Here is a 54,629-nt window from a genome sequence, read left to right as displayed (position 1 = left end):
CCCAACTGGGTGCGCGTGACGGTCGGTAGCGAGGAAGAGATGCGGGCGTTCCAGAGCGCCTTCGCCAGCGTCAGCCGGCGCCACCAGGTGGCCGCGCGCTAGCGCTGCGTCTCTGCGACGCAGGGCGGATGACCGCGCCGCGATTATCCGCCCTGCTCATGACCCTAGGCGAGCGGCCAAGGGATTCGGGTTCGCCCGTTACCAGCCAGCCAGGCTGACGGTCATGGGACGAAGCGGGTTGGCCGTGGGGCTCAGAGAACCGCCAGGGCCGCCGCGTAGTTCGGCTCGTCGGCGATCTCGCCGACCAGCTCGCTGTGCAGCACCTTGTCCTGCTCGTCGAGCACCACCACGGCGCGCGCGGCCAGGCCGGCCAGCGGGCCGCTGGCGATGGCCACGCCATAGTTCTCGAGGAACTCGCGGCCACGCAGGGTCGACAGGTTGACCACGTTCTCCAGGCCCTCGGCGCCGCAGAAGCGCTTCTGCGCGAACGGCAGGTCGGCGGAGATGCACAGCACCACGGTATTGGCCAGCTTGCCGGCCTCGACGTTGAACTTGCGGACCGAGGTGGCGCAGGTCGGAGTGTCGACGCTGGGGAAGATGTTCAGCACCTTGCGCTTGCCGGCGAAGTTTTCCAGGGTCACGTCGGCGAGGTCGCCGCTGACCAGGCTGAAGGCCGGAGCCTGGGCGCCTTTCTGCGGAAGCTGGCCGTCGACGTTGACCGGGTTGCCCTTGAGAGTCACTTGAGCCATTGCGTTGTTCCTTCTTGGTCGGTGAGAGGCCACCCGCCGCAAGGCCGGTGGCGGAAGCATTCGGGGCCGGCGACGATGCTAACACGGTTTACCCGAGCGAAAACCTCGGGTTTGAGCGTCGCCGCGACCACGCGGTCAGGACCTGGCGAAGTACTCCTTGGTCAGGCGGAATACCACCGGGCTGAGCAGCAGCAACGCGATCAGGTTGGGAATCGCCATCAGCGCGTTGAGGGTGTCCGCCACCAGCCAGGCGAAGTCCAGCTGGGTCATGGCACCGAACGGAATCGCCAGGGTCCAGACGATGCGGAACGGCAGGATCGAGCGGGTCCCCGCCAGGTATTCCCAGCAGCGCTCGCCGTAGTAGCTCCAGCCGAGGATGGTGGTGTAGGCGAACACCACCAGGGCCAGCGACAGGATGTAGTGACCGACGCCCGGCATCGCCGCCTCGAACGCCGCCGAGGACAGCGCCGCGCCGCTGGCGCCGCTGGTCCAGACGCCCGAGGTGATGATCGCCAGGCCGGTCAGGCTGCAGATGACCAGGGTGTCAATGAAGGTCCCGAGCATCCCGATCAGGCCGGAACGCACCGCGCTATGCGTGGTGCCGGCGGCCTGGGCGATGCCGGCGGTGCCGAGGCCGGCCTCGTTGGAGAAGATCCCGCGGGCGACGCCGAAGCGGATCGCCGCCATCACCGCCGCGCCGGCGAAGCCGCCGGTGGCGGCGATCGGCGTGAAGGCGTGGGTGAAGATCAGCTGGAACGCACCGGGGATCGCCTCGGCATGGACCACCAGGACGATCACCGAGGCGACGATGTAGCCGACGCACATGAACGGCACCAGCGCCTCGGCGACCTTGCCGATGCGGCGGATGCCGCCGAGAATCACCAGCCCGGTGACGATCATGGTGGCGACCCCGGTGGCCCAGTCCGGCACGCCGAAGGAGACCTCCAGGGCATCGGCCATGCTGTTGACCTGGACCATGTTGCCGATGCCGAAGCCGGCGAGCCCGCCGAACAGGGCGAAGGCCGCGCCGAGCCAGGCCCAGCGCTTGCCGAGACCGTTCTTGATGGCATACATCGGACCGCCGACGTGTTCGTTGCGCTCATCCTTCTCGCGGTAGTGCACCGCCAGCACTACTTCAGAGAACTTGGTGGCCATCCCCACCAGCGCCGTGCACCACATCCAGAACAGCGCGCCCGGACCGCCGAGGAAGATCGCCGTGGCCACCCCGGCGATGTTGCCGGTGCCGACGGTGGCCGCCAGGCAGGTCATCAGCGCCTGGAACGGGCTGATCTCGCCGCTGCTCTCGTCATCCTTGCTGCGCCCCTGCCAGAGCAGGCGAAAACCGACGCCCAGGCGCACCAGGGGCATGAACTTCAGGCCCAGCATCAGGTAAAGGCCGGTGCCGAGAATCAGCACCAGCATCAACGGCCCCCAGACCAAGCCGTTCAGGTCGACCACCCATTTCTGCAAGCTTTCCATCAGCGATCCTTCTTCTTGTTCGAATGATTGCGGCCCACCGGCGACGCACATCCGCAAAGCGGACGGATATCCCGGCGCGACAGGCCAAGGCTGCCGATCCTATCGAGGTTTTCCGGCTGAAATCGAGAAAAATCTTCGTGCGCAAAACCCGCGTCTCATTGCGCCTCGTCGGCCGGCTGGCGACCGAAGAGTTCCACCAGCCAGTCGACCAGCACCCGCACCCGCGGCGAAAGCTGGCGCTGCGAGGGATACAGGACGTGCAGCGGCAGCGTCGGCGGCAGCCATTCGCCGAGGACCTCGCGGAGGCTGCCGTCGGCCAACCCGGGCTCGACGTGATAACGCGGCGCCTGGATCAGCCCCAGGCCGGCCCGGCACGCCGCGACGTAGGCATCAGCGTTGTTGACACTGACCCGGCTGCGCATCGGCAGCGTGCGCAGGCGTCCGTCGACGCGGAACTCGAAGTCGAAGGTGCGCCCGCTGGACGGCGACTGGAAGTTCACCGCGAGGTGCCCGGCGAGCTCGTCGAGCCGCATGGGGACGCCATGGCGGCGCAGGTAGGCATCGCTGGCACAGGTCACCTGCGGCAGGTCGATCAGGTGCCGGCCGACCAGGCTGGAGTCGTGCAGTTCGCCGACCCGCAACACGCAGTCCACCCCCTCGCGCAACAGGTCGACCTGGCGATCGTTGCTGCTCAACTGCAGTTCCAGCTCCGGGTAGCGCTCGCAGAACTCCGGCAGGAAGGGAATCACCCGCATCCGCCCCAGCGCGCCCGGCAGATCCACGCGCAAGCGCCCGCGCGGATTGCCGAGGACGCGGGGAAAGCAGCTTTCCGCCTCTTCGAGGTCCGCCAGCAGGCGCACGCACCGCTCGTAGTAGGCCTGGCCGTCGAGGGTCAGGCTGACCTGCCGGGTGGTGCGCTGCAGCAACTGCACGCCGAGGTGCGCCTCCAGTTGCTGGATCGCCTGGGTCACGCTGGCGCGCGGCAACTCCAGGCTGTCCGCGGCCTTGCCGAAGGCACCCAGTTCGACGATCCGGGTGAAGACCTGCATGGCCTGGAAACGATCCATCGGGACCCCTCGATTATTTGGAAAATACGAATAGTAAAACCGCAACCATGGGCTTTATCCAGTTCAATCCAGGACCAAGAATGACGGCGTTTTCTTTTCCTTCCACGAGGCACGCCAGATGAAAACCCGTCGACTCGGCCGCAACGGTCCCTGCGTCTCCGCCATCGGCCTCGGCTGCATGGGCATGACCGACTTCTACACCACCGGCGGCGACCGCCGGGAAGCCATCGCCACCCTGCACCGCGCCCTGGAGCTGGGGCTGAATTTCTTCGACACCGCCGACATGTACGGTCCGTACAGCAACGAGGAACTGCTCGGCGAGGCCCTGCGCGGCAAGCGCGAACAGATATTCCTGGCCAGCAAGTTCGGCATCGTCCGCGACCCGGCCAACCCGGCGGCACGCGGCGTCGACGGCAGCCCGGCGCATATCCGCAAGTCCATCGAGGGCAGCCTGAAACGCCTCGGCACCGACCATCTGGACCTGTACTACCAACACCGCATGGATCCGCAGGTGCCCATCGAAGAGAGCGTCGGCGCCCTCGCCGAACTGGTGCGGGCCGGCAAGATACGCCATATCGGCCTCAGCGAAGCCTCGGCGGCAACCCTCGAGCGCGCCCACAAGGTGCATCCGGTCAGCGCGCTGCAAAGCGAATACTCGCTGTGGACCCGCGATCCGGAAGACACCGAAGTGCTCGCCGCCTGTCGCCGCCTGGGCATCGCCTTCGTTCCCTACAGCCCGCTCGGTCGCGGTTTCCTCACCGGCACACTGAAAAGTCCGGAAGACTTTGCCGCCGACGACTACCGTCGCTTCAGTCCGCGCTTCCAGGGCGAGAACTTCGCGAAGAACCTGAAGCTGGTGGACAAGGTCGGCGAACTGGCCGCGGCCAAGGGCGTGAAACCCTCGCAGCTGGCGCTGGCCTGGGTGCTGGCGCAGGGCGATGAGCTGATCCCGATTCCCGGCACCAAGCAGCGGCGCTACCTGGAAGAGAACGTCGCCGCGGCGGAACTGCGCCTGAGCGCGGCGGAACTGGCCGAACTGGATGCGATCTTCCCCACCGAGGCGGTCGCCGGCAATCGCTATAGCGAGGAAGGCATGCGCCTGGTCAATCTCTGAGACAGTGAAGCTGCGGTCACGTCCCCGTATGCCGGAGCCTGGTTGTAGGGCGAATCACCGCTTGCGGTTATCCGCCGCTTATCCGGGGTTTCGGCGGATACCGCCTGTGGCGGTATCCGCCCTACGGGTCTCTATCGCTCGCAATTTTCTGGCTGCCTACACGGCGGGAAAACGACGACGGGGCGGCCGCCATCGGCAGCCGCCCCGCTCCCCTCGGCGCCAGGCGAACTTCAGGGCGTCCACCAGTAGCGCACCACGTGGAAGAAGATCGGCGCGGCGAAGCACACCGAGTCCAGGCGGTCGAGCATGCCGCCATGGCCTTCGATCATGTGGCCCCAGTCCTTGACCCCGCGGTCGCGCTTGATCGCCGACATCACCAGGCCGCCGAAGAAGCCCAGCAGGTTGATCAGCAACGCGATCAGCGCCGCCTGCCAGAGGTTGAACGGGGTGATCCACCACAGCGAGGCGCCGATGGCGGTGGCCAGGGCGATGCCGCCGACGAAGCCCTCGACGGTCTTCGACGGCGAGAGGTTGGGGGCGATCTTGCGCTTGCCCAGCAGCTTGCCGCAGATGTACTGCATCACGTCGGAGAGCTGCACGACGATCACCAGGTAGGCGATCAGCAGCAGGTTGCGTCCTTCGAAACCGGGGATGTCGAGGGTCAGCAGGGCCGGCACGAAGGAGATGCAGAATACCGCCAGCATCAGGCCCCACTGCACTTTCGAGGCGCGCTCGAGGAAGTGCTTGGTGTCGCCGCCCAGCGAGGCGAGGATCGGCAACAGCAGGAACACGTACACCGGGATGAAGATCGAGAACATGCTGTACCAGTCGATGTAGATCAGCAGGTACTGCATCGGCAGCACGAAGTAGAACGCCGCTACCAGCGCCGGATAGTCGCTGCGCCGGGTCGGGGTGAGGGTGATGAACTCGCGCAGGGCGTAGAACGACACGCCGTAGAACAGCAGGATCACCGCCGCCTGGCCGAGCCAGAAGGCGAAACCGATCACCAGGACCATCGCCCACCAGGCGTTGATCCGCGCGTTGAGGTTGTCGATCACCGCGTTCGGCCCGGGGCCGGCGCGCCACTTGAGGACGAAGCCGGCCAGCGAGGCCAGCACCAGTAGCGCGCCGATACCGCCGAAGAGCATCCAGGTCTGTTCGTTCATCTCAGGCCTCCTCTTCCGGCGCCAGGTCCAGCAAGGCATTGCGCGCCCGCTCGAGGAACGCCTCCTTGCCCTCTTTCGCCGTGGCCACCAGCGGCTTGCCGAAGCTCAGGGTACAGAGCAGCGGCAACGGCAGCATGCGCCCCTTGGGCATGACCCGGTTGAGGTTGGCCAGCCACACCGGCACCAGTTCCACGTCGGGGTGGGCCAGGGACAGGTGGTAGATGCCACTCTTGAACGGCAGCAGCTTCACCTCGTCGTCCAGGTTGCGGGTGCCTTCGGGGAAGAGGATCAGCGAGTCGCCGCCATCCAGGGCCCGGTCGAGGGGCTCCAGCGGGTTGGCGTTGGCGTCGCCGCGCTGGCGATCGATGAGCACGCCGTTGAATACCCTGTTGATCACGTAGCTGCGCAGGCCGGGCTTGTTCCAGTAGTCGGCGCCGGCCACCGGCCGGGTACGTCGGCGCACCTCCGGCGGCAACGAGGCCCAGAGCAGGACGAAGTCACCGTGGCTGCTGTGGTTGGCGTAGTAGATACGCTGCTTGGGAATCGGCGTGGTGCCCAGCCAGAGGCTGCGCAAGCCGGTGATGGCGCGGGCGCCGGCGATGATGCCATAGGCGACGACAGATTCGAGCATGGGAAGACTCTTCAGGTTTGAGCGTTGAGTAGAGGGATCGACAACAGGCACGCCAGGGCCAGCAGGAACTGGACGGCACAGGCCACGGCCTGCCAGCGCAGCAGGCGCAACGCACCCTCGCTGCGCTGCTTCCAGCTACGCCCGGCGGCGTCCACGCGGGCCAGGCCGAGGCCGACCAGGGCCTGGTCCAGCTCGCGGGTCTGCGCCTCCAGCGCGGCGCCGGCGCGGCTGAAGCGCTCGAACAATTCGGCATCCAGGGCTACCCGCAGCGCCCAGTATTTCTGCCACAGGCCGAGCATGGCGACGACCAGCATGAGCGGAGCGAAGTAGCGCCAGCCGCTCCCCTGCAGCGACTGGTACAGGCCCAGGCCGATGGCCAGCAGGGTCAGCGCGGCGGACAGGCGGTCGAGTTCGCGGCCACGGCGCAGCAGCGCCGCCACCAAGGCCAGGGATTGCTCAGGCATGGCGCACCTCGCCCAGTTCCGCCGCTGGCTCCGGCGCGGCCCCGCTCAGCGCCACCAGGGTCCGCCGCTGGGCTTCGCCCAGCACCACCTGCGGGCGCGCCCGGCGCAACACGGCCACGGCCGAATCGACGTCCGCCGCGCGACCGCTGAGCAACAGCCAGGCGGCGACCAGCGTGGCGCTGCGCGAATAGCCCAGGGCACAGGCCACCAGCAGCGGCCCTTGCGCCAGCAGTTCGTCGATCAGCGCGGCGGCGCGCCGGCAGTCCTCGACGTCCGGCGCGACCAGGTCGAGCAATGGCAGGTTGCGATAGGCCAGCCCCTGCGGTTGGCAGGAAAGCTCGGCGGTAGCGTCGAGCAATGCGCGGAAGCGGCCGTCGGCCAGTTCCGCGGACGACGGCAGGCGCCCCAGCCAGAGACCCGGTAGCACCTCGTCCGGCTGCGGGCGACGACAGGTCCAGAGCCAGGCGTTGATCCGCGCGGCGAACAGGTACGGCGCCAGCAGCCAGCGCGCGGCGGCGCTCAGGCGCCCGTCGCGGCCCTTCTGGAAGCCGGCGGCGCCGAACAGCAGGTAGTTCAGCGCCACCAGCGCCAGGGCCAACGCCGGCCAGCACAGCCACAGCGCCGCACCGCCAAGCGCGAAGGCGACGGCGGCGCAGGCCAGCGCGCCGAGGCCGTAGCGAGCAGCCAGCCGCCGCCGTTGCCGGTCGCGGCTCAGGCTGGCGCGGGCGAAGGGCGCGGGCTGCGCCTGCGGCCACAGCCACACGCACAGCCAGCCGGCCAGCGCGCCGGTGGGCACATCGATGAAATGGTGCTGCCAGGTGGTCAGCACCGACAGCCCGATCAGCGCGAACCAGCCATGCAGCAGCCAGCGCCAGGCGCCGCTGGCGTAGCGCGCGTAGCAGACCCAGAGCACTACCAGCAGGGCGATGTGCAGCGACGGTGCCTGGTTGAACGGTTTGTCGAACCCCATCAGCACGTCGAACAGCCAGCCGAACACACCGCCCAGTTCCGGCCGTTCGAAGGTGAAGCGCAGGGGGAACAGCAGGAAGCAGCTCACCGACAGCACCTGGGCGCTGAGCAGGCGCAGGCAGTGGGTGTCCAGCTCGCGCTTGTCCCGCGGCAGCAACAGCGACAGGCCGTAGAGCAGGTCGATCGACCAGTACGGCAGGATGGTCCAGGGCCACAGCGGCATCCCGCGTTCCCAGTCGAAGACCAGGCTGCCGACGTCGCCGCGCTGACTGGTCAACCAGTTGGCCAGGCCATAGCTGGCGAAGAAGAACGGGCCGAGGAACAGCAGCCAGAGCACCGCCCGCTTCAGTACCCCCGGCTCGCGCGGCGCCATCAGCGGGCGACCTTCTGTGCCAGCGATACGCTGAAGATGCCCCACTGGTCGACCCGCTGGGTGATCTTGCGGAAGCCGGCGGCGGCCACCAGCTGGTCCATTTCCGCCTGGGTGCGGCGCCGCATCACCCAGGCCTGGCCCTGGCGGTGGCTGGTCAGCGCACGGGCGATCAGCTCCAGCTGCGGGTGCCAGGGCTGTCCGGTGTAGACCAGGTAGCCACCCTCCTCCAGCGCCTCGCCGAGGCCGGCGAGGGAGTCGCCGACCATGCGGTTGTCGGCGAACAGCTCGTAGAGCCCGGAAACCACCCCGAGGCTCGGTTTCGGTTGCAGCGCCGCCAGGTCGGCGCGATCGAAGGCGTCGCCCTTGACGAAGCGGGCTATGCCGGCGAGGCCCTTGCTTTCGATCAGGGCGCTGCCGTCACGCACGTTGATCTCGCTGTAGTCGCGCAGGAGGATGCTTTCCGGCAGCGGCTCGACGCCTTGCAGGGCTTCGAGGATGTAGCGGCCATGGCCGGCGGCGATGTCGACGATGCGCACCTCGCGCTGCTCCTCGCGCAACCGCTGCATGGCCAGGCGCAGGAGTTCCTCGACGTGCAGCTTGCGCTGGCGGATGCCGCGCCAGCCGATGGAGTCCAGGTAGTTGCGGTCGATCAGGCGACCCAGCGGGCCGGCGCCGGTGGGCTGGTTGCGGTAGACGTAGTCGAGGGTGCTGCCGGAATCGAAGCCGGTGTCGAAGCCCAGCTTGACCCCGTCCGACCACAGGCTGCCCAGGCGCAGGCCGGCACGGGTGGCGCGCCAGTAGAGATCGCGCGGCGAGTTCTTCGGCAACGGCGCGGCCAGCGCCTCGGCCTCGGCGCAGGTATGGCCCAGGCGGTCGGCGTCGAGCAGGCTCGGTCGTTCGGGTGCCGTGGCGAATGCCTCGAGGAGGAAGCGCCGGGCGCGGGCGACGGCCAGGTGACGATCGCGCTCGCCAAGGGTGTCGTGGAAGAAGCCGGGCAGGATGTGCTTTTCCTTGCGCAGGCTGCCGAGACGCTCGAAGAAACGCTCCTGCGGCCCGCGATGGACGACGAAGTCGGCCCCGGAAATCAGCAGTTGGGTGGGAATCTGGATCGCCTGGGCGTCGGCCACCACCCGCTCGGCAGCTTCGTAGAGGCCGAGCAGGACGTTCACCGAGATCGCCTTGGCGATCAGCGGGTCGCTGTCGTAGGAGGCGATCCGCTGCGGATCGTGACTGAGGAAGCGTGCCTTGACATAGCTGTTGACGAAAAAGTTGCCGCGCCACAGGCGCATCAGCTTCAGCCCGCTGCGGGCGAACGGCACGTAGAGCTTGACCTGGAACGCCGGCGAGGCCAACACCAGGGCGCGCACCTTGGGCGCGTAGTCGTGGGCCCAGGTGGAGACCAGCACCGCGCCGACGCTCTGCGCCACTACCGCCATCCGCTCTTCGGCGATGCCGTGGGCGGACTGGATATGGTCGACGAAGGTCTGTACGTCGCGCACGCTGGTGGCGAAGCTCGGACTGTCGCCGCGGGCCCCGGGCGAAAGCCCATGGCCACGGGCGTCCCAGGCGAAGAAGTCGTGTTCCGGCAGGTCGAGTTCGTCGACCAGGTGGGCGATCCGCCCGGAGTGCTCGTGGCCGCGGTGGAACAGCAGCACGGCCTGGCGCGTGCCGTCCGGCGCCGGGCGGCTGGCCGGCCAGTGGCGGTAGAAGAGTTCTACGCCATCGTGGGTGGTGAAACGCAATTCCTGTACGTCGCGCATGTGATGTCCCTATGTCGTTGCCCCTGCCGGAGCCCGGCGGGGTTGCTTCCTGCGGGCGCCCACCTCCATGGCGTTCGCCCGTTCCCTCTCAGGCCTGCCCGTCGCTGCCCGGCCGACCCGCGGCCAGCTCGGCCAGGCCCTGGCGCACACGGTTGCCGATGGTCAGCAGCAACAGGGCCGCGATCAGCAACATCAGCCAGTCGATCCAGGCCAGCGGCAACAGGCCGCTGGCCACCCCGGCGCCGATCACGCCGAAACACAGCGCCCGATCGCTCTTGCCCATCGGCCCGTCGTAGCGGCGCGAGGCGCCGACCATGGTGCCCAGCGCGCCGGCATACTCGCTGATCACCGCCAGCAGCACCACCAGAACCACCCACAGCGGGTTGACTCCCGGCAACAGGGCGAACGGCAGGTACAGGCCGCTGTCGGCGATCACGTCGGTGAGTTCGTTGAGGTAGGCGCCCAGGTCGGATTTCTGTCCGAACTCGCGGGCAAGCATGCCGTCCACCGCGTTCAGCGCCATGCGCAGGAACATCCACAGTGGAACGAGGGCGAACAGCCAGAGATGCTTGGCGAAACCGGCGACCAGCGCGCCGACCAGCAGCGACAGCAGGCAGGCCGCCAGGGTCACCTGGTTGGCACTGATGCCGCGCTGGTAGAGACGCTGCACGCCGGGGCGGAGAAGATTCTGGAAGCGCGGTTTGAGTTGATACACGGAAATCATGTCAGCCAGTCCTTGTGCCGAGTTGCTGCGGGTCCCGACCTGCGGCGGTCGGCGCCCGCTCCATTCTACGACGTCGATGCGCCGCTAAAAGTGACACACTTTTATGCGTTACGCATGGTCCGTATCAGCGCATCCGTCAGAAATCCCGCTTGAAGAACAGGTCCAGCGAACTGGCCAGGCCGCTCGCCGCTTCGAGATAGAGGCGTTTGGTCAACTGGTAGCGCAAGGCGATGGTATTTGCCGGTTCGAACACTCCAACACCATAGCGCAGGCTGAGCTTGTCGGTGATATTCCCACTGGCGACCACGCTGGTGCTGTTGCCGGTGCCCTCGGTGTCCAGCTGGAAGTCCTGGATGCCGAGTTGCCTGGCGATTTCCCCGGTGAGCGGCGCGCTGCCGGCCAGGCCCAGGGCCAGGGCCGCCTCGCCGAGCATGTTGCTGTCTTCGCCGGTGCTCATCGGCCGTCCCAGCACCAGGTAGGACAGCGCCTGCTCCTGGCTCATCGCCGGTTCGGAGAATACCGCGCTGGTCGGCTGCTCGGCGCTGCCGGTCAGGCGCAGGCCGGCAACCACGTCGTCGACCCGGCGGATCGCCTCGATGTCCAGGTACGGCTGGTCGATCGGTCCGGCGAAGAACAGCCGCGCCCTGCGGATCGTCAGGCGCTGGCCGTAGGCGCGATAGCGTCCCTTGTTCAGGTTCAGCTCGCCACGGGTATCCAGGTTGTCGCCGATGTGCAGGTGGCCAGCCAGCTCGGCGCTGAGGCCGAAGCCGGAGAACGCCAGCTTGTCCTGGCCGACCTCGACATCGATGTCCATCTTCATCTTCAGCGGCTGCTGCTCGGGCTGTTCGGAGCCGACGATCACCGCGTCGTCGGAGACCTTGACCGTCGACGGCGGCAACTGGCGGATGGTGATGTCGCCGCGCGGCACCAGGACCTTGCCGGAGATCGCCAGCTCCTGGCCGGCCATGCCGATCTTCAGGTCCGGTTTCACTTCGAGTTGCGCATACGGATCGACCACCACCGGCAGGCGGCTACCGCGGATGTTCAGGGCGACGTTCAGCGCCTCGCCCCAGCTCAGGTTGCCGGACAGGCTGCCCTGGCCATACCTGCCGCTGCGCCAGCCGCCACCGAGTTCCAGGCTTTCGCCGGCGATGCGGGCGTCGAGGGAAAGGTTCTCGAAGCTGGTCGGCAGCTCGCCGCCGCCGATGTCGCCGTCGCTCAGCGTCACCCGGCCGTCGACCCGCGGCGCCAGCAGGCCACCGGACAGCCGGCCGCTGCCGTTCAGCTTGCCTTGCAGTTTCTCCACCATCGGCACGAACGGTCGCGCCACCGACAGGTCGAGGCCGGCCAGGCTGAATTCGCCGCTCAGCGGCTTGCTCGCCGGGCGCGGGTCGATCTGCGCCTGCACCCGCAGCTCGCCGAGCTTCGGTCCGCGGAAGTGGAGGGAGGTATCGACGCGGCTCGGCGCCAGCCGGCTCTCCAGGCGCAGGCTGTCGTAGCCGACGTCGACCCACTGGCCCTGGTCGCGCAGGCGCAGCGTACCGCTGCCGGCGTCCAGGCTGACCACGCCGCTCGGGCCGCGTGCCGGAACGTCCAGTTGCAGGTCGCCGTTCAGCTTGCCCTGCCAGGCGAAATCCTCGGGGAACCATTGCTTCAGGCTGTCCAGCGGGAAGTCGCGCAGGGTGTAGCGCAGCCGCGGCTCGGGCAGCAGGCGCTGCTCGCCGCCGCACAGGCTGGCGGCGCCGGATACCCAGCAATGTGCGCCGAAATCGACCCTGCCGTCGGCCAACCGCTCCAGGCGCGCCGGCTGCTGTAGCCTCCAGTCCTGGCCACCGCTGCTCAATGCGCCGCGTGCCAGGCGACCGCGCCAGTTGCCGTGCTCCAGTTGCCCGTCGAAGGCCAGGCCGAGCTTGAGCAAGGTGCCTTGCAGGTCCAGCTCCAGTTGCTGGCGGCGTTGGTCGCCGCGGGCATTGGCCTTGAACAGGCCGAGGTCGGTTTCGCCGCTGCGCAGGCCGGAAGCGACCAGCGCCAGGGTGCCGTTCTGCCGGGCATCGAGGTTCGCCTGTAGGTCGAGGCCGGCGATGCGCTGCTCGGCGTAGGCGATCTGCTGTCCCTTGAGGCTCAGCCTGCCTTGCGGCGCCGCGAGGCTGCCAGCCAGGTCGAGCCGCCCGTCGAGACGACCGAAGAGTTGCGGCCAAAGCTGGCCGAGACGGTTCAGGGCGATGTCCAGGCGGCCGTGCAGGCGCTGGTCGAGCCCCCCGCTGCCCTGCACCTTGTTGTCGCCCAGGCGCAGGTCGAGGTTGGCCAGCGTCCAGCGCTGCCCCTCGCCTTCGGCGCGCGCCTGGAACAGCGCCGGCTGGCCGCGCAGGCGGCCCTTGACGTCGAGATCCACGCCCAGCGCCAGTCGCTCGTCGCGAAAACTTCCCCGGCTGCGCAAGGGACCGGCCAATGAGCCTGGCAGCTCGGCGACCCAGTACGCCGGATTCAGTTCGCTGAGTTGCAGGGCGGTATCCCAACCCACGCCATTGTCGAAACGCAGCGTCACCCGCCCCTCGGCCTGGCCTTGCCCGGCCCGTAGCTGCAACGACGGCAGGTTGAGCTGGACGAGATCGCCGGACACCGGGCTGGCCAGCGTGAAGTCGCCCGCCGGGCCGCTCGCCGCCGCGCTGAAATTGCCCAGGTAGCGCTGGTCCTGGTAATGCACTTCCGCCTTGAAGGTCTTCAGCGTCACCGGTGGCGGCTCCGCCAGCGGATACAGGCGCAGCCAGGGGAAGTCCTGCCAGTCCAGGGTCGCGTCGGCGGCCAGACTTTCGCGCCAGTCCAGACGTCCGACCAGGTCCAGGCGCTGCTCGCCGCCAGCGTCCAGGCGCAGCTGGCGGATGTCCGCGCCCCGGGCGTCGACCCGTCCGTCCAGGCTCAACGCCACCGCCCCGCCCTCGCCCGGCAGGCTCGCGCCACCGCGGATCAGGTAACCGCTCTTGAGATCGCCACCGGCATCGAGCTGGATGGCATTCAGGGTCAAGGTATCCGGTAGCCCGGCCGCGCCCTTGAAACCGTCGGCGCGAATCAGCAATCGTGCCGGCAGGTTTTCCGCCAGCGCCTGCAATTGCCCTTCCAGGCTGCCGTCCAGGTAACCGCTGCTGCGGCCTTTCAGGGTCAACGCCTTCTGCAGTTCACCGCCGACCTGGACGGCCAGGTTCCATGGCTTGCCTTCGGGAGCGGGCAGGCCGACCGCGGCTTCGGCCTGCAATGGCCAGTCGCCGCTCGGTTGCAGCCGTCCCCTGAGTTCCAGGCTGAGGCCGAAGCCGCGCGCCTTCAGCGCATCGATGTGCAGCCCGTCGGCCAGCCAGCGTGCGCTCAGGTCGAGGTCGGCGACCTGCTCGTTGCCATCCAGCAGGAAGCTGCCGATCGCCACCTCGCCGAGTTCGACGCTCAGCGGCAGCTGCAGTGTCGGCAGTTCGACCGGCCCGCTGGGGGCGCCGTCGTCGCTCGGCGGCAGGATCAGTTCGACCCGTTCCGCCGCCACTTGCTTCAGGCACAGGCGCAGGCTCGCCAGGCAACCCGGCGACCAGTCCAGCGCCGGCCGCTCGAGGACCAGCTGCGTGCCGTCCTGCGCCCAGGACAGACGCTCCGCCCGCCAGGCGCCGCCAAGGCGTCCGTCGAAGCCGGCAACCTGCAGGCCCGGCACCCGATCGAGCAGCCAGGCACTGCCGGCCTGGGTGCCGAGCAGCGCGACGAGCCCCAGGAGCAGCAGGACAAGCAGGCCGAACACGGCCAGCAGGATGATCTTCAGCGCCTTCACAGTTCGGGCCCCATGGAGAAGTGCAGGCGGAAACCGCCGTCGTCGTCGAGCGCGTGGGCCAGGTCGAGGCGCAACGGGCCGACCGGCGAGACCCAGCGCACGCCGAAGCCGACCCCGGTCTTGATCGAGGGGAAATCCAGCGAGTTGAAGGCGTTGCCCTGGTCGACGAAGGTCGCCAGGCGCCAGCGCTCGGCCAGCGGATATTGATACTCGACACTGCCGGCGATCATGTAGCGGCCGCCGATCTTGTCGCCATCGGAGTTCTCCGGCGACAGCGTCCGGTAGTCGTAGCCGCGCACGCTCTGGTCGCCGCCGGCGAAGAAGCGCAGCGAGGGCGGGATCGACTTGTAGTCGTTGGTGGCGATCCCGCCTACCTGCAGGCGGCCGAGCAGGCGATGGCCGCCGGCGAAGCTGGTCAGGCCCTTGGCCATGGCGTCGACGTGCACCACGTCGGCGTCGGCCAGGAAGCCCTCCTTCGCGCCCTTGACGTTGAATTGCAGGCGGTAGCCATGGCTGGGGTCGACCTTGTTGTCGGTCTCCAGGATCGAGTAGCCGATCCCGGGCATGAGGAAGCTGCTCAGGCCGGAATCATCACCGAGCTTGTATTCCTCGCGCATCCAGTTCAGCGAGACTACCCGCTGCCAGCCATCGGGGCGCTTGCTGTGCCATTCGCCGCCGAGGGTCAGCAGCTTGCTCTCGGTGTCGACCAGGTCTTCGAACTGGTAGCCGCTGGTGAAGCGCAGCTTGTCGGTGAGTGGTGGATCGAGGGGGATCTCGTACCAGGCGCCGACGTTCTGCCGGGGCGCGGAAATTTCCGACTCGAAGCCCAGGCTGTGCCCTTCGGCGTTGACCCAGTGGCGGGTCCAGTTGAACCGCGCGCGCGCGCCGACGTCGGTGGAGAATCCGAGGCCGACACCCATGGTCCTGGGCTTGCGCGCATCCAGCCGGACCGCTACCGGAATCGCCTGGCGAGCGCCGTCGGCCTGCGCCTGGGTCGGTGCGGCGTCGACCCGCACGCCCTCGAAGTAGCCGCTGGATTGCAGGTTCTGGTTGAGCTCGGCGATCAGTTCGGAGTCGTAGGGTTGGCCGGCCTTGAACGGCACCATGCGCCGCAACAGTTCTTCGTCGATGATGGAGTCGCCATCGAAGCGGACCTTGCCGAAGGTGTAGCGCTGGCCGCTGTCGTAGACCAGGTCGATATCGGCGATGCCGGCGCGCGGATCGATGCTCAGGCGCTGGGTGGTGAAGCGGCCCTGGAAGAAGCCGTAGCGCGAGGCCTGGTTCTGGATCAGCCGCTTGGCGTCCTCGTAGACGCCCTGGTTCAGCTTCGCGCCCGGTTTCAGCTGCTTGCCCGACGGCAAGCGGAAGCTCTCCAGGCTGGCGGCCTCGCCGAGCACCTGAATATTCACCTGGCGCAGGCGCACCGGCTCGCCGGGCGTGACCTTGAGCGTCAGCTTCGGCGGCTTGCCGTCCTTGACCTCGCTGTCGACCTGCGCCTGGAAATAGCCGAGCGCCTGCGCGGCCTTTTCCGCCTGGGCCTCGGCGTTGCGGCGAAAACGCTGCAATGCCGCCTCGTCCCGCTCGCCCAGGCTACCCACGTAGGCCTCGATGTTGGCCTTCAGGGCACTGTTGGCGGGGGTGACACGCACGCTGAGCTGGCTCTCCGCGAAGGCGGCCGTACTCAGGCACAGCAGCCCGGTCAGCGGGAACCGGAGCAATCCTTGAGTCAGTCTCATGGCGCGGATGCTACGCAGGCGGCTGGCGCGCGTCCATATTTGCGCGGACGCCGGCGACGACCTCCCGCCGTTCTGGTTTTATGACGCCAAGCGCCTGACAGGCATGGTTTTTCCGCATACCCCAGGCATGCCTCAGGCGGCGTTCGAGGATGCCCCCGGATGCAGCAGGACATGCTCGCGCACCGCCCCCAGCGTCACCTCGCCGATCTCCCGGTAGCCATGCCGCTGGTAGAAATCGAGATAGCGCGTATTGCCGGTGTCCAGCACCAGCCCCTGTGACCGGGAGTCCTCGGCGCACCAGCGCTGCACCGCCGCCAGCAATTGCTCGCCGATCTGCCGGCCCTGGAACTCCGGGTGCACGCCGAGCATCGGCAAGCGATGATGCGGCCCGGGTGGCAGGCAGGCCTGCACCGCCCGCTGGTAGTCCAGGTAGCGCCGGGTGGCGGCCAGGCCGACGCTGAACAGCATGCGCAGGCGCCAGGCCCAGCTTTCAGTGATCTCCAGGCGCCGCTGCGGTGGCGTGATCAGCGCCGCCGCCACCAGCCGGTCGTCCATGAACAGGCCGATGGCCGGCAACTCCTCACCGAGATGCCGGTTGACCAACTCCCGCACGCTGGCGCGCACACGCTGGTCGTAGCCGGCGCGCTGGGCGTTCATCAGGTAGGCGAAGGTCGGTTCGTGGCGGTAGGCGTGGTAGAAAAGTGAACGGACTTCACGGCTGTAGCCGTCGTCGAGCAGACGGATATCGGTGACCTGATCGGGCATGGACGGGTGTTCCTTGTCGGCCGTCGGCGCAGCGACGCGCGGCTGCGCCACGGCGTTTGCTCGTGTGGATGGCCGGGCCATCCCCGTTCGCGGCAGACCACCGGGCCGGCAAAGCGCGCAGCCACACAGCCATCGAGTACCGGCGGACACTAGCACAGCGCCTCCGGGGTCGCCAGGAAACGTCCGGCTGGGCTAGCATTCCTGTTTTTGCCAGGACGCCCACCATGAAAATCGTCTCGTTCAATATCAACGGTCTGCGCGCCCGGCCGCACCAACTGGCGGCGCTGATCGAGCGGCACCAGCCCGACGTGATCGGGTTGCAGGAAACCAAGGTCGCCGACGACCAGTTTCCGCAGGCCGAGATCGAGGCGCTCGGCTACCACGTCCACTACCACGGGCAGAAAGGCCACTATGGCGTCGCCCTGCTCTCCCGCCAGGCACCGCTGGAACTGCATCGTGGCTTCCCGAGCGACGGCGAGGAATCCCAGCGGCGCTTCATCTGGGGTACCTTCGCCGATGCCCAGGGCAATCCGCTCACCGTGATGAACGGTTATTTCCCGCAGGGCGAGAATCGTGACCATCCGACCAAGTTCCCGGCCAAACAGCGCTTCTACGCCGACCTCCAGTTGTTGCTGGAAAACAGCTTCAAGCCCGAGCAGGCGCTGGTGGTGATGGGCGACATCAATATCTCCCCGGAGGACTGCGACATCGGCATCGGCGAGGAAAACCGCAAGCGCTGGCTGAAGACCGGCAAGTGCAGCTTCCTCCCGGAAGAACGCGAATGGCTGGCGACCCTGAAGAACTGGGGCCTGGTGGACAGCTTCCGGGCCCTGAACCCGGAGGTGAACGACCGCTTCAGCTGGTTCGACTACCGCAGCCGCGGCTTCGAGGACACCCCCAAACGCGGTCTGCGCATCGATGTGATCCTGGCCAGCCGGGCGCTGCAATCACGCTTCAGGGATGCCGGCATCGACTACGACCTGCGCGGCATGGAGAAACCCTCCGACCACGCGCCGATCTGGCTGGAACTGGCCTGAGGGCCATCGAGAAAGGCCCATCCGCGGATGGGCCTTGCGCCGTGTTCAGGCGGCGTCCTTGACCAGGGTGGTCTGGCCGACCTCGGCGATCAGGCTGATCGCTTCGCGCCGGGCCGCCTCGGAGTCGTACAAGTGGCTGGTGACCAGCACCTCCTTCTCCGCACCGCGCAGGACGAAGTAGTTCTTCCCACCCGAGTGGATGAGCTTCTGGTAACGCTCCTCCTGGCCGCAGTGACGACGGAACTCCCCGATCGCCCTCTCGACCGTCTCGCGGTCGTCGTATAGCCCGCTTTCCAGCAGAGTCGAACCGTCCCCGGACTTCAGACGGAAGCGGAAGGTTCCGCTGGTGTTTGCCTTCAACTCGTACCAACTGCTCATGACTGCTCCTTACTGGCGATGCAGCGGGTCACACATGCTCCGGCGACAACCGGCCGGACAAAAGCATGCCGGCCACCCCCGCGCTGGGCAGGGGCGGCGCTCGACCGACAATGTAAAAACCGCATGGCGACGCGGAGCCCGGGCATCCACGTCAGGGGCAGCACCTTAGCGGTAATGCTCGGAAAGATATGCAGGGAAATTCCTAATATTCAGTAGGAATTGACACTCTCAGTTGAAACCCTTTGCCAGCGGTCCCTTCAGTTCGCCCCGTCCGGATCGAGGAAGTACAGCACTCAGCCGTCACCCTCGGCGCCGAAGGGTTCTCCACGGGCACCTGCGGACCAGGCCGAAGCGCTCCAGGTGGGCGACCAGCGCAACCTCGCCGAACGGCTCGATGCGCACGCGGAAATGCTCCATGTTGCGCCCCTTCGCGGCGCCGGCCTACCTCGGGCAGCGTGGCCAACCGCTGCGGCCGGCGGCCCTGCGCGAGCACGAGTGCATCCGCTTCAGCCTCTCCGGCCATGCCGACCGCTGGACCTTCCGCAAGGACTGCGAGCGCATAGCGATGCCTATCACCGGGCGTTACCGGGTGTCCTCCAGCCTGGCGGTGCGCGATGCCCTGCTCGCCGGCTTCGGCTTGAGCCTGATCCCACGACTGTACGTACAGGCGGAACTGGCCGAAGGCCGCCTGGTTGAATTGCTGAATGGAAGGCCGACGAGACGGCGATCCACGCGTTCTATCCGGCGCGCCAGCTGGCCGGCAAGACGCGTGCCGTCCTCGACTCTCTGAGCGAGGAATGGCGCAATGCCATGATCGCTAGGCGCTGTAACCTTAGCGTCACCCGTCTGACTTAATCTCGCCGGCAAATTCCTCCCCCACAGAAGACGATGCCCGCGATGCCACACCGCCAGTGCGCCAGTGACAAAGACCTCTGGAGCCGTACCCTGAGCCTGGTTTTCCTCGGATTCCTCTGTTACGCCTTTCCCTGGACGGTATTCGCCGGCGAACCGCTGCCGATTCCACCGGACGGCTCGCCGGCGCTGCACATCCAGGGCTCCAACACCATCGGCGCGAAGCTGTTGCCGGCGCTGCTGGAGGGTCTGCTCGAAGAAGAAGGCTTCGACGCCATCCAGCGCACACCCGGGGAGCGCGAGAACGAGCTGCGCCTGATTGCAAGGGGGGCCGACGGACGCCAGGTGCGGGTGGACCTTTCCGCCCACGGCACCAGCACCGGCTTCGCCGCCCTGCTCGAACGCAGCGCCGAACTGGCGGCAGCCTCGCGTCCGGTCAAGGACAGCGAGGCCCGGGCCCTGGCCGGCTTCGGCGACCTGCGCAGCCCTTATGCCGAACAGGTGATCGCCATCGACGGGCTGGCGATCATCCTCCACCCCGACAATCCGCTGGCCTCGCTGACCACCGCGCAGCTGGCGGCGGTCTTCGCCGGCGAGGTGCGCACCTGGGAAGCGCTCGGCGGCAAGGGCGGCGCCATCCGCCTGTACGCCCGCGACGAGCAGTCCGGCACCTACGACACCTTCAGGGAGCTGGTCCTGGCGAGCCACGGCAAGAGTCTCTCCGCCGACGCCCGGCGCTTCGAATCCAACGACCGGCTGTCCGCCGCGGTCGCCGCCGACCCGCACGCCATCGGCTTCGTCGGCGTCGCCTCGGTGGGCGGCGCCCGGCCGCTGGCCGTCGCCGATGGCGAATCGTTGCCGATGGCGCCGCTGGAGAGCCTGATCGCCACCGAGGACTACCCGCTTTCGCGACGCCTGTTCCTCTACCAGAAGCCCGGCGAGAAGAATCCCTGGGCGCAGGCCCTGGTGCGCTTCGCCCAGAGCCCGCGCGGCCAGGCGATCGTCACCCGCAGCGGCTTCGTCGCCCAGCGGATCCAGGCGGTACAGGTCGCCCCGCGCCCGCAGATGCCCGCCGAGTATCGCCAGCTGGCGGAACAGGCGCGGCGCCTGACGGTGAACTTCCGCTTCCAGGAAGGCAGCGCGTTGCTCGACAACAAGGCACTGCTCGACGTCCAGCGTTTGCTCGACTACCTACGGCAGAATCAGAAGATGCGCAAACGGACGGTGCTGGTCGGCTTCGGCGACCCCAAGTCCGACGCCGAGCGCTCGGTACTGCTTTCGCGCCTGCGCGCCATGGCCGTGCGCCGCGAGCTGGCCCGCGGCGGGGTGAGCTTCCGCGAAATCGTCGGCTTCGGCGACGAGCTGCCGGTCGCCAGCAACGAACAGGAAGCGGGCCGGCAGAAGAATCGGCGGGTGGAGGTATGGGTCTACTGAGCGCCTCCCGCTGTAGCACTTTGTAACCTCGACGCTTTGCCGTACTCCGGAGGCTGGTTTATTTTTCCCGGGTGACTGCGGGCCCCTCTGACGGTAAGCGATTACCGCCATGTCGGAGTCACATGACTATCCGACAATTCGAAGCGAGGGGGCCCCAATGGCAGCTCTGCATGCATTTCTCACCGAACCGTTCCTCGGTACGGCTACCTGGTTCTGGCTGGCCTTCCTGGCCATCGTCATCGTCCTGCTGGTTCTCGACCTCGGCGTGCTGCAACGCGACCACCACGAAATCGGCGTGCGCGAAAGCCTGCTGCTGTCCGCCGGCTACTTCGCCTGCGGCCTGGCCTTCGGCGGCTGGGTCTGGTACGCCTTCGGCCCGACCAGCGCGGTGGAATACTACACCGGCTTCCTGGTCGAGCAGTCGCTGTCGATGGACAACGTGTTCGTCATGGCGATGATCTTCAGTTTCTTCGGCATCCCCCGCCGCTACCAGCACCAGGTGCTGTTCTGGGGCATCCTCGGCGCCATCGTCCTGCGGGCGATCATGATCGGCCTGGGCGCCGCGCTGGTGAAGGAATTCGACTGGATCATGTACGTGTTCGGCGCCTTCCTGCTGTTCAGCGGCGTGAAGATGCTGTTCAACAAGCACGAGGAAGAACCCGACCTGGAGCACAACCCGGTGCTGCGCTTCCTGCGCAAGCACATGCGGGTGACCAAGGAACTGCACGAACATCATTTCTTCGTCCGCCTGCCGGACGCCAGCGGCAAGCTGGTGCGCTACGCCACGCCGCTGTTCTTCGCCCTGGTGCTGATCGAACTGGCCGACCTGGTGTTCGCGGTGGACAGCGTGCCGGCGATCTTCGCCATCACCCAGGACCCGTTCATCGTCTATACCTCGAACATCTTCGCCATCCTCGGCCTGCGCGCCCTGTACTTCTCGCTGGCGGCGATGATCCACCGCTTCGTCTACCTGAAGTACGCCCTGGCCCTGGTCCTGGTGTTCATCGGCGCGAAGATCATGCTCCACGGCGTGATCGGCAAGATTCCCGCCGGCCTCTCGCTTGGCGTAACCTTCGGCCTTCTGGCGGGCGGCATCCTGCTGTCCCTGCTGAAGACCCGCACGCCGAAAGTCACTGCCGAGGACAAGGACCCGCATGCCGAAAACGCTCTGGATCGAACGTCTGGACACCCACGCTGAACCCTTCTGGCGGGTCCGCCTGGGTACGCGCGGAATCTGTTTCCGCAACGAGCGGGCGGCTCGCGAGTTCGCCGCCCTGCTGCACAGCCGCCGCGCATGGCAGCTGGAACGCAACGCCGAAGAGAAAGGGGCCGAGGCCCCGGAATGAAAAAGGCCCGCGGATGCGGGCCTTTTTTGCTGGCGGCACTCAACGACCGCTGCGCAGCATCTCCCTGGGCACGTACTTGCCCAGCTCGAACTTGCCGATCGCCGCGCGGTGCACCTCGTCCGGGCCATCGGCCAGGCGCAGGGTACGCTGCATGGCGTACCAGTAGGCCAGCGGGAAGTCGTTGGAAACCCCGGCACCACCGTGCATCTGGATCGCCCGGTCGATCACCTTCAGCGCCACGTTGGGCGCCACCACCTTGATCTGGGCGATCTCGCTCTGGGCGATCTTGTTGCCCACGGTATCCATCATGTAGGCGGCCTGCAGGGTGAGCAGGCGCGCCATGTTGATCTCCATCCGCGAATCGGCGATGTGGTCGATGTTGCCGCCCAGGCGCGCCAGCGGCTTGCCGAAGGCGGTGCGGCTGACCGCGCGCTTGCACATCAGTTCGAGGGCGCGCTCGGCCATGCCGATGGAGCGCATGCAGTGATGGATGCGGCCCGGGCCGAGGCGCCCCTGGGCGATCTCGAAGCCTCGCCCCTCGCCGAGGATGACGTTCTCGTAGGGCACCCGCACGTTCTCGAACAGCACTTCGGCGTGGCCGTGCGGCGCGTCGTCGTAGCCGAACACCGGCAGCGGTCGGAGGATCTTCACCCCAGGGGTGTCGACCGGTACCAGGATCATCGAATGCTGCTGGTGGCGCGGCGCATCCGGGTTGGTCAGGCCCATGAAGATCAGGATCCTGCAGCGCGGATCGCAGGCGCCGGAGGTCCACCACTTGCGTCCGTTGATCACCCAGTCGTCGCCCTGGCGCTCGGCGCGCGCCTCCATGTTGGTCGCGTCGGACGAGGCCACGCCCGGTTCGGTCATGGCGAAGGCCGAGCGGATCTCGCCGCTGAGCAGCGGCTCCAGCCAGGCGCGCTTCTGCTCTTCGCTGCCGTAGCGCACCAGCACTTCCATGTTGCCGGTATCCGGCGCGGCGCAGTTGAACGGCTCCGGGCCGATCAGCGAACGGCCCATGATTTCCGCCAGCGGTGCGTACTCGTGGTTGGCCAGCCCGGCGCCATATTCGGATTCGGGAAGGAACAGGTTCCACAACCCCTCGGCCTTGGCCTTGGCCTTCAGCTCTTCCATGATCGCCGTCGGCTGCCAGCGATCGCCCTCGGCGACCTGGCGTTCGAACACGGCCTCGGCGGGATAGACATGCGCTTCCATGAACGCGCTGACGCGTTCACGCAGCTCCTGGACCTTGGGGAATAGGCGAAATCCATGGGGGATACCTTCTGACGGGTTGGCAGGCGAGGCATCGGACAAAGGTGCTGGTAACGATGCCGGAACAGGGCTTAAGATTTGCCCAGTCTATTTTTTCCGTCCATGAACATTCATGATCCATATGGGGGTCATCCAAACCCCCAATAACAAGAAAAGTCGCGGAGCCAGTGCCATGAACCTGAACAAAGTCGACCTGAACCTGTTCATCGTGTTCGATGCGATCTACACCGAAGCCAACCTGACCCGTGCCGGGCAGATCGTCGGCATCACCCAGCCGGCCGTGTCCAACGCCCTCTCGCGCCTGCGCGAGACCTTCAACGACCCGCTTTTCGTGCGCACCGCCCAGGGCATGGTACCGACGCCGATGGCGCAGAACATCATCGGCCCGGTGCGCAACGCGCTGCAGTTGCTGCGGGTTTCGGTGCAGGAGAGCCGCAGCTTCGATCCGCAGCAGGCGAACAAGACCTACCGCATCAGCATGACCGACCTCACCGAGGCGGTCATCCTCCCCCCGCTGTTCCAGCGCCTGCGCCGCCTGGCGCCGAACGTGCATATCGAGAGCTTCCTCGCCAAGCGCCGCGAGACCACCAAGGAACTGGCCGCCGGTCGCCTCGATTTCGCCGTCGACGCGCCGCTGAACACCGACCCGCAGGTGCGCCACGTCAAGCTCATGGAGGACCGCTACGTCTGCGCCATGCGCCGCGGTCACCCGCTGGCGGGCAAGCCGAAGCTGGCCCTGGAGGACTACCTGGGCCTGACCCACATACATATCTCCAGCCGCCGCAGCGGCCTCGGCTACATCGACCTGGCGCTGGGCAAGATGGGCATCCAGCGCAAGATCGCGCTGCGCTCGCAGCATTACCTGATGGCATCCACGGTGGTCCAGCAGACCGACATGGCGATGACCGTGCCGGAGCGCTTCGCCCGTCACCACGACCTGCACTACGCGGCGCTGCCGGTGAGCGACGTGCCGAAGCTGGAAACCCATCTGTACTGGCACGAGAGCACCGACCAGGACCCGGCCAACCGCTGGATGCGCGAACAGATCATCGAGCTGTGCCAGCAGGTCACCGCGCGCGAGAACAAGGCGGCGCAGCCGGCGTGAGCGGCTGCCCAGGAGCGTAGGGCGAACGACGCCCAGGCGTTTGCTTCCGAGGTGCCTCACCGCGCCCTCCCCTGGAGGGAGAAGGCGCGCCGTCGGGCCTGGGCGTACGTCGGCCGCGGAATTGGCGGATGGTCGCCCCTATAGGCTGCGCGCGATCACCAGGCGCTGCACGTCGCTGGTGCCCTCGTAGATCTGGCAGACCCGCACGTCCCGATAGATGCGTTCCACCGGGAAGTCCTTGAGATAGCCGTAGCCGCCGAGGGTCTGGATCGCCGCGGAGCAGACCTCCTCGGCCATCTCCGAGGCGAACAGCTTGGCCATCGAGGCTTCGGTCAGGCACGGCAGGCCGGCTTCGCGCAGGCTGGCGGCGTGGTGGACCATCTGCCGCGCCACGGCGATACGGGTGGCCATGTCGGCGAGGCGGAAGGCCACTGCCTGGTGTTCGATGATCGGCTTGCCGAAGGTTTCCCGCTCATGGGCGTAGTCGCGCGCCGCCTCGAACGCCGCGCGCGCCATGCCGACCGCCTGGGCGGCGATGCCGATGCGGCCGCCTTCGAGGTTGGCCAGGGCGATGCGATAGCCCTCGCCCTCCTCGCCCAGGCGCAGCGAAGCCGGGATGCGCAGGTCGTTGAAAGCCAACTGGCAGGTGTCCGAGGCGTGCTGGCCGAGCTTGTCCTCGACCCGCACCACCTCGTAGCCAGGCGTATCGGTGGGCACGATGAACGCGCTGATGCCACGTTTCCCCGCCTCGGGATCGGTGACCGCGAAGACGATCACCATCCCCGCGTGGCTGCCGGAAGTGATGAACTGCTTGGCGCCGTTCAGCACATAGTGGTCGCCGTCGCGGCGCGCGCGGGTCTTCAGGAAGCTGGCATCGGAACCGGCCTGCGGCTCGGTCAGGGCGAAGGCACCGAGCATCGACCCCGTGGCCAACGGACGGAGGAAGCGCTCCTTCTGCTCGGCGCTGCCGAACTTGTGGATCGGCATGCAGCCCACCGAGTTGTGCACGCTCATGATGGTCGAGCAGGCGCCATCGCCGGCGGCGATCTCTTCCAGGGCCATGGCGTAGGCCAGGTGTCCGGTCTGCGCGCCGCCCCACTCCTCCGGCACCAGCATGCCAAGGAAACCGAGGTCGGCCATCTCGCGGATCACCTCGGCCGGGAAGCGATGCTCGCGGTCCCAGTCGGCGGCGAACGGCTTCAGCCGCTCCTGGGCGAACTGTCGCGCCATGTCGCGGATCTGGACTTCTTCTTCACGGGGAATCATCGCGGGCTCCTCTTCATCAACGCATTCATCAGCGCAGGCGCTCGACGGCGAGCGCGGTAGCCTCGCCGCCGCCAATGCAGACCGCTGCGACACCACGGTCGAGGTCGTGCTGCTGCAGGGCGTTGAGCAGGGTCACGACGATCCGCGCACCGGACGCGCCGATCGGATGGCCCAGGGCACAGGCGCCGCCGTGCACGTTGAGGCGCTCGTGGGAGAGGTCGAGATCGCGCATCGCCGCCATGCCGACCACGGCGAAAGCTTCGTTGATCTCGAACAGGTCGACCTCGCCCAGCGACCAGCCGGTGCGCTGCATCAGGCGCTTCACCGCGCCGACCGGCGCGGTGGGGAACAGGTTCGGCGCGTCGGCGAAGGAGGCATGGCCGCGGATCGCCGCCAAGGGCGCCAGGCCACGCCGCTCGGCTTCGGAAAGCCGCATCAGGACCAGCGCGGCGGCGCCGTCGGAAATCGAGCTGGAGTTGGCCGCGGTCACCGTGCCGCCCTCGCGGAACGCCGGCTTCAGAGTCGGGATCTTGTCCAGCCGGGCCTTCGGCGGCTGCTCGTCGCTGTCCACCAGGCGCTCGGTCTTGCCGGCGGCGACCGTCAGCGGCACGATCTCGGCCTGGAAGCGACCCTCCTGCATGGCCTTCTGCGCGCGGGTCAGCGAGGCCACGGCGAACTCGTCCTGCGCCTCGCGGGTGAAGCCGTAGGCCTCGGCGCAATCCTCGGCGAAGGTACCCATCAGGCGGCCCTTGTCGTAGGCGTCCTCGAGGCCGTCGAGGAACATGTGGTCGAGCACCCTGCCATGGCCCATGCGGTAGCCGCTGCGCGCGCGCTCCAGCAGGTAGGGGGCGCTGGACATGCTTTCCATGCCGCCGGCCAGCGCCACCCGCGCGCTGCCGGCGAGCAGCGCATCGTGGGTGAGCATCAGCGCCTTCATGCCGGAGCCGCACATCTTGTTCAGCGTCGAACACGGTGTGCCGCGCGCCAGCCCGGCACCGAGCACCGCCTGGCGCGCCGGCGCCTGGCCCTGGCCGGCGGCGAGCACGCAGCCGAGCACGGCCTCGTCCACCTCGTCGGCCTGCAGCCGCGCACGCTCCACCGCGGCGCGTACCGCGGCGGCGCCGAGGGTCGCGGCGCTCACCTCCTTGAAGTCGCCGAGGAAACCACCCATGGGAGTGCGGGCGGCGCTGACGATGACGATCGGGTCTTCGCGGTTCATGTTCTGTTCCTCCTGCTTAGCGGGCAGCCATGCGGATGGCGCCGTCGAGGCGAATCACTTCGCCGTTGAGCATGCTGTTCTCGATGATCTGCCGGACCAGCGCGGCGTATTCGTCCGGGCGTCCCAAGCGTGGCGGGAACGGCACGCTGGCGCCGAGGGAGTCGCGCACCTCCTGAGGCATGCCGGCCATCATCGGCGTCTCGAAGATGCCCGGGGCGATGGTCATCACGCGGATGCCGAAGCGCGCCAGCTCGCGGGCGATCGGCAGGGTCATGCCGACCACCCCGCTCTTCGAGGCGGAATAGGCCGCCTGGCCGATCTGCCCATCGAACGCCGCCACCGAGGCGGTATTGACGATCACCCCGCGCTCGCCGCCCTCGTCCGGCTGGCCCTGGGACATGGCCTCGGCGGCCAGGCGGAGCATGTTGAAACTGCCCACCAGGTTGATGTCGATGACCCGGCGGAAACTCTCCAGGGCGTGTATGCCGTTGCGCCCGAGGACCTTCTCGGCCGGCGCCACCCCGGCGCAGTTGGCCAGGCCGTGCAGGCCGCCGAACGCCTCCAGGGCGGTGGCCACGGCCTGACGGCCGTCGGCCTCGCTGGCGATGTCGGCCCTGACGAAGCGCGCCTGGGCGCCAAGCTCGGCGGCCCTGGCCGCGCCGGCCTCGGCGTTGATGTCGGCCAGCACCACCTTGCCGCCCTGCTCCACCAGCATCTTCGCGGTGGCGGCGCCGAGGCCGGAGCTGCCGCCGGTAACCAGGAACACTCGATTTTCGATACGCACGTCGTTTCTCCTGCTGAATCAGTTCGCGGCGGCCGCCAGGGGCGCCGCCTCGCGTTGCCGGGCGATCTCCTGGTTGCGCAGGAGAAAACGCTGGATCTTGCCGCTGGGGGTCTTCGGCAGCTCCTCGAGGAACTCGATCTCCCGCGGGTAGGCGTGGGCCGACAGGCGTTGGCGCACGTATCGCTGTAGTTCGTCCGCCAGCTCCGGCGTCGGCCGGTGGCCGGCGCAGAGCACGACGAAGGCCTTGACCAGTTCGGTGCGCTCCGGATCGGGTTTGCCGATCACCGCCGCCTCCATCACCGCCGGGTGCTCGATCAGCGCGCTCTCCACGTCGAACGGGCCGACCCGGTAGCCGGAGGTGGTGATGACGTCGTCGGCGCGGCCGACGAAGCTGATGCTGCCGTCCTCGTTGAGTTCGACGGTATCGCCGCTCAGGTAGTAGTCGCCGACGAAGGCAGCGGTCTCCAGCCCCTGGTAGCCGGGGAACCACATCAGCGGCGAACGCCGCCGGTCGAGGGCGAGGATGCCCGGCTGGCCGGGCGGCAGTTCGTTGAGCGCGTCGTCCAGCACCACCACCCGATGGCCGGGACAGGCGAAACCGGCGGCACCGATCCGTACCGGGTGCGCCAGGGCGTGGTGGTTGCACAGCACCATACCCAGCTCGGTCTGCCCGTAGTGATCGTGGATGGTGCTGCCGAGCCGCTCGGCGAACCAGCGGATCACCTCCGGCGTCAACGGTTCGCCAGCGCTGCTGACCGCGCGCAGGCGCCCCTTCAGCGCAGCTTCCGCGGCCGCGCCGGCAGCCATCAGCAGGCGATAGGCGGTGGGCGATCCGGCGAGGTTGGTGATGCCGTAGTCACGGATGATCCGGCAAGTGCTTTCCACGCTGAACGGGCCTTCGTAGAAAGTGGTCGGGTGGCCCATGGCGAGGGGACCGGTGACCGCGTAGTAGAGGCCATAGGCCCAGCCGGGGTCGGCAAGGTTCCAGAAGGCGTCCTCCGGGCGCAGGTCCACCGCCTCGCGCAGGTAGCCGACGAATGCGAGGATCGCCTTCAGCGGCACCGGCACCGGTTTGGCCAGGCCGGTAGTGCCGGAGGTGAACATCATCAGGAACGGATCCTCGCCGCTGCGCGGGACCGGCTCGAATTCGGCCGGATAGCGCTCCAGCTCGGCCCAGAAGCTGAAATCGCCGCGACGAATGCCCTGCCCCTTCGGTCCGCCGACGGTGACGGCCAGAGGCGGATCGGCGAGTTCATCGAGCTTGTCGCGGTTGGCCGCGTCGGTGACCAGCACCTTGCTGCCGGCGGTCGCCACGCGGTGTTCGATGGCCTTCGGGCCGAAGGCGGTGAACAGCGGCTGGTACACCGCGCCCAGGCGCCAGGCGCCGAGGATGGTGACCAGCAGCTCGGGTGTGCGCGGCAACAGGCCGGCGACGCAATCGCCCGGGCGTACGCCCTGGGCCTGGAGGAAATTGGCGAAACGCCCGGAGAGCGCTTTCAGCTCGCTGAAGGTGTAGCTGGCGCGACTGCCATCCTTGCCCTCCCAGAACAACGCGATCCGTCCCGGCAGGGCATGCCGGTCGCAGCACTCGACGCAGGCGTTGAGCGCCTGAAGCGTGCCGGAAAGCGTGGCGGCGGCGGTCCGCTGCAGATCGAACCCGGCGGCGGTGGTGGCGTAGTCGCGCATTGCAAGGACTCCTCGGCTTGTTTTTGTACGGAGCAAGCGGAATCTTCCCGCCGGGGCCGGCAGGGGGCAATGTCGAAAGGCTTCAATCTGCCTGAGCGGTTTGGACAGTCGAGGGCCGCCGGGACGCGCCGAACGGGCTGCGCCATGCCCGGGATAGCGCAATCGGCGGGTGGGCTGAGCGTTGCGGACAGCAGGCCGGGCGGATCAGTTTTGTCCCTGGGGCGAGCGTCCTCCGTCCACCGGCATCTGCGCACGGTACTGGCCGGGTGTAGAGCCGGTCCATTTCTTGAACGCCTTGTGGAACGCGCTGCCATCGGCGAAGCCCAGCTCCAGCGCCAGTTCGGCGAAGTTCGCCGCGCCGGCGTCCAGCCGCGCGATGGCCAGGTCGCGGCGGACCTGGTCCTTCAGCGCCTGGTAGCTCTGCCCTTCCAGGGACAGCTTGCGGCGCAGGGTCGAGGAGGCCATGAAGAAGTGTCCGGCCAATGCCTCCAGGTCCGGCCAGCGCTCCGGCCGCAGGCTGCGCAGGTAGGCCTTGACGCGCGCCGCCAGGCTCTGCGGATCGCGGTAGCGGACCAGGATGTTGGCCGGCGCGCCGAGCAGGAAGCGCCGCAGCTCCCGGCTGTCGCGACGGATCGGCAGGGCCAGGCAGTCGGCATTGAACAGCAGGCGGCTGACGGGACGGGAGAAGCGCAGGTTGTCGCTGAACATCACCCGGTAGTCCTCGATGTAGTCCGGCTGCGGGCAACGCAGGTCGACGGCGAGGATCGGGATGCGCCGGCCGACCAGCCAGCAGGCCAGGCCATGGGTGATCATCCACAGGGTGAAATAGGCCAGCGCCCGGCCATGTCGCCCGGGCGCCTCGTCGACGACGATTTCCGCCAGACCGCCGCGACGCTGCAGGCGCGGCTGGAGATCGTCGAACTGCAGGCAGAGGAAGCGCAGGATACCGCTCAGCGCCGGTTCCAGGGTCGGCTCGTGGATCGCGCAGCGGCTCATGAAGGCGAAGCTGCCGCTTTTCAGGCGCCGCGAGTCCATGCCGAAGAACTCGTCGTCCATCCGCCGGGCGAGATCCAGCCAGAGCCGCGAGTAGGCCTGGGAGGTGACCCGTGCGTAGGGTTTGCCGAGCACTTCCGGCTCGATGCCGGCGGCTTCCAGGATCTCGCGCTCGGCGCCGCCGCGCCGTCGCCATTCCACCAGCGCCTCGCCGACCAGGCGCACCGAGATGGTGCCCTTGGCCGTGGTCCGCTCCTGCCCGTCGTTCTTCACCCGTCTCTCTCGCCTAGCCGCGCGCCACTCGCCACCTTAGCGCAGGAGCGCGGCGACGCTCCATCCCTCTGCCGACCCTCAGCGGCGGTGAGGCAGCAGGCGAACCTCCTCGATGCTGACCTCGCGCATGCGGAACTTCTGGATCTTGCCGGTGACGGTCATGGGGAATTCGTCGACGAACTTGAAATGCCGCGGGACCTTGAAATGAGCGATGCGCTCCTTGCAGAAAGCGCGCAGTTGCTCGTCATCGGCGCGGTGCCCCGGATGCAGCTTGATCCAGGCGACGATCTCTTCGCCGTAGCGCTCGTCGGGGATGCCGATCACCTGGACGTCCGCCACCGCCGGGTGGGTGAAGAAGAACTCCTCCAGCTCGCGCGGATAGATGTTCTCGCCGCCGCGGATGATCATGTCCTTGCTGCGCCCGACGATGCGCACATAACCGTCGTCGTCCATCAGCGCCAGGTCGCCGGTGTGCATCCAGCGCGCCGGGTCGATGGCCTCGGCGGTGGCCTGGGGGTCGTTCCAGTAGCCGAGCATCACGCTGTAGCCACGGGTGCACAGCTCGCCGATCTCGCCGCGCGGCACCACCCTGCCTTGCTGGTCGACGATCTTGCTCTCCAGCCTCGGCTGGGTCCGTCCGACAGTGGTCACGCGCAGCTCCAGGCCATCGTCCGGCCCGGTCTGCAGCGACACCGGGCTGGTCTCGGTCATGCCGTAGGCGATCTGCACCTCGGCCATGTGCATCTCGTCGATGACCCGCCGCATCACCTCGATCGGACAGGTCGCGCCGGCCATGATCCCGGTGCGCAGGCTGGAGAGATCGAACTCGCCGCGGCGCGGGTGATCCAGCTCGGCGATGAACATGGTCGGCACCCCGTACAACGCGGTGGCCCTCTCCTCGGCCACCGCCAGCAGGGTCGCCTCGGCGTCGAAGCTGGGCGCCGGGTAGATCATCGTCGAGCCATGGGTGACGCAGCCGAGGTTGCCCATCACCATGCCGAAGCAGTGGTACAGCGGCACCGGGATCACCAGGCGGTCTTGCGCACCAAGGCCGAGGCTCTCGCCGACCAGGTAACCGTTGTTGAGGATGTTGTAGTGGCTGAGCGTGGCGCCCTTGGGGAAGCCTGTGGTGCCGGAGGTGTACTGGATGTTGATCGGCTCGTCGAACTGCAACGACGCCTGGCGCTGGCGCAGTTCCTCCGCGCCCACCGCCTCGGCCAGCCCTGGCAAGCCCTGCCAGTGCAGGAAACCCGCCGGCGCGCGCTCGGCCAGGCTGACCACGCCGCGCAGCTCCGGCAGGCGCTCGCTGGCCAGCTCGCCCGGACGCCCCTCGGCGAGTTCCGGCAGCAGCTCGCCGAGCATCGCGTGGTAGTCGCTGGTCTTGAAGGCGTCCGCGCAGACCAGCCAGCTGCAACCGGACTGCTTGAGCGCGTATTCCAGTTCGCTGCTGCGGTATGCCGGGTTGATGTTCACCAGCACCGCGCCGACCTTGGCGCTGGCGAACTGGGTGATGCACCACTCGGCGCAGTTCGGCGCCCAGATTCCCAGACGCTCGCCGGGGCGCAGGCCGAGGGCGATGAAGGCGCGGGCGTAGGTGTCGACCCGCTCCGCCAACTGCCGCCAGCTGTAGCGCAGCCCCTGGTGCCGCACCACCAGCGCCTCGCGCTCGGCATGCCGCGCGGCAGCGGTGTCGAAGGCGTCGCCGACGGTCATCGCCAGCAAGGCGACGTCCTGGCGACCCGAGGTATAGCTCGGCTGATTCATGGCTTTCCCTTGTTGTGGTTGTTCTGGGAATGTCGCTGAACCGTCGTCCCTCGCCGCAAGGACGCGACGACGGACACCGGTCCGCCGGTATCGGTGAAGTCGAAGTGCATGTTTACGTTAACGTAAAGGTAAACGCAAGCGGCGAGCCGCATGTGCCGGCCCTCGCCTGCGGCGACTGCTGGCAAAGGGTACAATGGGCGGTTTTCCTGCCAGGAGCACAGCATGACCCCGGATATCGCCATCGGCCTGGTGACGGCTCTCTGCCTCGGCGCGCTGGTCGGCCTCGAGCGGCAATGGCGGCAGCGTTCCTCGGGCATGGCCACCCACGCGATGGTCGCGCTCGGCGCCGCGAGCTTCTCGATCCTGCCGCTGCTGCTCGACAACGAGGTCAGCGTGACCCGCATGGCGGCCCAGGTGGTCAGCGGCATCGGCTTCCTCGGCGCCGGCGTGATCATGCGCGACGGCCTCAGCGTGCGCGGCCTGAGTACCGCTGCGAGCATCTGGAGCACCGGTGCGATCGGCGTCCTGGCGGGCAGCGGGTTCATCCTGGCGGCCTGCCTGACCACCGCCCTGATCGTCATCGCCAACCTGTTCCTCCCCGCCCTCGGCCGCGTGGTGGAGCGCCACACCTCGGGCGAGGCCGAGCAGGAGCGCTTCTACCAGATCAGCGTGTCCTGCGAGGCGCGCAACGAAGCCCTGGTGCGCATGCAACTGCTGCAACGCATGGGCGACAACCGCCTGAACCTGCAGAGCCTGGAAAGCCACGCGCTGAAAGGCAGCGGCAACGTGGAGGTGAACGCGGTGGTGTTCACCCTGCACAAGGAGGACTCGCTGGTGGAGCAGATGGTCGGCGAGTTGTGCCTGGCCCCCCAGGTCACCGCAGCCAGCTGGGTGATGAATCCCGCCGCCGAATAGCCGGTGAATTTAGGTTGCCCATTCTAGAGGCTTCGCCGCAGGCTGCCCGCATCTCCACACAAGAACAAGCCGGAGTGAACCATGCCGCCACTGCCTGTTCTGTGGACGGGGCCGCGCCCCGCCGGGAGGATTCATGCGCTTGCGTTGCTTCTTGCGAGGTTGCCGCTGGGACCCAGGCAGCCTGGTCACGGTAGGCCCCGATCTGATGCTGCGCCAACGTTGCCGGCGTTGCGGCGCCCATCGCTATCTCAGCGTCCAGGCACCGCCCGAGGAAGCCTGAGCGGCGCCGGCCGCGCCCTGGAGACGGCCGGCTGGCGCCTCAGCGCAGGACCAGGCTGGCCCGGGTGCGCAGGTAGCTTTGCCGGTAGACCACGCTGTTGGCCGGGCTGGCGGTATACACGAGGGAATACATGGCCCGCTGCCCCAGGGCCATCGCCACGATCTGGGTCAGCAGGACCTCGCTGCCCTGGCTGATCCGGCAATGGGTCTCCAGCGACGCCAGGCCGCCGAGATTGGAGCGGATCGGCGTGGTGCAGCGCGAGCCGAGTCCGGCCTTGCGGTAGCCCGACTGGACGACGTCGAAGACGCTCTGGAACTGGCCGTCGATTTCCACCGACTCCTCCTCCAGCATCTTCAGGCTGAGCAGTTCGATGCTCGCTTCCTTTTCGCCGCCCGGGCCGACCTTCGTCGCCAGTTGGCGCGAGCCGAGCTGGTCGGCCTCGGCGGCTTCCAGCGGGATGCTCTCGGTGATCACCTGCCAGCCGGCCGGCCACTCGACTTCCGGCTGATAGCCACTGCTGGCGCACCCCGCCACGAGTCCCGCCACAATCGCCAGCGCCAAGCCGGACGCCCTGTTTCTCATAGCCTTTCCTTACTCGCAAACCCTGTCGGGAGAGATGAAGTCAACACCCGTTGCCATGCCGCCGCCGCGCCTCCTGGTGCCCGACCGCCGCCTTTCCAGCTTACCGGAGAGAACGGACGCGCCAACACGCAAGCCTGAACAAGCTAGCCGACTTGGCGAGGAACGCACAAATTTCATCGGCAGCCGATCAAGGTTGGGACGCTTGTACCACTCGCGAAGACAGGCAATCTGTCAGATTTTTTTGAATTTTTGCCGACGGACAAAGTCTGTTCAGCGCAGTGTTTTTCCGAGAACCACCCGGCCCGCAAGGAGAACCCATGGCTGAATCCCAGGACAAATACACCCGGCGCACAGGCAGGACCTGGGCCGACGACCAGGCAACCTACAACCGCCTGCGCGAAGAAGCCGATGCCGCACGCCAGAAACTGCGCGAAAGTGGCTACAGCGGCGCCGAATACGACCAGCTGCGCCAGGCCGCCTTCGACCTCAACCGCAAGGCCAACCAGTACTGGGAACAGATGCTCAGCGATCTGCGCCAGGAAGACTGACTCCCGTCACGCCGAGAGACTGCCGCTCTCGGCCCGCAACGCTCCCGTCCCGACTGCCTGTCCCTCGCCCCGCTCACTCGGGCGCCTCCGGATATTCCACTTCGTCCAGCAGGCGGAAACCGACCTTGTCGGCATCCAGCGCGCCGAGCAGCTCGATCTGCCGGTCGATATCCTGGTTGATGCTGGCCAACTGGCCGATGAAGGTGCTGGCCGCCTGGCGCGTACCGGGATCCGAACTGCGCGACAGCTCGAAGCCCAGCTGGGTCAGCGCGGCGGCCAGGTGCGCGAGATTGCGCACGCTCAGCGAGTGCAGCTGGCGGGAAACGGCTGGTTCATCCTGAACGGTGGGGGGGACATCCATGAGTCAGTTCCTTCGACTGGCACAGTGTGACACGCATCACAGAGACTAACCGAACACCCGCCGAACATCCATGCCAGCTATATCCCTTCGTCGGCTCTGGCCCGGCCTCCGCATCGTCCTCAAGTTGTCAGATCCGCTGTCGATACTCTGCGAGCCGGAACACGCGCCATGCCCGCCTCGCCGGGCCACAGGGACGTCCTCGGCTGCCCCGTCGCAGCCTGCGTGCCGGCCCAACCTGGCAATCCATCGAGGCGTTCCATGCTGCAACAATCCCTACGTGCACAAATTCTTGTCCTGCTCGGCGGCAGCCTGGCGGCACTGCTGCTCATCGCCCTGGCCTGCTTCGGCTCGCTGACCGGAGACGTGCGCGCCTATCGCGACCTGCTCGGCGGCCCGGTGCAGGCGGCACAACTGATCGACGAAGCCAACCTGCAGTTCCGTGGCCAGGTCCAGGAATGGAAGAACGTCCTGCTGCGCGGGCGGCAGGCGGAGGCCCAGGCGAAATACTGGAACCAGTTCGAAACCCAGGAGCGGGCGGTACAGGACATTCTCGGCCGGCTCGGCAACCTTGCCGAAGGCGAGCTGAAGACCCAGGTCGAACGCCTGCGAGAAGAACATCGGCAGCTCGGCGTCGCCTACCGCCAGGGCCGACAGCGCTTCCTCGCAGCCGGCGCCGACCCCGTCGCCGGCGACCAGGCGGTGACCGGCATCGACCGCGCCACCACCGCGCAGATGCAGGCCCTGCGCGACGAGTTGCACCAGGCCAGTGATCGGCAATCCACTGCCATCAGCGCCGAAGCCCGGAACACCGTGCTGCTCGGCAGCCTGGTGCTGGTCGGCGCCAGCCTCGCCGTGGCCCTGCTCAGCCTGTGGCTGGTCAACCGCAACCTGGTCCGTCCGGTGCAACGCCTGATCGAACATATCGCCCAGCTCAGCCACGGCGACTTCGGCGAGCGCATCGAGATCCAGCGCCGGGATGAACTCGGCAAGCTGGCCCTGGCCGCCAACACCCTGCGCGACTTCCTGGTGGACATCTTCGACCGGCTGCGCCGCAGCACCCGCGAACTGGACAGTGCCAGCGGCTCGCTGAACGCGATCGCCAGCCTGATGGCGGCCGGCACCCGCGAACAGTTCAGCCGCACCGACCAGGTCGCCACGGCGATGCAGGAAATGTCCGCCACCGCCCAGGAAGTCGCACGCTATGCCGGCGACGCGGCCAGGGCCGCCGACGAGGCGGACGATTCCGCCCAGCGCGGCGAGGACGTGATGGAAGAAACGATCCGCAGCATCGACGAGATGCGCAGGGAAATCGACCGCACGGTGGAAGTGATCCGCCAACTGGAAAGCGACAGCGGCCGGATCGGCAAGGTCCTCGACGTGATCCGCGGCATCGCCGAACAGACCAACCTGCTGGCCCTCAATGCGGCCATCGAAGCCGCCCGCGCCGGCGAGGCCGGACGTGGCTTCGCGGTGGTCGCCGACGAGGTGCGCACGCTGGCGCAGCGCACCGCCGAATCGATCGCCGAGATCCACCAGATCATCGATACCGTGCAGAACGGCGCGGTGAATGCCGCGCGCGCCATCGAGAGCGGCCAGTCGCGCAGCGAGGCCGGCGCCGAACAGGTCGCCAACGCCGGCGCGATGCTGCGCCGGATCACCACCTCGGTGGAGTCGATCCGCGACATGAACCGCCAGATTGCCACCGCCGCCGAGGAACAGACCGCAGTGGCCGAGGACATTTCCCGCAACCTCACGGAAATCGCTTCGATCGCCTCCAGCAACCAGGAACAGGTGGAGCAGACCGAAGCCGCCAGCCGCGACCTCCACGGCCTCTCCGCGCAACTGGGCGATGCCCTGCAACGCCTGCGCGCCTGACCAGAAGCAAGGAAAAGGTTTCCACGATGCAGGGCGGACAACCGCGACGCGGCTATCCGCCATTTCAGCGCAAATCCCGGCGGATAGCGCCCGTGGCGCCATCCGCCCTGCGCAGCGAAGGCTCTCAGTCGAGGACGTTGTCCAGCACTTCGTAGATCAGCCCGGTCGCGACCGCCACCAGGAGCAGATCGGTACCGGCCTGCATCCACTCGTAGCCGTCATAGTGCGGCAGCCGGCCCAGCAGGCGGCCGTCGAGTTTCTTGGCGATGCCGGGCGGCAGCGGCTTGCCGCGCGCCAGGTTCTTCTGGATTCCCGGCGGCAGCGCCGGCCCCGGGCTCCAGTAGCCGCGGTTGTCGCCGAGGATCACCCGCACGCCGCCGACGTCGATGCGCGGTCCCGAGCTCCAGTCGCCGCCACCGTTGCCTTTCTGTCCGGAGTTGCCTTTCTGCCCGGCGTTGCCGCCGCCCTTGTTGCCGGGCCCGCCATGGTTGTCATTCCCACCCTGGTTGCCTTTGTTGCCCTTGTTACCCTTTCCTCCGTCCATCTGGTTGCCGTGCGGATTGCCTTTGCCATTGCCCGGGTCGGCCAGGGCGGCAGGCGTGCCACCGATCAGGGACAGGCTCACGACCAGCGCGAGCACAGAACGAGTGTTGAACATGATTATGTTCTCTCCATGCGAGGACGATCCCTCGATAGCTTAGAACCGTTTCGCTTGTTTGGTTCCCTGCCGCCGACCGCGGGAGATGAGGAGGTCGCGCAAGCTTTGGCCGGAATCGGGCTTGGTCTCGGCTGTCGAATCGGCTAAGCTGCCCGCCCCTGCAAGCGATCATCCGCCACGCCCCATGACCTGGCTGCCTACTCCGCCATAGCCCTGCCCCCCCCTCCGACAACGGTCCGAGTGACCGTGGCCCGCGTTCGCCCGCCTGAACGCTTTTTCGTCCGTCCTTTTTCTTTCTCGACACCGCCCGCGGCCCCGCTGCCGCCGGGACACAGGCGTCGCCTCGCCCCTGGATATCCCGATGCTACAGACGTTGAAACAGAACTGGTTCTCCAATCTCCGCGGCGACGTGCTCGCCGGCCTGGTCGTTGCCCTGGCGCTGATCCCCGAGGCGATCGCCTTTTCCATCATCGCCGGGGTCGATCCGAAGATCGGCCTGTATGCCTCGTTCAGCATGGCGGTGGTGATCGCCTTCGCCGGCGGACGGCCCGGCATGATCTCCGCCGCCACCGGTGCCATGGCCTTGCTGATGGTCAACCTGGTGAAGGATCACGGCCTGCAGTATCTGCTGGCGGCGACCCTGCTCTGCGGCGTGCTGCAGATCCTCGCCGGCTACCTGCGCCTGGGTTCCCTGATGCGCTTCGTCTCGCGTTCGGTGGTGACCGGCTTCGTCAATGCCCTGGCGATCCTGATCTTCCTGGCCCAGTTGCCGGAACTCACGCACGTCGGCTGGCCGGTCTACGCGATGACCGCCACCGGCCTGGCGATCATCTACGGCTTTCCGCACCTGCCACGGATCGGCCGGCTGCTGCCCTCTCCGCTGGTATGCATCCTGGCGCTCACCGCCCTCTCCATCTATCTGGGACTGGACATCCGCACCGTCGGCGACATGGGTGAATTGCCCGCCAGCCTGCCGGTCTTCCTCTGGCCGGAGGTTCCGCTGAACCTCGAGACCCTGCTGATCATCCTGCCCTACTCCGCCGCCCTGGCGGTGGTCGGCCTGCTGGAGTCGCTGATGACCGCCACCATCGTCGACGAGATGACCGATACCGACAGCGACAAGAACCGTGAATGCAAGGGCCAGGGCCTGGCGAACATCGCCACCGGCCTGCTCGGCGGGATGGCCGGTTGCGCGATGATCGGGCAGTCGGTCATCAACGTGAAATCCGGTGGTCGCAACCGCCTGTCGACACTGGTGGCCGGCGTCGCGCTGCTGCTGATGGTGGTGTTCCTCAGCGACTGGGTCGGACAAATACCCATGGCGGCCCTGGTGGCGGTGATGATCATGGTCTCGATCGGTACCTTCCGCTGGGACTCGATCCGCAACCTGCGGCGCTACCCGCTGTCGACCAACCTGGTCATGCTGGTGACGGTCGGGGTGGTCCTCGCCACCCACAACCTGGCGTTCGGCGTGATCGCCGGCGTGCTGCTGGCCTCGCTGTTCTTCGCCAACAGGATCGGCCATTACCTGGACATCGACAGCCAGCTGTCCGCCGATGGTTCGCACCGTCATTACCAGGTCACCGGCCAACTGTTCTTCGCTTCGTCGACCCGGTTCGTCGCCGCCTTCGACCTGAAAGAACAGGTGGACCAGGTGATCATCGACCTGCGTCACGCCCATCTCTGGGACATCACCGCCGTCGCGGCGCTGGACAAGGTGGTGCTGGGCCTGCGCCAGCGCGGCGTGACGGTCGATGTGCTCGGCCTGAACGCCGCCAGCGCGACGCTGGTCGATCGCTTCGGCGCGCACGACAAGCCGGGCGCCGTCGACCTCCTCTCCGACCACTGAGCGGCGGTCGGCCTGGAGCGCTCAGCGGCGCAGGCTGGCGACGACGAATACGCGGCGGAACGGAAACAGCGTGCGGCCGTCGAGCTCCTGCGGATAGTAGCGGTGCAGCAGGTCCAGGTAACGGTCGAGGAAGCGCCGGCGCGCCTCCTCGTCCAGTTCGCCGAGCACCGGACGCAGGGCGGAGACCTTGACCCAGTCGAAGATCGGGTCGTTGCCGTCCACCACCTGCAGGTGCTCGGTCTCCCAGATGTCCACCTCCGCGCAGAGCGGCGCCAACAGGCGGTAGTAGTTGTCCAGGGAGAGCACGTTGCGCTGCTGCATCAGGTAGCGCAACGTCGGGCTGCCGAGCGGCGTGCCGCCCGGGCCGGCGCTGTCCAGCGCATCGAGCATCAGGCGATACCAGGACGCATCGCGCCAGTTCGGCATGTGCGCCGCCAGGCAGCCCCCCGGGCTCAGCTGGCCCAGCAGGCGCGGCAACAGGCTGCAATGGCGCTCGATGAAATGCAGCACCGCCGCGGCGAACAGCAGGCTGGCCGGACGCTCGGCGCACCAATGCTGCAGGTTGGCGCACTCCCAGCTGGCCCTGATCGGCAGGCGCGCGGCTTCCTCGAGCATCTCCGCGGAGCTGTCCACGCCATGCAGTTCGGCCTGCGGCCAGCGGCGGGCAAGCAGTTCGGTGGCGATCCCGGTGCCACAGCCCAGGTCGTAGATCCGTTCCGGAGAATACAGGTCGACATGGTCGAGCAGCTCGACCACCGGCCGTTGGCGAAGTCGGGCGAACTGCATGTAGGCGGTCGGGTCCCAGTGCGTCTCGTTGCCCGCACGGCAGCGCAGGTCGTCACGCACCATGGGCGACCTCCCGCTCCGCGGCGAGCTGCCGCCCCAGGCTGCGCAGGCTACCCAGCAGCAGCGCCAGGCCGCGACGGGTATCGGCATCGCGCAACAGCCGCAACAGATCCTTCAGGTTCGGCGGCTGCTCCCGCAACACCTCGGCCTTGGCCACGCGCACCGCGTTGCCGACGGACCAGCCGACACTGGTGGCCTGTTCGAAGAGCGACGCCAGCCTGTCCACCATGGCCGGGTCGAGCAGGTCGATGAGATCCGAAAGCAGCGAGAGCAGGTCGACCAGGTTGTCCAGCCGCCGCCCTTCGATCAGTGGCTGCAGCTTGCCAACCAGGGCCTGCAGGCTCTCCCGGGTCTGCTCGGGAAACAGGGGTGTCTCGGCCTGCGCCGCGGCGCGAGGCTGTCGATGGTCTTCCATGTCGGCTCCTCCCCGTGTGGGGTCAAAGCATTCCGCGGGCGACGGCCCAGTACAGCCCGCGATTGAAACCCTGGCGCAACAGCCCGCCAAGCTTGGTCGGCGGGGTCGGCTGGACGTCGTGCCGGTAGTCGTACCAGAGCGGCATGCCGGCGTTCAGGCCCATCTGCGCGACGGCCTGCACCCGTCCGTCGTAGGTCGCGCAAGGACTGCCGAGGCGAATCTCGGCGGCGATGTTGCTGGCGATCACCGGCGCCTGATTGTGGCAGGCGCCTCCGGCCTTGCTTACCGGCAGATCGACGGTATCGCCCAGGGTATACACCCGTTCGACGCCATACACCTGCAAGGTTTCATGGTTCGTCGGCAACCAGCCTTCGTCGGCGGCGGATTGCGACAGGCCACACTCCCGGACCACATCCACCGCGCGAATCGGCGGCGTCGCCATGAGCAGGTCGAAGGGTTGCTCGTCACCCTCTTCGGAATAGGCGATGCGCCGCTCCGGATCGACCCGGGCCAGGGTGAAGCCACGCTGGAAACGAATGCCACGCTGCTCGAACAGACTCGGCAGGATCTCGCCGGTGGGCCGCTGCAGGAACAGGCAGTTACGTAGCAACTGGGCGGTGGTGGGATAGGTGTAGACGATCTCGACGCGCTCGCGCACACCGCGGCGGCGCAGGTAGTCATCGAGCATCAGGGTGGTCTCCACCGGGGCGATGCCGCACTGGTGCGGTACGTTCGGCGTCTTCGGGAAGCTCACCGTGATGAACACCCGCCCCGACTCCAGGCTGGCCAGGCGCTCCGCCAACCGGCGCGCCGGCTGGTACTGGTAGAAATGCTCGCCGGCTTCCTGCAGACCTTCGATACGCTCGGGCGCCGGTACGCAGCCGGTGGCGATGACCAGGTAGTCGTAGCCGTGCCGCTTGCCGTTGCGGGTATGCAGCTCCTGGCGAGCGAAATCGAAGCGGACCACCTGCTCGACCCGGAACTCCACCTCAGGGCGCAACAGCGAACGCTCCGGTCGCTTCAGGTCCTCGAGGAAGAACTGCTGGAAGGCGACGTACATGAACGCCGGCTTGTAGTAGTGATCGGGCGAGTCCGAGAGCAGCAGGACCTGCACCCTGCCGTCGAGGACCTCCGCGTAGAGCCTGGCCACCAGCAGGTTGGCGAGCATGGTGCCACCAACCCCGCCACCAACGATGACGATGCGTTGCATAGCCCCTCCCTGTCCCTGAGAAGTCATGGAGTATGTCTAGATGAGCGAAGGGAATAGGCAAGGCTGGCTCCGCCGCGGCAAGACCCCGGCGCGGAAAAAGGTCCTACAGTTCAAGCGGTTGCCGATGAAGAGTCACCACCTGCCAGAATTGGCAGGGGCAGAGTGACGGAAATGCAGCGCATGCCGGCGAACCGACGGACAACCTCCCTAGCGACGGCCCAGGACGAGCGCACGGAAGAGATCGAACGCCAGCACCAGCGCGAGCATCGGCAGCACCAGGGGAACGAACGCCGATATGGCGTCCCGATAAGGACGACCTGCCAGCCACAGGTAGCAACTGGCGCCGCCGACCAGCAACGCGACCAGGAGAATGACGAACTTGCACAGGCGCGAAGCGAAGGAGAGCGTGTCGATCATGTCTGTTCTCGGTAAAAGCGGATCGCTCCGTTTTAACGGGCGGTAGCGCCGCCCGGTATAGGAAACGTCCGATTTCCTGGTAGCTGGTTTCTCAGTACTGAAAAGCGCTCTCCATGGCCACCCGGCATGCCGAAGAACGACTCTCTCACGCCCTTTCATCGCTTCAATCCGGGAAAATCAGCGCTGCCCGGCAAACAAAGGCACAATGACATCACTGAATGTCGATGGGCGACATCGCAGTCACCCAGGACTCCAGCATGACGACTCCTCCCTATCCCGCCGACGAGCCCGCCAGACAGGCCTACGTCGACCAGCTCGGCCTGCTGGAGGAAGGTGTCGACGAAGTGTTCGAAGCGATCCTCGGCGCCGCCACCTGCTATTTCCAGACGCCCATCGCGCTCATTTCCATTCTCGATCACCAGCGCCAGTGGTTTCGCGCGAGCATCGGCCTCGGTATCCGCCAGACGCCACGACGGGATTCGTTCTGCGCCTACGCGATCCTCGGCAAGGGAGTGTTCGAGGTGGCCGACGCCCGCCTCGATCCGCGCTTCCGCGACAACCCCTACGTGCTGGGCGAGCCGGGCATCCGCTTCTACGCCGGATCGCCGCTGACCACCACCGACGGACTCAACCTCGGCAGCCTCTGCGTCATCGACAGGGAACCCCGCGGACCGCTGTCCGCGCGGGACATCGCCATGCTCGAGCACTTCGCCGGGCTGGTCATGGCACGCATCCATACGCTGCGCTCGACCAACTACATCGACGAACCGACCGGCCTCTACAATCGGCTGCGCCTGCAGGAAGACGTTTCCCTGCGCCTGCAGCGCGACGGCGCGCTGACCGTCATCGCCGCCGACCTCCTGCCTCTCGCCCTGCTCAATACGATCATCCGTACGCTGGGCTATCCGTTTTCCAACGACCTCATGCTCGCGGCGCGCGATCGCATCCGCAGCGAGCTGCCGGACTGCACCCTCTACAAGATCAGCCCGACCCGCTTCGGCTTGCTGCTGCCGCGGCAGCAGCAGGAACAAACCGAGCCGGTCTGTATCCGCCTGCTGGAGGCCTTCGAGAAACCCGTGGTCTGCCACGGCATTCCGATCAAGGCCAATCCCGGCCTCGGCGTGCTGCCACTCACCGCCGACCATCCCCACGGCGAGCAGGACTGGCTGCGCCTGGTGGTCAGCGCGGCCGACGACGCCCGTGACCGCGGCGTCGGCTGGGCGCGCTACAACCCGCCGCTGGACCAGGCCCAGCAGCGCGCCTTCACCCTGCTGGCCTCGCTGTCCCAGGCTATCGGTACGGAGGAAGGGTTCCACCTGGCATACCAGCCGAAGATCGACCTGGCGACGGGCCAATGTACCGGCGTCGAGGCATTGCTGCGCTGGCGCCACCCGCAACTCGGGCCGGTCAGCCCCGCCGAGTTCATTCCCCTGGCGGAAAAGACCGCGCTGATGCGCCCGTTGAGCGACTGGGTGCTGCGCCATGCGCTGGAGCAACTGGCTCTCTGGCACGGGCGGAACATCCCGCTCACGCTGGCGATCAACGTCTCGGCGGCGGAAATGGAAGACAGCGGTTTCCTGGAGGAGACCGTCAGGCTCGCCAGGCATCACGGGCTCGACCTTTCGGCCATCGAGCTGGAGTTCACCGAAAGCGTGCTCATTCGCGACGCCTCGGCGGTGAGGGCAGTCTTGCTGCGCGCCCGCGAACTGGGCATGGGCATCGCGGTGGACGATTTCGGCACCGGCTACAGCAACTGGACCTACCTGCGCGACCTGCCGGTCACCGCCATCAAGCTCGACCAGTCGTTCACCCGCGACCTGGGCGACTCGCCGAAGGCGCAGAGTGTCACCCAGGCGGTGATCGGCCTGGCCAGCCAGTTGGGCTATCGGGTGATCGCCGAGGGCATCGAGACCCCTGAAACCCTTCATCTGCTGCAAGCCTGGGGTTGTCGCGAGGGACAGGGCTATCTCATCGCCCGGCCGATGCTGGCGGACCAGCTGGAAGACTGGCTGCAGCGTTAGGCCGACGCCGGGGCGGCCGAAAAGCGCGGCATCCGCGCCATCGCCCACGTGCAGGAAAGCGGCTCAAGGCGTGGCCAGGAGAGCCAGCACCAGATAGATCGAGTACAGGCCCAGGACCATCAGCGCCAGCACCACGGCAACCCCTGCATGCCGGGCGATGGCCCACGGCGAATTGCGTCCGCAGCGCCAGACCACGACGAGGCTCAGGAGCAGGTAGGCCAGCTTCGCCAGCTCGATGCCGATGATTCCCCACAAGGTCAGGGACACGGCGTGTTCGCCGTCGCTCTCCTGCATCAGCGGATCGACGATGGCCACCATCGCCTGCCTGGCGACGAGGCCGACCAGCACGAAACCCACGGCGAAGAACAGCCAGAAAGCCTTCCACAGCGGCTGTCCGCCGGCCAGGAAACCACGCGCCGCCGGCCTGCCCTCGGTAAGCGTCGCTCGCGGGGGTTCGTAGGGGTGCTCCATGCTCCGCGCTCCTCCAGGAAAGCGCGCACCCTAGCACATTCCGCCGCGCTCATCGGAAGCACTGCCGGACAGGAGCTGTCTCACCGCGCCTAGCGCGGACAGGAGACCTTGGCGCCTTCCACCTTGCGGATCCGCTCCCGATAGGACCCGGAAACCAGTACCGACTGCGTACCGCTCTTCTCGCTCAGGATTCCATCGCAGCTGTAGTCGCAGCCTTCGACGATGGTCAGGCAGACGTCCTGCTCCTCGAAGCGGTAGAGCCCGCTGGGCCAGTCGGCGCATTCGTACAGTCCCGCGCCGGGACATTTCACGGCTTCGAGCTTGCCGGCGGCAATGATCGTCGAACCGGCCAGGTCCTGGAGATTGCCAGCGGCCTCGGCCGCCATGGCGAAGAAAAAGGAAAGGACAACGGGGGAAATCCTGCGAAGCATCGGTATCGGTGGCATTCAGGTGGGCGGGTTCATGAATCTAGTCATGAATTTCTGTTCCCGCTCAGACCGAAAGCCTGCCAGGGCGGTTCCCTATCCGTTCTGATCACCTCATGTCCGCGACTGGGGGGAACGCCCCGCGAGCCCACCGGTAGCAGCGGCTGGCCAGCAAACGGACCGGGAACTACCTCGCCGCCTGTCAGGCCTCGGATGAACCGACGAAGCAGGAAACTGCGGAAGAAAGAGGGAGGAACGTCTTGGCTGAGAGCGGCGGAACGCCAGGAAATCGGCGAGCCGACCAAGACGTTTGGAGAAAAAACAACCTCGCTTTAAATAAGTATTTCTCGGCAAACCACTCCCGTCAGTCTCGGAAGCTATTGTAGTTTGAAACTTCATTTCGCAACATCAATCGCCAAAGTTCATCCCGGCGTTGTTTGTGAATTTCATCCCATGCTACAAGCTGAATCTTAGCCGTCTCGTAGCACCCTTTTGCACGCATAGCCGCATAGTTTTCACCCTTCGTTACGATATGAACAGACTCGCAATCTATTAGTGTCCGTACAAACCCTCCCGCATCGTATACTTTCCGACTTCGATGGAGGTCAACTAGTTGCGTCAGCGTGATCTGGATTCGTATATAGTGTTCCAAGCGTAAGTCCGCTCCACTATCCATGACAGCTTTATGCGATCATTCCCATAAACCTCCGAATGTGACGCTTTAAGCTCTCTGCCATGACATGGGTATACCAAGCTCTCGCCCGACTTGGTGTCACATTCGGCCGGCCAGCTAGCCACATAACCTCTTCGTAAACTGAGTGCAGTGCTTTTCTTACCTCAGGAAGTCAGGTCTATCTCCACAGGCATTATCTCTCAAACTTATAGAAACTTGACATTTACCTAGCCGACAGCACTGTGCTAAGCGCACGAAGTTGCTCAATAAACTCAATTTGCGTTAGCACTCGAACGAACATATCTTTCTTATTAACCCACAACTCTTACTCGTCAGATTTCGAGAAACGGTCTCTACGAACGAAAAGGTCGACCCCGAGGACAACAAGGCAGATTCCTAGAATGCCAAGATCGAAGCCCACTAGGTTGGTGGAAGAAAAGCAAAATATCAGCACCCAGGCTGCAACAAACGCAACGACCCCCAGCCATTTGCGGATGCCTCTTGGTCGGACGAGGTAGCCTACTGCGGTGATGACCACGGCCCAAATCGCGAACTGAAGGACATCATTCATGCGGGCTCTCCAACACTCGGTACGATCTGCGACGTGACCGAATGCTGGGGCCCGATCCCGCCGGACACCTCCCCTTCAACGCTGATAATGACATCTCCAGCGTGATAGGTTGGCAAACTCTGCTGAGTAGCCCAACGAACAGCAAGGCCGCTACCAATCCCAACAAAGGTGTTGATACGTTTACCTGCAACTGCCGCAAGCCCACCGATTACACCCGCGATGGTGACGCGCTGCTGGTTTAGAGAGTCGGCTTGGGTTCGGGTCAAGGGCAGCGAGACAAAGACTTTCAGTACACAGGCTCGATCCTTCGCCTGCATTCTGTCGAAAATCTCAATCGCGAGATCAGCCACCGCATGACTGGCCTTCGCTGATGGACAGTATTTCATGTGAAGCAGCCGGCTGCGCTCTGTCCATGCGAGGCGAATGATCGCCAAGCTGAAGTTGATGCCGTGCTGGCTGTGAACGTGCGTCCGTTCGATATCCATGGCGTTCCTTCCGTGCTTCGAGCGCGCAGTTTCGGTAGCCAACAACACCGCAACCACTAGCAGAACAGCTAGCTCTCAACATCCACGCCCAGACGAAGTTAGCCCAGCGCTCCGCTTCGTAAGCTTACGATCCAGACAACCTCAACGGGGCCCGGAACGAAGAGAAAGAACTGGGCCACCCTAGCCGCGGATCTTCTATAGTCCCTTCACTGGCACGAGCGGCTAGCGGGGTGGATAGGCCAATACTGCCAGCGCCAGTTGCAGATCACTGTAGCGCGCAAGCTCGACGCGCTGGCGCAAGGTATCCAGCACCGCTTGCAGCATCGCACCGCGGACCGCGCCGTTGCTAGCGATGAAAACGGCCGCATCGTCATGCGCCAGCTTGAGTTTCCGGTCGTAGCTGCTGATCTCCTTGGATACGTCTCCAGAGAGTTCTGTACCTTCTCTTGGGTCACTGGTGCCGATGCTCGTTGTCACCATCAATATCGAACTGTAGAAACTGCTGGCAATGACGGGGTGGTCCTGCCTGTCCCAAGTTAGGTCAATCCCGGCATAGACAGGCAGACATACCAGGAGTTTGACCAGCAGTAAGAGCTTGGATGGCATGGAAAGCCCCGATTTAATGCCATCCTTGATTCGCGTTCCACGAAAATCACAGAGGAAGCCGTGTCTTTGCCATCTTTGGCCAGGCATAGTGATATCGCAGTTTTCCGACCAAGCGCTTGCTGCCGCCATCACTGCATCTCACTCCGTGCCAATAGCCCGGCAGCAAAGGAACTCAGTTCCAGCCTGGGTTCAGGAGTATCGGCCTGATATTTCCTCCAGGCGCGCTCCAGTTGCACGCCGTAGATGGCTCCTTCTGAGGCTATAAATGCTGCCGCGTCCTCGCGGGCATAGGCATAGCTGTTGGAACTGATGTAATCGCTCGTGTGGCCGGTTGCTGAGGTGCCCATTAAAGTGAGAATGACGGTGCCTCGGGCAAGTTCTTCCAATCCGTCCGAAACCTCGGCGGCGACGCATGCCTGACAGAAAATTACGATGTGGAAGAGCCAGATGTGGCTCCGACGTTTTTTTGTTTCCATAACTTGAACATCCTCTGTTCGTAATCGGCTATAGCGGCAAATCACCGCTTGTCCATTTCCAGACGACCGAGCCGGCGTGCAGGGGCTAGGGCTGACGTAGCGTTTCGACCACTCTGGACACACCGTCAAGAGCTTACAACAACTGTCCAGGGATGACCCGTATCAACGGGGCGGACACTTATACGGGCCCGAAAGGGCAAGCGTCTGCACGAACAAGAGAGGTTTCCATTTAAGCTCGATATCGAACGCCTGCGGCACCGACCTCGAAGTCAACCTCTGGCCTCTTTGCGGCATGGGTCGTCTCTTGTTCTAGGACTGTTGCCATGGTTTCCTTCCTACAGGGTCGGCTCTTGGGGGATCAACCGGGCGCGACACGAGCTGTAGGCGCGCTCAGGTTTCGACTTCGCTCAGGGAGTCGTTAAAGCGTCGAGAATTTTCTTCCGGTAGTAGCCCGTAGGCCGAGGCGGGGTTTCCTGTATCAGTTTCGGCGGTGCCGGCTCCACTACCCGCGGCACCACCATGACAGTTCCCACCTGCGGAGCGGGCGATCCGCACGCGCACAGGGCGGTCGCGCAGCTCGCCAGCAAGGCGAACGATTTCAGCTTGAGCATCAGCATCTTTCCTCTCTTGGTCGGCGGCGGCCTTGTCCAGGGCTGCCTGTTTCATGTCACGCTGCGCGATCAGCTCGGCCAGCTTGGCGTCCGCCTGTTCCCGCTGCTGACGCACCTGGCCTGCCAGTTCGCCGTACTCGCGCAGCATGGACGCGCGCCCGGCGAGGTAGCCCATGCTGGCCAGCAGCGCCGTGGCGAGCAGAGCCAACACTGCGCCGACGATCCATTCCTTGATGGTCCCCATGCGTCACTCCTGCGCGGCTATGCACTGCGCATGCTGCTCCTGCTGTCGGCTCCAGACGCCTTTGCAGCCCTTCGGCCCCCAGTTCTTCGGCTGCGAGCAATCGCGCCCACCCTGGTTGTGCCACTTCAACAGGTCGTCACAGGCCTGTCGGTAGTTGCCGGCCAGGAGGTCGAGGCGCATCGAGCTACCGCGCCAGTTGGTGATGCCGAACTGGCCCATGAAACCCAGGTACAAGTCGTACTCCTCCTGGAACAGTTTCACGCCGGGCAGCGAGTCGCGGAACTGCTGTTCGTCCTTAGCTATCAGGTTGCGCGCCAGTTGTTCGCCGCGCTGACGGGTGATAGGCGGATCGGTCAGCTTCACCGATTGGCCGTTCTCGTAGCGGGTGGAGCCGTAACCGATGGTCGGCACGTCGCCCTTGGTCGGCACGTAGGGTTTCGCGCTGAAGTCCTCCGACTTCATCCAGTCGCCGAAGCCGGCCAGCAGCAGGCAGGCCAGCATGATCGAGACGGCACGGGCGGAGATCACGACAGCACCCTCTTCGCCCGCTCCCACAGTTCCACGCGCTCCGCCTGGCCGTTGAACCCGCCGTTGATCCGGCGGGTAATGGCTGCGAACTCGCCGCGGTCGGCCAGTTCGTTGAGGCCATGCTTCGACCACCACCAGGCTGCGGATAGCGCCGCGAACTCCGGCCGCTCGAGCAGCTCTGGTTCCTGCTCCAGCGGCTGGTCCAGCCCGGCGCCGGCGGCGCGATAGTTCGCCCGGCCTGTGATCTGCAGCAGGCCGCGCCCGCGGAAGCGCCAGCCGTCACCGGATACTTCGTCTCCATTGCCGTTGCGCGCGGCGTACGCGTTGTCGGTGATCGCCTGCGGGTTGCGCGCCTGGCCAGCCGCGGCCGGCACCTGCTGGACCAGATCAACAGCCTGCTCGGTGGCTTCGGCTACGCCGTGGCGGAAACCACTCACGACTGCGGCGAACTCGGCGGCCTGGCGCAGAGCCGCAAGCGCTTCCTACTGGTCGCGCGGTACGTCGAGAAAGTGCCCCCTTCCTGTACAAGCCAGAGAAGAAATCACTCCGCGCCGTCGGCGACATTCTCGGCCGCATGCCGCTACCCGGCGATATCGAGGCCGCCGGCCCGATGCACCGCGTGCCGGCCCTGCAGTGGAAGACCTGGGTGCGTCTCGCCTTGGTGCGAGCCGGCAGCGACTGGCGCGAGCGGATCGGCAATGCGGTTCCGCCGGCTGCGGCCGAGGCCATCGCCGGCGTGATGGGCACCACCCTGCTGCTGGCCGAGGCCGGCGAAACCTTCATGCTCAGCAATACGACGATCTGGGTGCGCTCGGTTGCGGTGGCGCTGAGCGTGGCTCAGCAGGAAGTCCAGCCATGAGCCGCCTGGAGGTGTGTCCGCTGACCCTGGCCGAGGCGAATGCGTTTGTGGAGCAGCACCACCGCCACCACGGCCCGGTCCAGGGCCATAAGTTCAGCCTGGGCCTCGCTGCCGGCGAACGCATCGTAGGGGTGGCCATCGTCGGCGCCCGGTAGCGCGCCACCTCGACGACGGGATGACGCTCAAGGTGACCCGCTGCTGTACCGACGGCGCGCGCAACGGCTGCTCGAAGCTGTACGGCGCGGCCTGGCGTGCAACACGCGCCCCCGGCTACCGCAGGCTCCTTACCTACATCCTCGCCAGCGAGGCCGGCGCAAGCCTGCGCGCCAGCGGTTGGCACCTGGTGGGCATCCGCGGCGCAGGCAGTTGGAACTGCCCAAGCCGTCCTCGCGTGGAAACGCCCAACCAAGGATAGAAACTGCTCTGGGAGATGCATTCATGAACACCGAACAGTTCATTCGCAACGCGGCCGCGCGCGGGCTTTCCCGCCGCGCCACCCGGCTGGCCCTGGGCATCGGCCCCTGGAAGTTCCGGGAGTTGCTGACCCTGATGCCAGAGATCACCTGGCCGGCACGCGGATGCTCAGCAGACCACCAGCGCGCGAACGAGCAGAAGCGAGGGCGCTGCACACCGGCGCAGGCCGCAGCACTGGAGCGCGCACACGAACGCTGGAGCGAGAGCCGACGCTTCACGGTCGACGGCGTGACCGGGACCATCGCCGAGTTGGTGGAGCACTTCCAGAGCCCGGCCCACGCAACGACCGTCCGCCGCCGCGTCGCCGCCGGCATGAGCCTGCGCGACGCACTCCTCACCCCGCGCCAGCAGCCCAAGCCCGGGCGCCGGCATCCCTGGAACCGCTCACAGCAGCAGGTGCAGCCATGACGACGAACCAGAACCACCCCGACGATCACCTTGCCATTGAAGCGCTCCACAGCCGCTATCTCAATGTCCTGACCGGACGCACCAGCGATCACCTCCTGATGTTCCAAGATGAGGCCTACGCGCTTGGCCGCGCCCGCAGGCGACTGGACGTGTTCCGTCTTGACCTGCACCTGGAGCGCCAGCGCAGGCTCAGCGAACGCACGTTCGGACCTGGGTCGCGCGCCGCTGGCGTCATCGACCACATCCGCAAGGAGCTGCGCGAGCTCGAGGAAGCCCCGGGTGACTTAGCCGAGTGGATCGACGTTGTGGTCCTGGCCCTTGACGGGGCTTGGCGCACCGGCGCCACTCCCGCGCAGATCATCGACGCCCTGCTGGCCAAGCAGGCCATATCCGACCGTGATTGCAGAGTCACCTGCCTGGGGAATCGTTACGGTGTTTGGACGAGAACCAGCCGGAAGCTCATGCCTGGCCGTAAAGTCGGAATTAATTTGTTCAGCAGCCAATGATTCCATTGACTGCTGGATTAGAGCAACCTTTGCTTCTTTGTCTTCATCAATCCTATCTTGTATAAATGTATTTATTTGAGAATTGAGCTTTGCCGTCAAATCAGACATGGTTATCAAATTACTGCCACCAGTCTCAGGAACCGTTCTTATGCTAATTTCGTGCCCTCTGAAATAGTGATCAGACACGACCATGGGCCGCCCAATAGTCGTATTTATAGAGTCAATTAGCGACTGAGCTATCCCTGTACGAGCAGCCACACTCCAGTTAGTCAGCCAGGTATCATTTATATAATAAGGAATTTGATTAGCATATATAGTAATAGGCGATTCATCAAGTGAGGCACCTACCTTCCCCACACTTCCATACGGAGAAAGCAAATCAGATATAGTCTTCTCCAGCTCTTTTAAATCTTCATCATCCATAACGCAACCCTCTGCTTAGAAAACTTACGAACACTCACTCTGCAACTTAGCATGTTCATCACGTAATGCTTCATACGTTACTCTTTCATCCTGCGGGAGGTATTCAGGCTTTATAGAATCAAAGAACCCCACATCATCCTGCATTTTACGACACGCTTTCTTGTCTCCCCGCTGCAAATTCAAGGCGGATATTTTATTTATCAGCCCCATACGCGGAAGAGAGTCCATGAACTGCGAGCACTTCTCATAAAGTTCCTTCGAGAGCAAATACCCTTTGTCTTTATCCCCCGAACTTAAAGCGCCCTCAATCATGGACAGTCTCTTTCTGTAAGAACTAAATGCACACAAACTGTATGCAAGTTTGTAACTTCCATAGAAACCAGCCCTAGATCCACAGTAGTCTCTACACCCGAGACTCTCCCGACCTCTAGACAACTCGATTTTGCCAGCAGTATTTTTTACATCAATATCACATCGATCTGCATATGTCGGCCCTTCCACTATAATCCTAGAACCATCAACCCTTCCCCCTAGAGAGCAAGAGTGCCCATTACTACCTAGCGTCCTAATTCTAAATATCTTTTCTCCATGATTATCAAGAAAAACATTGAAGACCCCTCCATCACCGACCCGCAAATACATCCCACTCTTTATCTCTGAGTCGGCAACAGCTAATGCAGAATAAGAAATAAACATAACCAATAAATGCTTTGAGATTTTCATACACCCCCCTTTTTATTTAACTTATTAAAAAATCAATAGCCTCGACCATACCTAAAGTTCGGTTTGATGTTTTTTAGAGCCTGTCACTTCAGATAGCAGCACGTTGCCCCCGCCCAGCCCCGCGCGATCCAACGGATCGGACCGTGCAAGCGCTCCCGCTCCCGCTCCCGCTGCCGGCCGCCGGCGCCGGAGCAACCGGAGACACCACCATGTCCTCTACCCAACACCAACTGTTCGAGCAGTGCGCCACCCGCCTGCGCGGCATCGTCGAAGCCCTGGACAACATCCATGACAGCACCCCGCACCGCTGCTCGACGGACCTCGACGACGTTCACTCCTAAGCCGAGAGCCTGCTGGCCATGATCAATGACCAGGACCTGGCGCGGGATGACGGGCTGCCATTGGGCTGGCCGGAGAAAATGGAAAAAGACAATGGCTGAAGAACCGAAACCCTACCCGTACTGCGGAGGAGAAGCCGGTTTCGTCGAGTTGGAAGACGGCGGAATAGTTGCGGTGTGCGCATCCAAAGGATGCGTCGCGAGCGGTGTTGCACGCTACGCATGTGGAGACGAGCCGAGACCGCTTATTGCCGAGACCTGGAACACCAGAGCCGTCCCCGCAGGCCATGTGGTGGTCAGCGAGGGGCTTTTGCAGCGACTTGTCGATTTCGCAGCGGCACACCCGAGCGGGAAAGACCTGGCGGCTGAGGTCGGCGCCCTGCTGAGCGAGCAGGAGGGAGGCTCCGACCATGTATAGAGCGCTGACCGCCCTCGGCATCATCACCGCCCTCGGCCTGGCCGTGGTAGGGCTGGTGGAGATATTCCCGATCCTCCGCACGCTGGCGGCATGGCAGAAGGGGTGCTTCGGATAAAGCAGAAACCAGGCCGCCCTTCCCCGCTGACTCCTGCGGACCACAACGATGCAGATGCACAGCGTCGACGTGGTACTGGTCATGGCCTGGTGCTCCAGCACCACGGCACGGCCGACGCTGTTCGCCGCGCCGCCGGTCAGCTTCGCGACAGAGTGTGTGCCGAGCACCGGCCCAAGATGACCGCGCTCATGCGCATGCAAGACGACGCGGCGGCGCTGCAAGTGGCGCTCAACATCGTCCAACGCGCCACCGACGCCCTGGGCATCCTGCCGGGAAAGCCATTTCCGGCCAGACCTTCGCCCAGCGAAGGCCCACCGGATCAGGGGCACATGCCCGCCAAGGCCGGTCCCGTCACCGGTGAGCCGGTGCATCCTACCTGAAATCATCCATGCCGCGGCCCAACGGAAAGGGCTGCGGAAGCGTCCGGCTATAGGCCGGGAGAGGCACTAACTCATGGAAAACATCACATTCTTGACCCACGAGGAGGTGTGCGAACTGACTGGGGCGCGCACCAAGGCCAGGCAGATAGAGGTCCTGAAAAAGAATGGCATTCGCCACACTGTGAAGGCCAACGGCTGGCCGTGCGTCATCACCGCCAACCTGCTGGCACCGGCCACGGCTGCGAAACCCGAGAAGACGGGCTGGACTCCAAGGAAAGCAGGATAAATGGGAAGACGGCCGACCAAGCCGGGGAGCATTCCCCGGCTCCGCAAAAGACGCCGCGGAAACAAGATCTATTACTACTACGACCTCGGCGGCAAGCCACGCAAGGAACTATCCCTCGGAATGGACTACGGCCTGGCGATCACTGAATACGCCCGCCTGGAGAGGGCGCGCACAGCCGATGCAAAAGGTAGCGGAGACGCTCACGTTTCGCTATGTGGCTCAACGCTATTTCATCGACGTCGTGCCAACGAAAAGCCCTACAACGCAGAAGGACAACGCCCGCGAGCTCAAGCAACTGCTGGCGTTCTTCGATGACCCACCTGCAGCCATCGGGGATATCGAGCCGAAGCACATCAAGCAGTACCTGATCTTCCGGCGGTCGGCGCCGGTTCGCGCAAATCGGGAAATCTCGCTTTTCTCGGCCATC

At 65.9% G+C, this 54,629-nt stretch carries 54 protein-coding genes and 9 pseudogenes (2 of these 63 only partly in view); 25 read left to right on the top strand and 38 right to left on the bottom strand.

The features are described from left to right. A protein-coding gene (gene ptaA, locus B7D75_RS12520; RefSeq protein ID WP_058174206.1) for a pyoverdine biosynthesis transaminase PtaA crosses the window boundary here: on the top strand, positions 1-102 show its 3' end. Its footprint begins 1,020 nt before the window's first position; the window shows 102 of its 1,122 coding nt (coding positions 1,021-1,122); the start codon falls outside the window, past its left edge; it ends in the stop codon at positions 100-102. 149 nt (positions 103-251) lie between these two features. Here ptaA and tpx read toward each other — a convergent pair whose 3' ends face one another. The 3 genes from tpx to B7D75_RS12505 form a co-directional block, all read right to left on the bottom strand. After that, positions 252-749 (bottom strand): thiol peroxidase, encoded by a 498-nt coding sequence (gene tpx, locus B7D75_RS12515; protein ID WP_003152652.1) that lies wholly within the window; start codon positions 747-749, stop codon positions 252-254. Between the two features lie 135 nt (positions 750-884). After that, the gene (locus B7D75_RS12510; RefSeq protein WP_034080440.1) at positions 885-2,228 is read right to left on the bottom strand and encodes an alanine/glycine:cation symporter family protein; all 1,344 of its coding nucleotides are present in this window, start codon (positions 2,226-2,228) and stop codon (positions 885-887) included. A gap of 155 nt (positions 2,229-2,383) precedes the next feature. Continuing rightward, positions 2,384-3,295, bottom strand: a complete 912-nt coding sequence (locus B7D75_RS12505; RefSeq protein WP_034080441.1) for a LysR family transcriptional regulator — start codon at positions 3,293-3,295, stop codon at positions 2,384-2,386. 118 nt (positions 3,296-3,413) lie between these two features. Between B7D75_RS12505 and B7D75_RS12500 the strand changes: the two genes are divergently transcribed. Next, complete coding sequence (locus B7D75_RS12500; RefSeq protein WP_107114056.1) at positions 3,414-4,409, top strand: aldo/keto reductase; 996 nt, start codon at positions 3,414-3,416, stop codon at positions 4,407-4,409. A 230-nt stretch (positions 4,410-4,639) separates the two neighbouring features. Here the strand turns inward: B7D75_RS12500 and B7D75_RS12495 are convergent, their stop codons facing one another. From B7D75_RS12495 to B7D75_RS12455, 9 genes and pseudogenes are all read right to left on the bottom strand, one after another. Next, on the bottom strand, positions 4,640-5,575 hold the full coding sequence (locus B7D75_RS12495) for a phosphatidate cytidylyltransferase (protein WP_012075533.1): 936 nt from the start codon (positions 5,573-5,575) through the stop codon (positions 4,640-4,642). Position 5,576: 1 nt separating this feature from the next. Then, positions 5,577-6,206, bottom strand: a complete 630-nt coding sequence (locus B7D75_RS12490) for a lysophospholipid acyltransferase family protein (protein WP_107114055.1) — start codon at positions 6,204-6,206, stop codon at positions 5,577-5,579. An 11-nt stretch (positions 6,207-6,217) separates the two neighbouring features. Next, a complete protein-coding gene (locus B7D75_RS12485) occupies positions 6,218-6,670 on the bottom strand; it encodes a hypothetical protein (protein ID WP_053817126.1) in 453 nt (150 codons plus the stop codon). Further along, positions 6,663-8,012, bottom strand: a complete 1,350-nt coding sequence (locus tag B7D75_RS12480; protein ID WP_058174211.1) for a phosphatase PAP2/dual specificity phosphatase family protein — start codon at positions 8,010-8,012, stop codon at positions 6,663-6,665. The genes B7D75_RS12485 and B7D75_RS12480 overlap by 8 nt, the downstream gene beginning before the upstream one ends. Continuing rightward, the gene (locus B7D75_RS12475; protein ID WP_034080448.1) at positions 8,012-9,772 is read right to left on the bottom strand and encodes a bifunctional alpha/beta hydrolase/class I SAM-dependent methyltransferase; all 1,761 of its coding nucleotides are present in this window, start codon (positions 9,770-9,772) and stop codon (positions 8,012-8,014) included. Before B7D75_RS12475 ends, B7D75_RS12480 begins: the two co-directional genes overlap by 1 nt. A gap of 88 nt (positions 9,773-9,860) precedes the next feature. After that, the gene (locus tag B7D75_RS12470; protein WP_034080450.1) at positions 9,861-10,496 is read right to left on the bottom strand and encodes a CDP-alcohol phosphatidyltransferase family protein; all 636 of its coding nucleotides are present in this window, start codon (positions 10,494-10,496) and stop codon (positions 9,861-9,863) included. A 136-nt stretch (positions 10,497-10,632) separates the two neighbouring features. Beyond that, a complete protein-coding gene (locus B7D75_RS12465) occupies positions 10,633-14,298 on the bottom strand; it encodes a translocation/assembly module TamB domain-containing protein (RefSeq protein ID WP_107114054.1) in 3,666 nt (1,221 codons plus the stop codon). Further along, positions 14,295-16,034 (bottom strand): autotransporter assembly complex protein TamA, encoded by a 1,740-nt coding sequence (locus tag B7D75_RS12460; RefSeq protein ID WP_074197429.1) that lies wholly within the window; start codon positions 16,032-16,034, stop codon positions 14,295-14,297. Before B7D75_RS12460 ends, B7D75_RS12465 begins: the two co-directional genes overlap by 4 nt. A gap of 132 nt (positions 16,035-16,166) precedes the next feature. Continuing rightward, positions 16,167-16,880: pseudogene (locus B7D75_RS12455) on the bottom strand (GNAT family N-acetyltransferase). A 143-nt stretch (positions 16,881-17,023) separates the two neighbouring features. Here B7D75_RS12455 and xthA point away from each other — a divergent pair. Further along, complete coding sequence (gene xthA, locus B7D75_RS12450; protein WP_043099144.1) at positions 17,024-17,836, top strand: exodeoxyribonuclease III; 813 nt, start codon at positions 17,024-17,026, stop codon at positions 17,834-17,836. Positions 17,837-17,881: 45 nt separating this feature from the next. Here xthA and B7D75_RS12445 read toward each other — a convergent pair whose 3' ends face one another. Then, positions 17,882-18,214: a YegP family protein gene (locus B7D75_RS12445; RefSeq protein ID WP_034080455.1), complete on the bottom strand. Its 333-nt coding sequence runs from the start codon at positions 18,212-18,214 to the stop codon at positions 17,882-17,884. A 296-nt stretch (positions 18,215-18,510) separates the two neighbouring features. Continuing rightward, positions 18,511-18,655, bottom strand: a pseudogene (locus tag B7D75_RS29755) (VOC family protein); the annotation flags it as partial. On the opposite strand from B7D75_RS29755, the pseudogene B7D75_RS12440 reads away from it, so the two are divergent. From B7D75_RS12440 to B7D75_RS12425, 4 genes and pseudogenes are all read left to right on the top strand, one after another. After that, positions 18,645-19,035, top strand: a pseudogene (locus B7D75_RS12440) (LysR substrate-binding domain-containing protein); the annotation flags it as partial. The pseudogenes B7D75_RS29755 and B7D75_RS12440 sit on opposite strands and share 11 nt — an antisense overlap. 67 nt (positions 19,036-19,102) lie before the next feature. Further along, positions 19,103-20,500, top strand: coding sequence for a substrate-binding domain-containing protein (locus tag B7D75_RS12435; RefSeq protein ID WP_074197427.1), 1,398 nt, complete (start codon positions 19,103-19,105; stop codon positions 20,498-20,500). 157 nt (positions 20,501-20,657) lie between these two features. Next, positions 20,658-21,698 (top strand): TerC family protein, encoded by a 1,041-nt coding sequence (locus B7D75_RS12430; protein ID WP_003149342.1) that lies wholly within the window; start codon positions 20,658-20,660, stop codon positions 21,696-21,698. Then, positions 21,655-21,846, top strand: coding sequence for a hypothetical protein (locus B7D75_RS12425; protein WP_003149340.1), 192 nt, complete (start codon positions 21,655-21,657; stop codon positions 21,844-21,846). The genes B7D75_RS12430 and B7D75_RS12425 overlap by 44 nt, the downstream gene beginning before the upstream one ends. Before the next feature lie 39 nt (positions 21,847-21,885). Here B7D75_RS12425 and B7D75_RS12420 read toward each other — a convergent pair. Then, a pseudogene (locus B7D75_RS12420) lies at positions 21,886-23,114 on the bottom strand (acyl-CoA dehydrogenase). 173 nt (positions 23,115-23,287) lie between these two features. Between B7D75_RS12420 and B7D75_RS12415 the strand changes: the two are divergent. After that, positions 23,288-24,220 (top strand): LysR family transcriptional regulator, encoded by a 933-nt coding sequence (locus B7D75_RS12415; RefSeq protein ID WP_003149336.1) that lies wholly within the window; start codon positions 23,288-23,290, stop codon positions 24,218-24,220. A gap of 138 nt (positions 24,221-24,358) precedes the next feature. Here B7D75_RS12415 and B7D75_RS12410 read toward each other — a convergent pair whose 3' ends face one another. The 6 genes from B7D75_RS12410 to B7D75_RS12385 all read right to left on the bottom strand — a co-directional run bounded on the left by B7D75_RS12410 (position 24,359) and on the right by B7D75_RS12385 (position 32,205). Then, a complete protein-coding gene (locus B7D75_RS12410; protein ID WP_053817123.1) occupies positions 24,359-25,486 on the bottom strand; it encodes an acyl-CoA dehydrogenase family protein in 1,128 nt (375 codons plus the stop codon). A gap of 28 nt (positions 25,487-25,514) precedes the next feature. Further along, positions 25,515-26,705, bottom strand: coding sequence for an acetyl-CoA C-acyltransferase (locus B7D75_RS12405; RefSeq protein ID WP_058174218.1), 1,191 nt, complete (start codon positions 26,703-26,705; stop codon positions 25,515-25,517). Positions 26,706-26,721: 16 nt separating this feature from the next. After that, positions 26,722-27,489 carry a 3-hydroxyacyl-CoA dehydrogenase gene (locus tag B7D75_RS12400; RefSeq protein WP_012075518.1) on the bottom strand — a complete coding sequence of 256 codons (768 nt, stop codon included), beginning with the start codon at positions 27,487-27,489 and terminating at the stop codon, positions 26,722-26,724. Positions 27,490-27,507: 18 nt separating this feature from the next. After that, a complete protein-coding gene (locus tag B7D75_RS12395; RefSeq protein WP_003155000.1) occupies positions 27,508-29,175 on the bottom strand; it encodes an acyl-CoA synthetase in 1,668 nt (555 codons plus the stop codon). A 204-nt stretch (positions 29,176-29,379) separates the two neighbouring features. Continuing rightward, the gene (locus B7D75_RS12390) at positions 29,380-30,441 is read right to left on the bottom strand and encodes an AraC family transcriptional regulator (protein ID WP_107114052.1); all 1,062 of its coding nucleotides are present in this window, start codon (positions 30,439-30,441) and stop codon (positions 29,380-29,382) included. A gap of 78 nt (positions 30,442-30,519) precedes the next feature. After that, positions 30,520-32,205: an AMP-binding protein gene (locus B7D75_RS12385; protein WP_034080466.1), complete on the bottom strand. Its 1,686-nt coding sequence runs from the start codon at positions 32,203-32,205 to the stop codon at positions 30,520-30,522. Between the two features lie 222 nt (positions 32,206-32,427). On the opposite strand from B7D75_RS12385, the gene B7D75_RS12380 reads away from it, so the two are divergent. Then, positions 32,428-33,120, top strand: coding sequence for an MgtC/SapB family protein (locus B7D75_RS12380; protein ID WP_012075514.1), 693 nt, complete (start codon positions 32,428-32,430; stop codon positions 33,118-33,120). Positions 33,121-33,253: 133 nt separating this feature from the next. Continuing rightward, entirely contained in the window at positions 33,254-33,400 is a 147-nt protein-coding gene (locus tag B7D75_RS30005; RefSeq protein ID WP_012075513.1) for a PSPA7_2676 family Cys-rich small protein, read from the top strand. A gap of 39 nt (positions 33,401-33,439) precedes the next feature. Here the strand turns inward: B7D75_RS30005 and B7D75_RS12375 are convergent, their stop codons facing one another. Beyond that, a complete protein-coding gene (locus tag B7D75_RS12375) occupies positions 33,440-33,982 on the bottom strand; it encodes a DUF4946 domain-containing protein (protein ID WP_107114051.1) in 543 nt (180 codons plus the stop codon). Positions 33,983-34,299: 317 nt separating this feature from the next. Between B7D75_RS12375 and srfA the strand changes: the two genes are divergently transcribed. Continuing rightward, positions 34,300-34,530, top strand: coding sequence for a stress response facilitator SrfA (srfA, locus tag B7D75_RS12370; RefSeq protein WP_003150659.1), 231 nt, complete (start codon positions 34,300-34,302; stop codon positions 34,528-34,530). 73 nt (positions 34,531-34,603) lie between these two features. Here the strand turns inward: srfA and plzR are convergent, their stop codons facing one another. Then, entirely contained in the window at positions 34,604-34,891 is a 288-nt protein-coding gene (gene plzR, locus B7D75_RS12365; protein WP_034080469.1) for a type 4 pili assembly inhibitor PlzR, read from the bottom strand. Positions 34,892-35,059: 168 nt separating this feature from the next. Between plzR and ctpH the strand changes: the two genes are divergently transcribed. After that, positions 35,060-36,766, top strand: coding sequence for a methyl-accepting chemotaxis protein CtpH (gene ctpH, locus B7D75_RS12360; RefSeq protein WP_074197426.1), 1,707 nt, complete (start codon positions 35,060-35,062; stop codon positions 36,764-36,766). 124 nt (positions 36,767-36,890) lie between these two features. Here ctpH and B7D75_RS12355 read toward each other — a convergent pair whose 3' ends face one another. Beyond that, positions 36,891-37,424 carry an anti-virulence regulator CigR family protein gene (locus B7D75_RS12355; protein ID WP_034080471.1) on the bottom strand — a complete coding sequence of 178 codons (534 nt, stop codon included), beginning with the start codon at positions 37,422-37,424 and terminating at the stop codon, positions 36,891-36,893. 361 nt (positions 37,425-37,785) lie between these two features. On the opposite strand from B7D75_RS12355, the gene B7D75_RS12350 reads away from it, so the two are divergent. Further along, positions 37,786-39,273 carry a SulP family inorganic anion transporter gene (locus tag B7D75_RS12350; protein WP_053817118.1) on the top strand — a complete coding sequence of 496 codons (1,488 nt, stop codon included), beginning with the start codon at positions 37,786-37,788 and terminating at the stop codon, positions 39,271-39,273. Between the two features lie 21 nt (positions 39,274-39,294). On the opposite strand, the gene B7D75_RS12345 is transcribed toward B7D75_RS12350, so the two are convergent. From B7D75_RS12345 to B7D75_RS12330, 4 genes are all read right to left on the bottom strand, one after another. Then, the gene (locus B7D75_RS12345) at positions 39,295-40,122 is read right to left on the bottom strand and encodes a methyltransferase domain-containing protein (RefSeq protein ID WP_107114050.1); all 828 of its coding nucleotides are present in this window, start codon (positions 40,120-40,122) and stop codon (positions 39,295-39,297) included. After that, the gene (locus B7D75_RS12340) at positions 40,112-40,534 is read right to left on the bottom strand and encodes a DUF1641 domain-containing protein (protein ID WP_003150667.1); all 423 of its coding nucleotides are present in this window, start codon (positions 40,532-40,534) and stop codon (positions 40,112-40,114) included. The genes B7D75_RS12345 and B7D75_RS12340 overlap by 11 nt, the downstream gene beginning before the upstream one ends. Positions 40,535-40,556: 22 nt before the next feature. Next, positions 40,557-41,744 carry an NAD(P)/FAD-dependent oxidoreductase gene (locus tag B7D75_RS12335; RefSeq protein ID WP_034080476.1) on the bottom strand — a complete coding sequence of 396 codons (1,188 nt, stop codon included), beginning with the start codon at positions 41,742-41,744 and terminating at the stop codon, positions 40,557-40,559. Positions 41,745-41,951: 207 nt separating this feature from the next. Beyond that, positions 41,952-42,161 (bottom strand): hypothetical protein, encoded by a 210-nt coding sequence (locus tag B7D75_RS12330; protein WP_003150676.1) that lies wholly within the window; start codon positions 42,159-42,161, stop codon positions 41,952-41,954. A gap of 257 nt (positions 42,162-42,418) precedes the next feature. Between B7D75_RS12330 and B7D75_RS12325 the strand changes: the two genes are divergently transcribed. Beyond that, complete coding sequence (locus tag B7D75_RS12325; RefSeq protein ID WP_043103358.1) at positions 42,419-44,182, top strand: cyclic di-GMP phosphodiesterase; 1,764 nt, start codon at positions 42,419-42,421, stop codon at positions 44,180-44,182. A gap of 63 nt (positions 44,183-44,245) precedes the next feature. Here the strand turns inward: B7D75_RS12325 and B7D75_RS12320 are convergent, their stop codons facing one another. The 9 genes and pseudogenes from B7D75_RS12320 to B7D75_RS12285 all read right to left on the bottom strand — a co-directional run. Continuing rightward, entirely contained in the window at positions 44,246-44,653 is a 408-nt protein-coding gene (locus B7D75_RS12320; protein ID WP_003150678.1) for a hypothetical protein, read from the bottom strand. An 89-nt stretch (positions 44,654-44,742) separates the two neighbouring features. Beyond that, positions 44,743-45,084: a hypothetical protein gene (locus B7D75_RS12315; RefSeq protein ID WP_043103352.1), complete on the bottom strand. Its 342-nt coding sequence runs from the start codon at positions 45,082-45,084 to the stop codon at positions 44,743-44,745. Between the two features lie 992 nt (positions 45,085-46,076). Further along, entirely contained in the window at positions 46,077-46,322 is a 246-nt protein-coding gene (locus B7D75_RS12310; RefSeq protein ID WP_034080479.1) for a hypothetical protein, read from the bottom strand. Continuing rightward, positions 46,319-46,807: a hypothetical protein gene (locus B7D75_RS29360; protein ID WP_161971251.1), complete on the bottom strand. Its 489-nt coding sequence runs from the start codon at positions 46,805-46,807 to the stop codon at positions 46,319-46,321. The genes B7D75_RS12310 and B7D75_RS29360 overlap by 4 nt, the downstream gene beginning before the upstream one ends. A gap of 222 nt (positions 46,808-47,029) precedes the next feature. Beyond that, the gene (locus tag B7D75_RS29750) at positions 47,030-47,542 is read right to left on the bottom strand and encodes a DUF2388 domain-containing protein (protein ID WP_225317507.1); all 513 of its coding nucleotides are present in this window, start codon (positions 47,540-47,542) and stop codon (positions 47,030-47,032) included. Continuing rightward, complete coding sequence (locus tag B7D75_RS12300) at positions 47,542-47,889, bottom strand: DUF2388 domain-containing protein (RefSeq protein WP_043099832.1); 348 nt, start codon at positions 47,887-47,889, stop codon at positions 47,542-47,544. Before B7D75_RS12300 ends, B7D75_RS29750 begins: the two co-directional genes overlap by 1 nt. 390 nt (positions 47,890-48,279) lie before the next feature. Next, on the bottom strand, positions 48,280-48,744 hold the full coding sequence (locus tag B7D75_RS12295; protein WP_185269337.1) for a hypothetical protein: 465 nt from the start codon (positions 48,742-48,744) through the stop codon (positions 48,280-48,282). Between the two features lie 3 nt (positions 48,745-48,747). Then, positions 48,748-49,245, bottom strand: a complete 498-nt coding sequence (locus B7D75_RS12290) for a glycoside hydrolase family protein (RefSeq protein WP_107114669.1) — start codon at positions 49,243-49,245, stop codon at positions 48,748-48,750. 23 nt (positions 49,246-49,268) lie between these two features. Then, positions 49,269-49,625: pseudogene (locus tag B7D75_RS12285) on the bottom strand (glycoside hydrolase family 19 protein); the annotation flags it as partial. Between B7D75_RS12285 and B7D75_RS29355 the strand changes: the two are divergent. From B7D75_RS29355 to B7D75_RS29745, 4 genes and pseudogenes are all read left to right on the top strand, one after another. Next, positions 49,617-49,957, top strand: a pseudogene (locus B7D75_RS29355) (DNA cytosine methyltransferase); the annotation flags it as partial. The pseudogenes B7D75_RS12285 and B7D75_RS29355 sit on opposite strands and share 9 nt — an antisense overlap. A 170-nt stretch (positions 49,958-50,127) precedes the next feature. Next, positions 50,128-50,546, top strand: a pseudogene (locus B7D75_RS30000) (XF1762 family protein). Positions 50,547-50,569: 23 nt separating this feature from the next. Next, entirely contained in the window at positions 50,570-51,013 is a 444-nt protein-coding gene (locus B7D75_RS12265) for a hypothetical protein (RefSeq protein WP_034080484.1), read from the top strand. After that, positions 51,010-51,519, top strand: a complete 510-nt coding sequence (locus B7D75_RS29745; RefSeq protein ID WP_234600001.1) for a dATP/dGTP pyrophosphohydrolase domain-containing protein — start codon at positions 51,010-51,012, stop codon at positions 51,517-51,519. The genes B7D75_RS12265 and B7D75_RS29745 overlap by 4 nt, the downstream gene beginning before the upstream one ends. Positions 51,520-51,966: 447 nt before the next feature. Here the strand turns inward: B7D75_RS29745 and B7D75_RS29350 are convergent, their stop codons facing one another. Then, positions 51,967-52,665 carry a hypothetical protein gene (locus B7D75_RS29350; protein ID WP_124082929.1) on the bottom strand — a complete coding sequence of 233 codons (699 nt, stop codon included), beginning with the start codon at positions 52,663-52,665 and terminating at the stop codon, positions 51,967-51,969. Between the two features lie 209 nt (positions 52,666-52,874). On the opposite strand from B7D75_RS29350, the gene B7D75_RS29925 reads away from it, so the two are divergent. The 7 genes and pseudogenes from B7D75_RS29925 to B7D75_RS29735 all read left to right on the top strand — a co-directional run. After that, positions 52,875-53,006 carry a hypothetical protein gene (locus B7D75_RS29925; protein ID WP_256157648.1) on the top strand — a complete coding sequence of 44 codons (132 nt, stop codon included), beginning with the start codon at positions 52,875-52,877 and terminating at the stop codon, positions 53,004-53,006. Positions 53,007-53,097: 91 nt separating this feature from the next. After that, on the top strand, positions 53,098-53,421 hold the full coding sequence (locus B7D75_RS12250) for a hypothetical protein (RefSeq protein ID WP_105446841.1): 324 nt from the start codon (positions 53,098-53,100) through the stop codon (positions 53,419-53,421). Beyond that, positions 53,414-53,536, top strand: coding sequence for a hypothetical protein (locus B7D75_RS29920; protein WP_255286382.1), 123 nt, complete (start codon positions 53,414-53,416; stop codon positions 53,534-53,536). The genes B7D75_RS12250 and B7D75_RS29920 overlap by 8 nt, the downstream gene beginning before the upstream one ends. Next, positions 53,512-53,703, top strand: a pseudogene (locus tag B7D75_RS30140) (hypothetical protein); the annotation flags it as partial. The gene B7D75_RS29920 and the pseudogene B7D75_RS30140, both read left to right, overlap by 25 nt. 21 nt (positions 53,704-53,724) lie before the next feature. After that, positions 53,725-53,916 carry a hypothetical protein gene (locus B7D75_RS29740; protein ID WP_234420755.1) on the top strand — a complete coding sequence of 64 codons (192 nt, stop codon included), beginning with the start codon at positions 53,725-53,727 and terminating at the stop codon, positions 53,914-53,916. A gap of 73 nt (positions 53,917-53,989) precedes the next feature. Then, positions 53,990-54,202: a DUF4224 domain-containing protein gene (locus tag B7D75_RS12240; protein WP_053813805.1), complete on the top strand. Its 213-nt coding sequence runs from the start codon at positions 53,990-53,992 to the stop codon at positions 54,200-54,202. Continuing rightward, positions 54,203-54,629: pseudogene (locus B7D75_RS29735) on the top strand (tyrosine-type recombinase/integrase); it runs 602 nt beyond the window's last position.

Origin of the sequence: Pseudomonas paraeruginosa, assembly GCF_003025345.2 — a bacterium.
In the GTDB taxonomy this organism is placed as follows: Bacteria; Pseudomonadota; Gammaproteobacteria; order Pseudomonadales; family Pseudomonadaceae; genus Pseudomonas; species Pseudomonas paraeruginosa.
Note: the sequence above shows the minus strand (reverse complement) of the source record. Positions and strands in the feature narration are given on the sequence as shown.

Excerpts from the sequence above, each read along its gene's own strand:
- tpx (WP_003152652.1), bottom strand. The coding sequence starts at position 749 with ATGGCTCAAGTGACTCTCAAGGGCAACCCGGTCAACGTCGACGGCCAG.
- B7D75_RS12510 (WP_034080440.1), bottom strand. The coding sequence starts at position 2,228 with ATGGAAAGCTTGCAGAAATGGGTGGTCGACCTGAACGGCTTGGTCTGG.
- B7D75_RS12505 (WP_034080441.1), bottom strand. The coding sequence starts at position 3,295 with ATGGATCGTTTCCAGGCCATGCAGGTCTTCACCCGGATCGTCGAACTG.
- B7D75_RS12500 (WP_107114056.1), top strand. The coding sequence starts at position 3,414 with ATGAAAACCCGTCGACTCGGCCGCAACGGTCCCTGCGTCTCCGCCATC.
- B7D75_RS12495 (WP_012075533.1), bottom strand. The coding sequence starts at position 5,575 with ATGAACGAACAGACCTGGATGCTCTTCGGCGGTATCGGCGCGCTACTG.
- B7D75_RS12490 (WP_107114055.1), bottom strand. The coding sequence starts at position 6,206 with ATGCTCGAATCTGTCGTCGCCTATGGCATCATCGCCGGCGCCCGCGCC.
- B7D75_RS12485 (WP_053817126.1), bottom strand. The coding sequence starts at position 6,670 with ATGCCTGAGCAATCCCTGGCCTTGGTGGCGGCGCTGCTGCGCCGTGGC.
- B7D75_RS12480 (WP_058174211.1), bottom strand. The coding sequence starts at position 8,012 with ATGGCGCCGCGCGAGCCGGGGGTACTGAAGCGGGCGGTGCTCTGGCTG.
- B7D75_RS12475 (WP_034080448.1), bottom strand. The coding sequence starts at position 9,772 with ATGCGCGACGTACAGGAATTGCGTTTCACCACCCACGATGGCGTAGAA.
- B7D75_RS12470 (WP_034080450.1), bottom strand. The coding sequence starts at position 10,496 with ATGATTTCCGTGTATCAACTCAAACCGCGCTTCCAGAATCTTCTCCGC.
- B7D75_RS12460 (WP_074197429.1), bottom strand. The coding sequence starts at position 16,034 with ATGAGACTGACTCAAGGATTGCTCCGGTTCCCGCTGACCGGGCTGCTG.
- xthA (WP_043099144.1), top strand. The coding sequence starts at position 17,024 with ATGAAAATCGTCTCGTTCAATATCAACGGTCTGCGCGCCCGGCCGCAC.
- B7D75_RS12445 (WP_034080455.1), bottom strand. The coding sequence starts at position 18,214 with ATGAGCAGTTGGTACGAGTTGAAGGCAAACACCAGCGGAACCTTCCGC.
- B7D75_RS12435 (WP_074197427.1), top strand. The coding sequence starts at position 19,103 with ATGCCCGCGATGCCACACCGCCAGTGCGCCAGTGACAAAGACCTCTGG.
- B7D75_RS12430 (WP_003149342.1), top strand. The coding sequence starts at position 20,658 with ATGGCAGCTCTGCATGCATTTCTCACCGAACCGTTCCTCGGTACGGCT.
- B7D75_RS12425 (WP_003149340.1), top strand. The coding sequence starts at position 21,655 with ATGCCGAAAACGCTCTGGATCGAACGTCTGGACACCCACGCTGAACCC.
- B7D75_RS12415 (WP_003149336.1), top strand. The coding sequence starts at position 23,288 with ATGAACCTGAACAAAGTCGACCTGAACCTGTTCATCGTGTTCGATGCG.
- B7D75_RS12410 (WP_053817123.1), bottom strand. The coding sequence starts at position 25,486 with ATGATTCCCCGTGAAGAAGAAGTCCAGATCCGCGACATGGCGCGACAG.
- B7D75_RS12405 (WP_058174218.1), bottom strand. The coding sequence starts at position 26,705 with ATGAACCGCGAAGACCCGATCGTCATCGTCAGCGCCGCCCGCACTCCC.
- B7D75_RS12395 (WP_003155000.1), bottom strand. The coding sequence starts at position 29,175 with ATGCGCGACTACGCCACCACCGCCGCCGGGTTCGATCTGCAGCGGACC.
- B7D75_RS12385 (WP_034080466.1), bottom strand. The coding sequence starts at position 32,205 with ATGAATCAGCCGAGCTATACCTCGGGTCGCCAGGACGTCGCCTTGCTG.
- B7D75_RS12380 (WP_012075514.1), top strand. The coding sequence starts at position 32,428 with ATGACCCCGGATATCGCCATCGGCCTGGTGACGGCTCTCTGCCTCGGC.
- B7D75_RS30005 (WP_012075513.1), top strand. The coding sequence starts at position 33,254 with ATGCGCTTGCGTTGCTTCTTGCGAGGTTGCCGCTGGGACCCAGGCAGC.
- B7D75_RS12375 (WP_107114051.1), bottom strand. The coding sequence starts at position 33,982 with ATGAGAAACAGGGCGTCCGGCTTGGCGCTGGCGATTGTGGCGGGACTC.
- srfA (WP_003150659.1), top strand. The coding sequence starts at position 34,300 with ATGGCTGAATCCCAGGACAAATACACCCGGCGCACAGGCAGGACCTGG.
- plzR (WP_034080469.1), bottom strand. The coding sequence starts at position 34,891 with ATGGATGTCCCCCCCACCGTTCAGGATGAACCAGCCGTTTCCCGCCAG.
- ctpH (WP_074197426.1), top strand. The coding sequence starts at position 35,060 with ATGCCCGCCTCGCCGGGCCACAGGGACGTCCTCGGCTGCCCCGTCGCA.
- B7D75_RS12355 (WP_034080471.1), bottom strand. The coding sequence starts at position 37,424 with ATGTTCAACACTCGTTCTGTGCTCGCGCTGGTCGTGAGCCTGTCCCTG.
- B7D75_RS12350 (WP_053817118.1), top strand. The coding sequence starts at position 37,786 with ATGCTACAGACGTTGAAACAGAACTGGTTCTCCAATCTCCGCGGCGAC.
- B7D75_RS12345 (WP_107114050.1), bottom strand. The coding sequence starts at position 40,122 with ATGGTGCGTGACGACCTGCGCTGCCGTGCGGGCAACGAGACGCACTGG.
- B7D75_RS12340 (WP_003150667.1), bottom strand. The coding sequence starts at position 40,534 with ATGGAAGACCATCGACAGCCTCGCGCCGCGGCGCAGGCCGAGACACCC.
- B7D75_RS12335 (WP_034080476.1), bottom strand. The coding sequence starts at position 41,744 with ATGCAACGCATCGTCATCGTTGGTGGCGGGGTTGGTGGCACCATGCTC.
- B7D75_RS12330 (WP_003150676.1), bottom strand. The coding sequence starts at position 42,161 with ATGATCGACACGCTCTCCTTCGCTTCGCGCCTGTGCAAGTTCGTCATT.
- B7D75_RS12325 (WP_043103358.1), top strand. The coding sequence starts at position 42,419 with ATGACGACTCCTCCCTATCCCGCCGACGAGCCCGCCAGACAGGCCTAC.
- B7D75_RS12320 (WP_003150678.1), bottom strand. The coding sequence starts at position 44,653 with ATGGAGCACCCCTACGAACCCCCGCGAGCGACGCTTACCGAGGGCAGG.
- B7D75_RS12315 (WP_043103352.1), bottom strand. The coding sequence starts at position 45,084 with ATGCTTCGCAGGATTTCCCCCGTTGTCCTTTCCTTTTTCTTCGCCATG.
- B7D75_RS12310 (WP_034080479.1), bottom strand. The coding sequence starts at position 46,322 with ATGAATGATGTCCTTCAGTTCGCGATTTGGGCCGTGGTCATCACCGCA.
- B7D75_RS29360 (WP_161971251.1), bottom strand. The coding sequence starts at position 46,807 with ATGGATATCGAACGGACGCACGTTCACAGCCAGCACGGCATCAACTTC.
- B7D75_RS29750 (WP_225317507.1), bottom strand. The coding sequence starts at position 47,542 with ATGGCGGCAGCAAGCGCTTGGTCGGAAAACTGCGATATCACTATGCCT.
- B7D75_RS12300 (WP_043099832.1), bottom strand. The coding sequence starts at position 47,889 with ATGGAAACAAAAAAACGTCGGAGCCACATCTGGCTCTTCCACATCGTA.
- B7D75_RS12295 (WP_185269337.1), bottom strand. The coding sequence starts at position 48,744 with ATGGGGACCATCAAGGAATGGATCGTCGGCGCAGTGTTGGCTCTGCTC.
- B7D75_RS12290 (WP_107114669.1), bottom strand. The coding sequence starts at position 49,245 with ATGCTGGCCTGCCTGCTGCTGGCCGGCTTCGGCGACTGGATGAAGTCG.
- B7D75_RS12265 (WP_034080484.1), top strand. The coding sequence starts at position 50,570 with ATGAACACCGAACAGTTCATTCGCAACGCGGCCGCGCGCGGGCTTTCC.
- B7D75_RS29745 (WP_234600001.1), top strand. The coding sequence starts at position 51,010 with ATGACGACGAACCAGAACCACCCCGACGATCACCTTGCCATTGAAGCG.
- B7D75_RS29350 (WP_124082929.1), bottom strand. The coding sequence starts at position 52,665 with ATGAAAATCTCAAAGCATTTATTGGTTATGTTTATTTCTTATTCTGCA.
- B7D75_RS29925 (WP_256157648.1), top strand. The coding sequence starts at position 52,875 with ATGTCCTCTACCCAACACCAACTGTTCGAGCAGTGCGCCACCCGCCTG.
- B7D75_RS12250 (WP_105446841.1), top strand. The coding sequence starts at position 53,098 with ATGGCTGAAGAACCGAAACCCTACCCGTACTGCGGAGGAGAAGCCGGT.
- B7D75_RS29920 (WP_255286382.1), top strand. The coding sequence starts at position 53,414 with ATGTATAGAGCGCTGACCGCCCTCGGCATCATCACCGCCCTCGGCCTG.
- B7D75_RS29740 (WP_234420755.1), top strand. The coding sequence starts at position 53,725 with ATGCGCATGCAAGACGACGCGGCGGCGCTGCAAGTGGCGCTCAACATC.
- B7D75_RS12240 (WP_053813805.1), top strand. The coding sequence starts at position 53,990 with ATGGAAAACATCACATTCTTGACCCACGAGGAGGTGTGCGAACTGACT.